This is a genomic window from Zoogloea sp. (assembly GCF_041914405.1).
Lineage (GTDB): Bacteria > Pseudomonadota > Gammaproteobacteria > Burkholderiales > Rhodocyclaceae > Zoogloea.
In genome coordinates this window covers 78,603-133,711 of record NZ_JAYSDK010000003.1, presented here as the reverse complement: position 1 = coordinate 133,711, position 55,109 = coordinate 78,603, and the positions used below count along the sequence as shown (strand labels likewise).

Here is a 55,109-nt window from a genome sequence, read left to right as displayed (position 1 = left end):
ACCCAGTTCGCCAAAGTACTGCACGAGGTTGTAGGTGAAGCTGTCGTAGTTGTCGATCATCAGCAGCATGGCTGCGCATCCTTTCCGGAGCGGCGCCCCGCCGGAACGGGGGCCGTTGAGGGGTGTCGGGCCGGGGCGGCCGGGCATCGCGGAGCGACGCGCAGGGCCAGCCGGGCCACGGCGTTCTCTGTGCTTACAGGGCCGTATCGAGTCCGGCTTCGGCGATCTCGGCGGCGCGCAGCATGGCGCGCGCCTTGGTCTGGGTTTCCACCCATTCGGCCTGGGGGTCGGAGTCGGCAACGATGCCGGCGCCCGCCTGCACGTGAATCTGCCCATCCTTCAGCACCGCGGTGCGGATCGCGATGGCCAGGTCCATGTCGCCATGGAAGCCGATGTAACCAACCGAGCCGGCGTAGATGCCGCGCTTGGTCGGCTCCAGTTCGTCGATGATTTCCATCGCACGCAGCTTGGGCGCACCCGACACGGTGCCGGCCGGGAAGGTGGCGCGCAGAACGGCCAGCGGATCAAGGCCGTCCTTCAGCTTGCCTTCCACGTTGGAGACGATGTGCATCACGTGGGAGTAGCGCTCCACCGTGAACTGCTCGGTGACGCGCACCGAGCCGGTCTTGGCGACGCGGCCACAGTCGTTGCGGCCGAGGTCGAGGAGCTGCAGGTGCTCGGCGCGCTCCTTCTCGTCGGCCAGCAGTTCCTGCTCCAGCGCCTGGTCCTCGTCGTGGGTCGCGCCGCGCTTGCGAGTGCCGGCGATCGGACGCACGGTGACATCCTTGTCCTCGAGGCGCACCAGGATCTCCGGCGACGCGCCAACTACCTGGAAGTCCTCGAAGTTGAAATAGAACATGTAGGGAGACGGGTTGAGGCTGCGGATCGCCCGGTACAGGGCCAGCGGACTGGCGCCAAAGGGCTTGCTCATGCGCTGGCTGAGCACCACCTGCATGATGTCGCCCTCGACGATGTAGTCCTTGCCCTTCTGCACGGCAGCCTTGAAGGCCTCCTCGCCGAAACTCGACACCGGCTCGGACGGCTCGGCGCGGACCTCAGTCGGCACCGACACCGGCTCGCGCAGCTTGCCGACCAGCTCCTTCAGGCGCTTCTGCGCACGGCCGTAGGCGTTCGGCACGCCCGGCTCGGCATACACCACCAGGGTCAGCTTGCCGGACAGGTTGTCGACGATGGCGATTTCCTCGGACAGCAGCAGCAGGATGTCCGGCGTGCCAAGCACGTCCTTCTTTTCGGTCTTGGCCAGGCGCGGCTCGATGTAGCGCACCGTATCGTAGCCGAAGCAGCCCACCAGGCCGCCGGCGAAGCGCGGCAGGCGCGCGCGCGGCGGCACCTTGATGCGCTCCATGAACTCGGCGATGTATTCGAGCGGGTCGCCACCGTCGCGGCGCTCGACGACGCGGTCATTGGTCAGCAGCAGCACCGAGCGGCCATGCACCTCGATGCGCGTCGGGGCGGACAGGCCGATGATGGAATAGCGGCCGAAACGCTCGCCACCCTGCACGGATTCGAGCAGGTAGGTGTTGGGCGCGTTGGCCAGCTTGAGATAGACGGAAAGGGGGGTGTCGAGATCCGCGAAGGTTTCGACGGTAACCGGGATGCGGTTGAAACCCTGGGCGGCCAGGGCGTGGAATTCGGCTTCGGTCATGGAGACTCCGGAAGGGCGTGGTGCTTTTTTCGCGAGGGTATCACGGGGCAGGCCCGCGACAGTTCTGGGCAGCTCAGGCGAGCAGCCATGACCGGCCGCCGCATCCGCCAGAGCGGGGGATACGAACGGCAGGGAACTCCTCTACGAAGAACACGCGCTTGCGGGTCACGATGATGTTGGGATCCGTTGGATTCAGCCCAGGATGCGCGGCAGCGCATCAGTGAGGCTCGATAGTAGCCCGTCGCATTCGATGCTGTCCACCGCCACGCCCTCGCTGTAGCCATAGGTGACGAGCAGCACCGGCATGCCGGCGGCACGGGCAGCTTCGGCGTCATTGGCGGAGTCGCCGATCATCAGGGATTCTTCCGCCGCCGCGCCGAGCAACTGGCAGGCGTGCAGCAGCGGCGCCGGGTGAGGCTTCTTGTCGGCCAGGGTGTCACCACTGACGGTGGCGCCGAAGAAGCCGGCGATGCCCATCCGTTTGAGCAGCGGCCCGGTGAAGGCGGCCGGCTTGTTGGTCACGCAGGCCATCGCCACGCCGCGCTCGCGCAGGGCCTCCAGCGCCGGCACGACGCCGTCGTAGATCAGTGTGCATTCGCCGTTCACGTCGGCGTAGTGGCGGCGGAAGGCGGCCACCGCCGCATCGATCTCCGCCTCCTCGGCCGAACCGCTCTCTTCCAGGCAGCGCCGCACCAGGTTGAGCATGCCCTTTCCGACGAAAGTGCGGATCACCTCGATATCGTGGGGCGGACGGCCGAGCTCGAGCATCATGCGCCGGCAGGCTTCCGACAGGTCGGGGATGGAATCGAGCAGGGTGCCATCCAGGTCGAACAGCACGGCACGGACGGCGCGGGAAGCGGGGGCAAGGGCAGCGGACATTACGGAACTCATGAAGCGGTACGGGAACGGGGGCGCTTCTGCCGCCCCCGGAGGCGCAGGATAAGGGAGATCAGGTCGACGGCGCCAGCACCGGGCGGCGCCACGCACGCAGCACCGCCACCGCGACCATCAGCACGGGCAGCGCCGCCAGGATATTGACCCGCTCCCAGCCCAGCCCATCCACCAGCGGCCCGGCGGCGAAGGTGGCCACGCACACGACGAGGAACACCAGGCTGTCGTTGAGGGCCTGCAGGCGCGCCCGGTCGGCCTCGCGCCAGCATTCGGCGAGCCGCGTCGTGGCGCCCACGTAGAGGAAGTTCCAACCCAGCCCGACGCCCACCAGGGCCAGCTGGAAGTGACCCAGCGCATCGCCGCCCAGCGCCACGCCGACCGCCAGCAGCAGCGCGACGCAGCCGGCCAGCATCACCGGCAGGCTGCCCCAGCGGCGGATCAGGTGGCCGGTGACGAAGGACGGCGCGAACATTGCCAGCAGGTGCCACTGGATCACCCCCGCGGTGGCATCGAAGTCCAGCCGGGCGCACAGCATGGCCAGCGGCGTGGCGGTCATCAGCAGGTTCATCACGCCATAGCCCACCGCGCCGGCCGCCAGCGCCAGGCGCACCCGCCCGTCGCGCAGGATCGCCGCGATGGGGCGGGACGGGCCGGCGAGGTGCGCAGCCGATGCCTGCAGGCGCAGCCGCCCGGCCAGCACCGCCGCCAGCAGCGACAGCCCGGCGAGGATCAGGAAGCTGGCCACGAACGGAGTGTCGAACAGCTGACGCGTCTCGCGGGCCAGGAAGGGACCGAGGAAGGCCGCCAGCACCCCGCCGCTGAGGGTCAGCGACACCGCCAGCCCGCGCTCGGCAGCGGGCACGGCCTCCAGCGCGGCGAAACGGTAATACTGGCCCGTCGCCCCCTGCACGCCGATGCCAATGCCGGCCAGCACGAACAGCGGGAAATGGCCCAGCGCCACGGCCAGCGCAGCCAGGCCCAAGCCGGCCGCGCCACACAGGGCGCCGGCCACGAAGATCTTCTGCCGACCGAAGCGCGCCAGCAGACGGGCGGCGACCTGCAGCGCGAGCAGCGTCGCCAGGTATTGGGCAGCCAGCGGCACGGTCGCCAGGCCGACCGCCACCGACAGGCTGTGGCTGATCGACACCGACGCGGCCAGCACGAAGCCGATGACGGTCATCGTCAGGGCCTGGCACAGGGCCAGCAGGAGGACATTGCGGTTCATGGGGCGGGACTCCGGACATTTGGACGCCCCCATCGTCGCAGGCTAGAGTGATGGCAGAAATGACCAACAAGCCACTTTTTCTGCCATGACACGCAGCATCGCCCTCCTCGTCTATCCCGGCTTCCAGTTGCTCGACGCAGCCGGCCCGCTGAGCGCCTTCGAAGCCGCCAACGGCGCAGTGCCGGGCAGCTACCAACTGGAAGCGCTGTCCCTCGCCGGCGGCCCGGTGGCGAGCTCCGGCGGCATCCAGATCCTGACCCGTGCGGCGGAAACCTTGGATGCCATCGACACCCTGCTGGTGGCCGGTGGCGACGGCGTGGATGCGGCCTCGGCGGATGCCGCGACCCTCGCCTTCGTCGGCGCAGCCTGCACGGCCGCCCGGCGGGCCGCCAGCGTGTGCTCGGGGGCCTGGCTGTTGGCGGCGGCCGGCCTGCTCGACGGCCGCCGCGCCACCACCCACTGGCGGCGCTCTCCCGCCTTCGCGCAGCGCTTTCCGCAGGTCAGCCTGGACGCGGACCGGATTTACATCCGCGACGGCAAGTTGTGGACTTCGGCAGGCATCACCGCGGGCATCGACCTGAGCCTCGCGCTGATCGCCGACGACCTCGGCGACACCGTCGCACGCCAGGTGGCGCGGCAGCTGGTGGTGTATTACCGGCGCCCCGGCGGGCAGTCGCAGTTCTCCGAAATCGCCGACATGCAGGTGGCCGGCAGCACTTTCACGGATTTGCTGGACTACGTCCGGCACAACCTGCAGGCGCGCCTCGACGTGGATGAACTCGCCGCGCGGGCGTGCATGAGCCCGCGCCACTTCGCGCGGCGCTTCAAGGCGGAGATGGGGGTGACGCCGGCCCGGGCGGTCGAGCGGCTAAGGGTCGAAGCCGCCGCCGCGGCGCTGGAGAGCGGCAGCGCGTCGGTACAGGCGGTGGCGCGCAGCTGCGGCTTCGGCGACGCGGAACGGATGCGCCGCGCTTTCCTGCGGATTCACGGCGTGCCGCCGTCGGCCAGGCGGCGCGGCCGTGCGGAAGAAGATCAGACGCCGGCCAGCGCGCCGCGCAGATCGCCGATCACCGAGTTGTAGCGCTGCGGGTCGCTGTCCTTGCCGGCCCCGAAGACGGCCGAGCCGGCCACGAAGGTGTCGGCACCGGCGCGGGCGATTTCGGCGATGTTGCCGACCTTCACGCCACCGTCGATCTCCAGCAGGATCTTGCGGCCGCTGCGCTCGGCGTAGGCGTCGATCTTGGCGCGGGCCTCGCGCAGCTTGTCGAGAGCGCCGGGGATGAAGGACTGGCCGCCGAAGCCCGGGTTCACACTCATCACCAACACCACGTCGAGCTTGTCCATCACGTGGTCCATCCAGTTGAGGGGCGTCGCCGGGTTGAACACCAGGCCGGCCTGGCAACCGCTGTCGCGGATCAGGCCGAGCGTGCGATCGACGTGCTCGGAGGCTTCCGGGTGGAAGGTGATCACGTTGGCCCCGGCCTTGGCGAAGTCCGGCACGATACGGTCCACCGGCTTGACCATCAGATGCACGTCGATGGGCGCCGTGGTGTAAGGACGGATCGCTTCGCAGACCAGCGGGCCGATGGTCAGGTTCGGCACGTAATGGTTGTCCATCACGTCGAAGTGGATCCAGTCGGCGCCGGCGGCGATCACGTTGGCCACCTCCTCGCCGAGCTTGGCGAAATCGGCGGACAGAATGCTGGGAGCAATGCGGTAGGTCATGGTAAATCCTGGCGGGGGAGACGCGGGAGGGGCGCCAGTTTACCCGCCCGGATCAGGGTCCGCCAACGTGAGGTGGCACACGCTCAACGCCCGTCTGCTGCGGTTGCAGCTGCCGGGCAATTCAGTTTCAATAAGGGTTCCCCAACCTGAGCGCCCACAAAAATGACAAACGCCGTAGATCAGGAAGCCATTGAAGTTACCGCGGTTTCCCGCTTCATCGAAGAGCAGTCGGATCTGGAGGCGAACCGCTACGTGTTCGCGTATCACATCACCATCCGCAACGTCGGCCGCATCACCGCCCAGCTGGTCAGCCGCCACTGGATCATCGCCGATGCCGAAGGCACGGTGCAGGAAGTCCAGGGTGCCGGCGTGATCGGCCAGCAGCCGGTGCTGCAGCCCGGTCAGTCCTTCGAATACACCAGCGGCTGCACCATCGCCACGCCGGTGGGCACGATGAAGGGCAGCTACCAGATGGTCGCCGAGGACGGCACGCCCTTCGACGCAGACATCCCCGAATTCACGCTGGCCATGCCGCGCACGCTGCACTGAGGGTCCCGCGGCCGCCTGTCGCTCACACGACGAACTGGCCGATCGCCTTGCTCATGCGGTCCACCGACTGATCCAGGCTCGCCACCGCGCTCTGGGTCTGGCTCACCACCGCCACGTTCTGGTCGGTCATCGACGCCACCCGCTCGATGTTCTGCGCCATCAGGGTCATCGCGCTGCGCTGCTCGGCGGACGAATGGGTGATGTCGTTCACCATGCCGAGAGTTCGCTCCATCTGGGCGTTGATCTCCTGCAGCGCGGTCTGAGCCCCCTGCACCAGCAGCACCCCGTCGCGCACCTGTCCGGCGCCATCGCGCATGCCGTCCACCGCCTTCTGGGTTTCGCCCTGGATGCCGGCCACCATCGCGCTGATCTCCTGGGTCGCCTTGCCGGTGCGCTCGGCCAGCTTGCGCACCTCGTCGGCGACCACCGCGAAGCCGCGGCCCTGCTCACCGGCCCGCGCCGCCTCGATGGCCGCATTGAGCGCCAGCAGGTTGGTCTGCTCGGCGATCTCGCGGATCACGCCGGTGATGCGCGAGATCTCCACCGACTGCTGGCCGAGCAGTTCCACCTGCCCGGCCGCATCGCGCACCGTATCGGCCAGGATCATGATCATGTCGCAGGCCTTGGCCGACACCTGGCCACCACGCTCCGACACCTCGCTGGCGGTCTGTGCCGCGCCGCGTGTGGCACCAGCGTGCTCGGCCACCTCGCCGATCGCCACGGTGATCTGCTGGATACCCGCCGCCGCTGACGAAGTCGCGTCGCTCTGCACCCGCGCCGCCTCATTCACGTTGCTGACACCCGAGGCCACCTCACCGGACACCACCGCCACCTGCCGGGCCGTGTCACCCATACCCTGCACGGTAGCCTGCACCGATGACACGAAGCGGTCCGCATCGCGGGCAATGTCGCCGAGCACGTCGCAGCGGGACAGCTCGAAGCGCTGGCGCAGGTCACCGGTGGCCAGCAGACGGCCCAGATAGGCGTGCAGCGCCTCCGCATCCCGCGTCAGGCCCGGCACGAAGCCGAACAGGAAGCACAGCCCCCACAGCAGCCCCAGGCCCCCCGCACCGAGCATGAGCTCGCGCAGGAAGGGCAGGCTGACGAAACTCTGGGCGACGGCGCCTGCCGCCAATATCAGCAACAGGCTGCCCACCCCCACCAGCTGGACCGGCGCCGACGTAAACACCGCCCATGGCGAGCGACGCGCCGGCACGACCCGGCCATGTTCGATGCGGATCGAACGGTCACCCTCGCGTATGCGTCGGTAGGCATCCTCCGCCGCCCGCACGTCCTCCCGCGACGGGCGCGAGCGTACCGACTGGAAGCCGACTACCCGGCCGTTCTCGCGCACCGGCGAGGCATTCGCCACCACCCAGTAGTAGCCACCGTCACTGCGCCGGTTCTTCACCAGGCCGCGCCACGGCAGGCCGGCCTTGAGGTCCTGCCACATGTCGGCGAACGCCTCCTTCGGCATGTCGGGGTGGCGCACCATGTTGTGAGGCTGGCCAAGCATGGCCTCCCGTTGATAACCACTGATGTTGGCGAAGGCCTCGTTGGCCTCGACGATGCTGCCGTGGAGGTCGGTGCGGGAATAGATGAACTCGCCTTCGGGAAGCAATGTTTCAGTGTTCGTGACGGGAAGGTTCGTGCGCATTCTGAATCACCGTGTTCGTGGGTTTGCCCGGCCGTCGCCATTTCTGAAGCAAGGAACGGTGCTGGGAGTCGTCCTGGGGGGTCGAATGCAGATCCTGTGCCATGCACCACGGCACCAGACCGACGGGAGCAGCGCCGGCCCTGCCAGACAGAAGCCGAAAACGGTCTCCCGGAACGCGCAGCCCAAGCACGCGCAAGCCGCCTCTGCGGCAAGCCGGGTTTTCATTCTGGATATGAAAAATCTCACTCGTCAAAAATGAAAAAAACCAAAAATGACTAGTGATTTTGTCGACAAACTGACTTTTTCAACACAATTTGGGCATTACTGCAGTGCACCACACATGAACTGCGCACCACCAAGGTGCGTTTTGCCGGGGATTCCGGCGATGGACATGGCCTTGGAGCAGGCATGCTGCTTGCTGAAGTATCGCCACTTTCCATTGCAGCTCTTCGCAGGCCATCACCGTGCAAGCACAACTCGGACGCCCTCGTCGAACCAGCCTCCTCACGCCCCGGGCCGTAGACAGGACCCGCATCCTCGACACGCTGGTGAACAACCTCGAAGGCATGGTCTATCGCTGCATGGACGACGCATCCTGGACGATGGTCTTCGTCAGCCAGGGCAGCGCCGAGCTGTGCGGCTACGCCCCGGCGGAGATCGTCGACAACGCCTGCATCTCCTGGGAAGAGATCACCCATCCCGACGACCGGGCCCGCGTCCGCGCGCAGATCCGCAGCGCCGCCCGCAACGGCCAGCGCTTCGCGGTGCAGTACCGCATCACCACCGCCAGCGGCAACACCAAGTGGGTGCTGGAGCGCGGCATCACGGTGCCCGACGAGCAGGGCAAGAGCGTCATCGAAGGCTATATCGAGGACGTGACCCCGCGGCGCGCGACGCTGGAGGCGCTGGAGCGCACCGAACTGCGCTACCGCCACATCTTCGAGTACGCCTCGGAAGGCATCTTCCAGACCACCCGCGAAGGACGCTACCTGGCCGCCAATCCGGCCCTGGCCCGGCTGTATGGCTACGAGACGCCCCAGCAGCTGATGGCCGACCTGTCGGATATCGAGAGCCGGCTTTACGTGGATCCGAGCCGCCGCCATACCTTCCGCCACCTGATGGAAAACCACGGTGAGGTCATCAATTTCGAATCCCTGGTGCGCCGCTGCGACGGCTCGATCATCTGGATCTCGGAAAACGCCCACACGGTACGCGGCCCGGCGGGCGAATTCATTTGCTACGAGGGCACCGTTCAGGACATCACCGAGCGCAAGAGCACCGAGGAACACTTGCGCCTGCTGGCCACGGTGTTCTCCAACAGCAACGAGGCGATCATCGTCACCGACGCGCAGAACCGCATCGTCGCCACCAACCAGGCTTTCTCCAAGCTCACCGGTTACCAGCAGGAAGAAGTCGTCGGCCAGAACCCCCGCGTGCTGTCCGCCGGCAACACCCCGCCCGAGGTCTACAAGGAAATGTGGGACAGCCTGAACCGCAGCGGCGCCTGGCAGGGCGAGCTGTGGGACCGCCGCAAGAACGGCGAACCCTACCCCAAGTGGCTGTCGATCTCGCTGGTGCGCGACGCCAACGGCCAGGTACAGAACTACATCGGCAACTTCATCGACATCTCGGAGCTGAAGGCCTCCGAGGAGCGCATCCGCCACCTGGCCCACCACGACACCCTGACCAACCTGCCCAACCGCTTCAGCCTCAACGAGAAGCTGGAGCAGGCGATCGGTTTCTGCCACCGCAACGACATGCAGATGGCGCTGATGCTGATCGATCTGGATCGCTTCAAGGCCATCAACGACACCCTCGGCCACCACGTCGGCGACGAACTGCTGATCCAGGTCGCCAACCGCCTGAGCAGCACGGTCCGCAAGAGCGACATCGTGGCCCGCCTCGGCGGCGACGAGTTCGTCGTCGTGCTGCCCGATGTGGACACCCCGGCCGACGCGGCCTATGTGGCCGACAAGATCGTCAGCGCGATCTCCGCCCCCTACCAGATCAACGGCCAGGAACAGCGCACCTCGCCGAGCATCGGCATCTGCATGTACCCGGACGACGCGCTGGAGATCGGTGACCTGCTGAAGAACGCCGACGTGGCGATGTACTACGCCAAGGCCAAGGGGCGCGGCAACTACCAGTTCTTCACGGAAGGCATGAACGCCGCCACGGCCCAGCGCCTGGCCCTCGAATCGGAGCTGCGCATCGGTCTCGAACGGCAGCAGTTCGTGCTGTACTACCAGCCCCAGATGGACCTGCGCAGCGGTCGCCTGGTCGGCGTGGAGGCACTGGTGCGCTGGCAGCATCCGACCCGCGGGCTGGTCCCGCCTTCCGAGTTCATCCCGGTGGCCGAGGAGGCCGGCATCATCGACGCGCTGGGCGACTGGGTCCTCCAGGAGGCCTGCCGGCAGCTGCGCGACTGGCGCAACAAGGGCCTCGGCGCGATCCGCATGTCGATCAACCTGAGCACCGGGCAGTTCCTCGACAAGACCCTGCCGCGGCGCATCCACACGTTACTGGAATACCACGGCCTGCCGGCCGAGCTGCTCGACCTGGAGGTCACCGAATCGGTGTCGATGGCCTCCCCCGACGAGACCATCGAGGTGATGAAGGCGCTCACCGAGAGCGGCCTGACCCTGTCCATCGACGACTTCGGCACCGGCTATTCGTCGCTGGCCTACCTCAAGCTGTTCCCGATCCGCACCCTGAAGATCGACCGCTCCTTCGTGAAGGACATCGAGACCGATCCCAGCGATGCGGACATCTGCGACGTGACGGTGCTGCTGGCCCACAAGATGGGGCTGGAGGTGATCGCTGAGGGCGTGGAAACCGAGGCGCAGCTCAAGTTTCTGCTCAGCATCGGCTGCGAGAAGATCCAGGGCTACCTGATCAGCGAGCCCCTGCCGGCTGACCGGGCGGAAGCCTTCCTGCTGCAGCGGGCACCGTTGATGAGCGGACTGGGCACCGTGGACCTCTGGTCCACACCGTAAACGCCACGAAAGCCGCAAAGCGTTGCCATGGCCGTGGTGCTAGCCGGCGCAGCTCAGGCCAACGCCGTCACTGGCACCTCGAAATGCTCCAGCAGCATCTGCACGATCGCCGCCAGCGGCAGGTTCTCGGCGCTGGTCGGCACCGGCAGCAGCGGTGAGCCATCCGGCTCGGGAAAATCGAGGTTGATGCCGTAGCGCCCGGCGGCCTGGCCGTAGGAGTACACATAGGCCGCCAGCCCGACGTCCCCGTGACTGAAAAAGCCCACTGCCTGCTCGTTGTCACGCCAGGCCTCGCTGACCACCACCCCGGCACGGGACAAGGGTCCTTCCACCTGTTCCATCAGGTGGGCAATCGAGCGGAACTTGTTCATCACGGTTCTCCTGTCGGCCTTCGTTCAGTTGGCGGTGTGGCGCAGCAGCTTCAGGCAGGCCAGGCTAGACGCCAGGTCCACCGCGCGGGCGTCGTCGAAGTTGCGGATGTAGGGGTCGGCTCCGGCGGCCAGCAGCGCCTCGACCACCTCGGCGCGGCCGCTGGAGGACGCGTACATGAGGCATGTCGCCCCCGCTTCATTGACGTTGTCCACATCGATACCGGCCGCGATGAGGCGGGCCAGCGTCGCCTTATCCCGCGACACGCAGGCCAGCCACAGGGCGTTGTTGCCGTCGCCGTTGCGGCGCGCCGGATTGACCCCGGCAGCCAGCAGTTCGTCCACCAGTTCGGCAGAGCCGTTGAAGGCCGCGCGCATCAGCGGGGTCAGCCCCTGGGCGCGGGGCGCATCCAGGTCGTCCGGGTCGAACTCGAACTCGGCGACGAAGGCTCGCAGCGCCGCGCTGGCACCGGCCGGCAAGGCCACCGAGGCGAGGCCGCCGGTACGCCGGGCCAATGCCGCGTTGAGGGGCTCGAAACCGCCGTCCACGCTGTAAACCTCGACAAAGCGGAAGTCAGCGAACATCTCCGCATACACCTGGCTGGCGTTGCCGTGGTAGCAGTAGATCAGCACCGGCGTGTTCTTCGGCAGACGGCGGATCGTGCCGCCGAGCAGGGCCTCGGTGAGGTGCTCGGCCCCGTCGATATGGCGCCGCTCGAAGGTCGCCCGGTCGCGCACGTCGAACACCGCGAGGGCCGGCAGCGTCGCGCTGCCCCGGCGGTAGATCAGGTCGGCGGCGGCATCCGCATCAATGCGGACAAAACCGGTGGCGGCAGCAGTGGAAGTGGTCATGGAACTCATCGCAGGACATCCTTGCGCCCCGGGTAGGGCGGCGTGGTTTCAACGCGGCCGTCGATGATCGGCAGGCCGATGGTGAAGTGGTAGAGGGTCTGGAAGGCGCCGTCGTCGAAGCCGGCCACGCCGTGCACCGGATCGTCGAAGAAGCAGCCGATGCCAGTGCCGCGCAGGCCCAGCGCCTCAGCTTCGAGGTAGAGCACCTGGCCGAGGGCCCCGGCCTCCCGGTACAGCTCGCGGTAGGCCGGCGGATCCGCATTGACCAGCTCGGCGAAGGGCGCCAGCATGCCGAAGGCGATGCAGGCATTCGACGCGATGTCCTGGTGGCAGTGCAGGCTGCGCGCCACCCGGCGCAGCTCCAGCGGGTCTGCCGGAGCCAGGCTGAACAGGGCGTCGGCGGCGGGCAGGCCATCTACCGGCAGCAGCTTGTAGCGGGCCTGCAGGCGCTCCGCCATGCCGCCCTCGACGGGGCCACGGGGCAGGAAGTAGACGCCGGGCACCAGGCCTTCGACGCGCTGGATGAACATCAGCAGGCCGATGCGCGCGCCCGTCGCCGGGCGCAGGGCTTCCAGCAGCAGCTCGAAATCGGCCCGCCCCATCACGTGGGCCGGATCGAAGCGCTGGGCGCTGCGCCGCCGCAGGATCAGGGATGCCGGCTGCACGCGCGGGATGCGCTGCGGGTTGGGCGCCGCACCGCTGTCGTCGGCGCGCCGCGTGGCCGCCGCTACCTCGGCGATGACCGGCCAGCGGAACATCGGAAAGCGGTCGATCAGGCTGGCCACGCCCTGCCAGCGGGCCGCTCCGGCGGCCTCGTGCAAGGCCAGCGGATCCAGCCAGGTGGCGCCGCCGGTGAAATCCACCGTCAGCAGCAGCTCCGCCTCCTCCTGGCTGACCTCGGCGCGGCGGCCGGGGAACTCGGCCGCCCGGTCCAGCCCCAGCAGGGCCGCCAACGTATGGCTGCCGACCTGGGGCTGCTCGGCCACCCGCCAGCCCAGCAGCGCCGCGGCGTAATCGAGGCAGGCCTGGGCATGGCCGGTATCCAGCTGGCAGTAGCGGAAGGCCCGCTCGCCGTACTTCCAGGCCTCCCGCCACATCACGCAGGACAAGCCAACCGCCAGCACCGGGCCGGCCACCACCGGTTTCAGATGCACGGCCCGAAGCTCCAGCGCGTGGATCTCCGGCCGATAGTGGTAGAGCCCGTCGGCCAGCGCCGGGATGCCGGCCACCAGCACATAGGCTTCGACCGGATGCAGGTTGCCGCTCGACGGATTGGCACGCACCGCCCAGCGGTCCGGGCCGAGAGTCTTCCAGGCGGTCAGGCCAAAGGACAGGTGCAGCAGCGCACCGATGCTGGCCAGGTCGGGAATGGCCGGAGTCACCGGCGCCGCGGTCAGATGCTCGGCACAGGCCAGCGGCAGCTCGATCGGCGGCACGCCCTCGTAGTGGCGGAAGGCCGCCGGCTGAGCATCCCAGTCCAGGGTGCCCGGGCCGGCCGCATAGGCTTCAAAGCGGTGCTTGGTCCGCTGATGGTAGGCCTGCACCACCGCGGCAGCGGACAGGGGCACAGGCATGACATCGGGCGGGGTGGCGAGAGTCTCGGACATGATGCAGGCACAAAACGGGTTGCTCCGTTTCAGCAAGATCGATGCCCGCCCCTGTCGATCACATATTTCGAGCAAGGACGCGGCCCCGCAGGCATTTCACGAGACCTTACCCGGCCACCGCGTCCAACAAGCCTTGCGTTTTGTCGGTTTCATGACACCCCCACCGCAGGCAGCAGAGCGCTTTCCCGTATCAGCCACCACCTTGTGCCGCATACCATCAGCAAGGGAATGCGGCACAAGGCAAAACGACAAATATATCAATATTGTTAAATATATTGATTTTTCACAAAGCGTAACAGAATTACCCGGCGGACAATCGTGATGTCTCGACAGCAACCGCTATAAGAGAAGCCTTAATTTTGAGGCGCGAAAAGTCACCGTACCGGGCTTACGTGCCCCACCAGCATAGTCAGGCAAGAACATGTGGATCAGCAGATCAGAATACGAAAAGCTCCAGGCCCAACTCCGCAGTGGCGGAGAGCGGGAAGCCAGATTGCAGGACGACAACGAGGCACTGCGGCAGGAAATCGACGCCTTGCGCCGGGCGGAAGATGAGAAGCGCATCCAGTGCGAGAACCTGCTCGGCGTCGTGCAACGCATGGCTGAGTTTGGCTCGTCGCTGACCGGCGCCCAGGGGAGCCTGGCGGAAATGGCCGGCCTGCTGCACGAGGAAAAGGACAAGGCCGTCGAAGCGGCCCATGTATCCAAGGCCAGCGGTCAGGCCACCACCGAGATCGCCGAGAGCCTGCAGCGCCTGGCCGCCGAATCGGAGAGGTCCGCAGCCGAAGTGGATACGCTTGCCCAGCGTGCCGACGAGATCGGCGCCATCGTCAATCTGATCCGCGGCGTCGCCGACCAAACCAACCTGCTGGCCCTCAACGCCGCCATCGAGGCGGCCCGCGCCGGGGAGGCCGGTCGCGGTTTCGCGGTCGTCGCCGATGAAGTGCGCAAGCTCGCCGAGCGCACCGCCAGCGCCACGGCCGAGATCTCTACGTTGGTAGAGCGCATCCACGACGACTCGACCCAGGCACGGGACAGCATGCGGCGCCTGGCCGAAGCCTCCAGCCGCTTCAGCGATCGCGGCCAGCGTGCCACCGAGGACATGCGCCTGCTGATGGGCCTGTCGGCCAACATGGAGAATGTCATCGCCGGCAGCGCGGCGAAGAGCTTCGTCGAAGTCGCCAAGATCGACCACATCGTCTTCAAGTTCCGCATCTACCTGGCGGTTTTCGGCATGCTCGACCTTAAGGCGTCCGAACTCGCCACCCACACCACTTGCCGCCTCGGCAAGTGGTACTACGAAGGCGAAGGCCGCGCCTGCTTCAGCCAGTTGCCCGGCTACCGGGAGGTCGAACCGCCCCACGTCGAGGTGCACCGGGCCGGCGTCAATGTCCTGCAGTCTTATGCCGACGGCGACATGAGCGCGGTACTCCGCCATCTGGACTCGATGGAGCAATCCTCCATGCGTGTTCTCGACAACCTGCAACGGATGGGTGAGGCCGCCCTCAACGACCCGGCGGTCCTGTGCATGGAAGACGGTACTCACCGGCACTGACCCGGACGGCGCGGGCTGGGCCGACATCCATTGACGCTCCCGCCCGCGCCGCCGAGAATCGGGCGCCATGCCCAGCCTCGACACCCTCCTCGCCTTTCTCGGCATCTCCGTGCTGATCACCCTCGCGCCGGGGCCCGACAACCTGATGGTGATCGGCCACAGCCTGGCCCGTGGCCGGCGTGCCGGCCTGGCCTTCGGCATGGGCTGCGCCGCCGGCTGCGCAACGCATACTGCCTGGGCCGCCTTAGGCATAGCAGCCGTCGTACGCACCTCCGCCAGTCTGCTGCTGGCGGTCAAGCTGGCTGGCGCGGCCTGGCTGCTGTGGCTGGGCATCCAGGCCCTGCGCAGCGGCGGCCGTCTCGCCCCTACCGGCAGCCTGCCGCCCCAGCCCTGGCAGCGCGACCTGCGTCGCGGCTTCGTCGCCAACGCGCTGAACCCCAAGGTCGGCCTGTTCTTCCTGGCCTTCCTGCCCCAGTTCACTGATCCCGCCGCCGGCAACCCGAGCCTGCAGATGCTGGCCCTCGGCACCGTTTTCGCGGCCCAGACCGTCGTGGTATTCGGTGGTCTGGCACTGGCTGCCGGCACCATCGGCCGCCTGCTCGCCCGCCGCCCGCGGCTCGGCCCCTGGCTGGACCGCCTGTGCGGTGCGCTGTTCATCGGCCTAGCCCTGCGCCTGCTCGCCAGCGACAACTGAAGCCCAACCAGGCTTACCTGTGGGGGCGAATTCATTCGCCCCCACAGGGGGGTCGCACCTACAATTGGCGTCGTCCAACCACGTTTGCCGGGCGCCCCACCGCCCCCACATCCAGAAAAAAATGCGACGTTCCCCCTCCGGCCCCCCTCCCCAACCCGCCTCCGGCGAGCGCCACGACTGGCAGACCATCAGGAAGCTGCTGCCCTACCTGTGGGCCTACAAGTGGCGGATGCTGTTCGCCCTCGGCTGCCTGATCTCCGCCAAGTTCGCCAACGTCACCGTGCCGCTGGTCTTCAAGCAGCTGGTGGACGGCCTCGACATCTCCCGCTCCCAGGCCTTCATCGTGGTGCCAGCGGCGCTGCTGGTGGCCTACGGCGTACTGCGCTTCTCCACGTCGCTGTTCACCGAGCTGCGCGAGATCGTCTTCGCGCGGGTCACCCAGGAGGCGGTGCGCGAGATCTCGCTACAAGTCTTCGGCCACCTGCACGCGTTGTCGCTGCGCTTCCACCTGGAACGCCAGACTGGCGGCCTGACCCGCGACATCGAGCGCGGCACCCGCTCCATCGGCTCGCTGATCAGCTACACGCTGTACTCCATCCTGCCGACCTTCGTGGAGATCGGCCTGGTGCTGGGCATCCTGCTGGTGAAGTACGAACCCAGCTTCGCGATCATCACCGTCGTCACGCTGGCGCTCTACATCACCTTCACCTTCAAGGTCACCAACTGGCGCACCGCACTGCGCCGCCAGGCCAACGAGCTGGACTCGGCCGCCAACGCGCGGGCCATCGACAGCCTGATCAATTTCGAGACGGTGAAGTACTTCAACAACGAAGCCTTCGAGACCCGTCGCTACGACACCGAGCTGAAGAAGTGGACGGCCGCCCAGATCAAGAACCAGAAGTCGCTGTCCTTTCTCAACATGGGCCAGGCGGCCATCATCGCCGTCGGCGTCACCGCGATGATGTGGCGGGCCGCCGACGGCGTGGCGGCCGGGCGCATGACCCTCGGCGACCTGGTGCTGGTCAACGCCTTCCTGATCCAGCTCTACATCCCGCTCAACTTCCTCGGCGTGCTGTACCGGGAGATCCGCCAGGCCCTCACCGACATCGAGCGCATGTTCGACCTGCTCGCCACTCACCGGGAAGTGGCCGACAGTGCCGGTGCCCATGCCCTCGCCCGCGGTCCTGCTGGCGTCGCCTTCGACCGCGTTAACTTCGCCTACGACCCGAGCCGCCCGATCCTCCACGACGTGGACTTCGTCATCCCGGCCGGCAAGACAGTGGCGGTGGTCGGTCATTCCGGCTCCGGCAAGTCCACGCTGGCACGCCTGCTGTTCCGCTTCTACGACGTGCAGGACGGCGCAGTGCGCATCAATGGCCAGGACATCCGCAGCCTCACCCAGGACAGCCTGCGTGCCGCCATCGGCATCGTTCCGCAGGACACCGTGCTGTTCAACGACACCCTGCTCTACAACATCCAGTACGGCCGCCCCGACGCCAACCGCGAGGAGGTGGAGGCTGCCGCCCGCGCCGCCCAGCTGGAGGACTTCATCGGCCGCCTGCCGGACGGCTGGCAGACCCGCGTCGGCGAACGCGGCCTCAAGCTCTCCGGCGGCGAAAAGCAGCGCGTCGCCATTGCCCGTACGCTGCTGAAGAACCCGGACATCCTGATCTTCGACGAAGCCACCTCGGCCCTCGACTCGAAGACCGAAAAAGCCATCCAGGCCCAGCTCGACGCCGCCGCCCGTGGCCGCACCACGCTGGTCATCGCCCACCGCCTGTCCACGGTGATGAACGCCGACGAGATCCTGGTCCTCGACCAGGGCCGCGTCGTCGAGCGCGGTAGCCACGCGGAACTGCTCGCCCAGGGTGGCGCCTACGCGCAGATGTGGGCACTGCAGCTGGAAGAGCGGGCCGCCGAGGAGGAGGCCGTCTGAGCGACATTGCAAACCTTTGCAAACCGGAGCGGGCGTAACTTCGGCGAAATGCATGCCGCGTAGCGTTAGTCAATTCAGCTACCCGACCTGCAAGGAGTTTCCCCGATGTTCGCCCCCCGCCTGCTCGCCCTTCTCGTCCCTGCCCTCATCGCCACCTCCGCCCATGCCGGCGTTGCGCTGATCGGCAAGGGCAGCCTGTCCGGCTCCGACCTGTCCGGCCTCACCGGCACCCTCGAAAACGGCACCGCCGCCAATATCCTCGGCGGCCTCGGCTCCGCTGTCGCCTGGGCTGGCGGCGACACCTTCCTGCTGACACCGGACCGCGGCCCCAACGCCACCACCTGGAACACCGCGGTGGATAACACCACCAGCTGGATCCCCCGCTTCCAGACCCTCAGCCTGGGCCTGTCCTCGGCCAGCTTCAGCGCCGGCAGCGTCGCCACCCTCAGCCCGGTGCTGAACGCCACCACGCTGCTGTCCAGCACCACCGCCCTCAACTACGGCAGCGCCCCGGTGCTGACCGGCGGCAGCGGCCAGAACTACTTCACCGGCCGCTCCGACGCCTTCGCCGCCGGACTGTCCACCAACAGCGCCAACGCCCGCTTCGACCCGGAAGGCATCCGCGTCGCCGCCAGCGGCAAGAGCGTCTACATCTCCGACGAATACGGCCCCTACATCTACCGCTTCGACCGCGCGACCGGCGAGCGCACCGGCGTGATCACGCTGCCCGAGAAGTTCGCGGTGTCCAAGCTGTCCGCCGTCGGCGACACCGAGATCGCCAGCAACACCAGCGGCCGCGTCGCCAACAAGGGCATGGAAGGCCTGGCCATCACGCCAGACGGCAAGACCCTGGTCGGCATCATGCAGAGCCCGCTGGCCCAGGACGGCGGCACCAACGCCGGCGTGGTGCGCATCGTCACCGTGGACCTGGCCACCGGCAAAGTGACTCACGAATACGCCTACCAGCTCGAGAACATCGGCACCGCCGCCAAACCCAAGTACACCAGCATCAGCGAGATCGTTGCGATCAACGACCATCAGTTCCTGATCGACGAGCGCGACGGCAAGGGCCTCGGCGACGACTCCAAGGCCGGCTTCAAGAAGATCTTCCAGGTGGACCTGAGCACCGGCCAGGACGTCAGCAATATCTCCGGTGAAAGCGCGCTGGCCGCCAAGAGTGTCGGCAAGAGCCTGTTCGTGGACCTGGCGGCGCTGCTGAAGGCCAACGGCTACACCGACCGCACGATCCCGGCCAAGATCGAAGGCCTCGCCTTCGGCCCTAACGTGCTGGTGGATGGCGTGCTGCAGCACACCCTGATCGTCACCAACGACAATGACTTCCTCGACACCGTCGGCGTAAACGGCGTGCCCACCGCCAACCCCAACCAGTTCTTCGTGCTTGGCATCAGCGGCGATGTGCTCGCCGGCTACCAGGCCCAGCGCATCCCCGAACCGGCCAGCCTGGCGCTGGCAGCCCTGGGCCTCGGTGGCCTGATGCTGCGACGGAAGAAGTAAGGCAGCAAAGGCGCGGCGCTCAGGCGATGCCGAGCTGCCGCGCCTGGGAAGCCGCATCCCGCGCGCCCCAGCGGCGCTTGATGCGGCCCTCCTCGATTTCGAACCACTCCATCGCCACCAGCTCGTAGGACTTCCCGGTCGGCTCGTGCCCGAAGGCCGGTGCGCGGAAGGTACCGGTTTCGATATAGCGGGCCGCCACGATGTTGCCCTCGGCGATCAGGCCCTGGATGGACAACTGCATGCCGTAGCCCTCGATCAACTGGCGCCACACCGGCTCGATCTTCTCGAAGATGCCCTGCCCCAGCACGCCCTGGATCTCCGCATCCTCGGCCAGCAGCGCCTTCAGAGCCGGTAGATCGCCACGGTTGAAGGCGGCGACGTACTGGCGCACCACGTCCTTGGCACGTTCCTCGACTGACATTCGCTTGTTCTCCTTGATGTTGTGGATGCCCCCCGGGGCACGGCGGAAGAAAGATGCCAGGAGTATAAGTGCGTACCCCACCCGACAGGCGGCAGTTGTGCCCCATCGCTCCGCCAGAACGCCGAGCCGCATCCCTTGGCCGCCCCTTGATGCACAATAAGGCCCTCTGCGGCTTCAACCGGACCCATGCCCCCGCTTCCTCGCAGCATTGCCCACCTGGACATGGACGCGTTCTACGCGTCGGTGGAGCTGTTGCGCTACCCGCAGCTGCGCGGCCTGCCTGCTGTGGTGGGCGGACGTCGGGCTACGACGGTCGAGGATCCGGCCCGCTTCCCGCGCCTGCGCGACTACGTGGGCCGCGGCGTGATCACCACCGCCACCTACGAGGCGCGGGCCCTCGGCGTGCATTCCGGCATGGGCCTGATGAAAGCCGCCCAGCTGGCGCCGGACGCGCTGCTGCTGCCCGCCGACTTCGACACCTACCGCCACTACTCACGCCTCTTCAAGGCCGCGGTGCGGGAGATCGCGCCGGACCTCGAGGATCGGGGCATCGACGAGATATACCTGGACCTCACCGCCCTCAACCCGGATGGCAGCCGCGAAGGCGCCCGCGCCATTGCACTGCGCCTGCAGCAGGCCGTGCGGGACGCCACCGGCCTGTCCTGCTCCCTCGGGGTAGCCCCCAACAAGCTGCTCGCCAAGCTGTGCTCCGACCTGGAAAAGCCGGCCGGCATCACCGTGGTGGCGGCCGACGATCTGCCGGTGCGAATCTGGCCGCTGCCCGCCAAGCGCATCAACGGCATCGGGCCGAAGGCCGCGGAGCGACTGGACGCGCTGGGCATCCACAGCATCGGCGAGCTGGCCGCCGCCGACGCCCTGTGGCTGCAGGAACAGTTCGGCGAACGCTACGGCCAGTGGCTTCACCGGGCCGCCCACGGGCAGGACGACCGCCCGGTGGTCACCCATAGCGAACCGAAGAGCCTCTCCCGCGAAACCACCTTCGAGCGCGACCTTCACCCCCGCCAGGACCGCAGCGAACTGTCGCAACGCTTCACCCGCCTGTGCGAGCAGCTCGCCGCCGACCTGGTGCGCAAAGGCTACGTAGGCAAGACCATCGGCCTGAAGCTGCGCTTCGACAACTTCCACACCGTCACCCGCGACCTGACCTTGCCCGCGCCCATCGGCGAGGCGGCGGCGATCCGCCGGGCCGCCGGCGAATGCCTCAAGCGCGTGCCCTTGGAACGGCGCATCCGCCTGCTCGGCGTGCGCGTCGGCAACCTGGTCAGGCGCGACGCGATTCCCGAACACGAAACACCCATACCCATCCAGGCTGAACTCTTCGCCTGATACAACACCTGAACCACGACAACAAAATTTCCAGGAGACCTGCATGCAGCACCCGAATCTCGAACCGGACATCCCGAGCGCCATCGAACCCTGGCGCCAGAACCTCCGCGGCGAACACGACGCGCTGCTGCGCGGCCCGCGCCCGGCCTGGTGGTGGACCGGGCTGGCCCCGGAGAACTGCCCCGGCCTGCAGCCGGATGGCCGCCTCACCGCCCTGCCCCAGCCCGACCTCGCCACCTGTACCCGCGAAACGGTACTGGCCACCTTCGACAACGGCTGGACGCTGACCGAGGTGCTGTTTGCCAGCCTGCAGGGCGAGGAAGCCTTCTACCGCCCGCCCTACCATCATTTGCGCCACCCAATGGTCTTCTACTACGGCCACCCGGCGGCGCTATACATCAACAAGCTGCGCGTCGCCGGCCTCATCGACAACCCGGTCAATCCCTACTTCGAACGCATTTTCGAGACTGGCGTGGATGAAATGCGCTGGGACGACATGTCGAAGAACGAGATGCTGTGGCCAAGCTTCGCGGAGGTGCATACCTACCGCCAGCAGGTCTACCTCACGGTGCGGCGCCTCATCGAGACCCACCCTGGCCTCGTCCGCGGCCATGCCCCCATCACCATGGACGACCCGTTGTGGGCGCTGTTCATGGGCTTCGAGCACGAGCGCATCCACATCGAGACCTCCTCGGTGTTGATCCGCGAACTGCCCCTCGACGATGTGCGGCGCCCGGAAGAATGGCCGGCCCTGCACCCCAGCGCCGGCGTGGCGGCCCACTTTCCGCCGCAGGCCGGGCAGGACTTTCCAGCCCCGCGCCTGCTCGAAATCCCAGCCACCGTGGTCAAGATCGGCAAGCCGCGCAGCTGGCCGAGCTTCGGCTGGGACAATGAATACGGCGAGCGGCGTGTGGCGCTGCAAACCTTCAAAGTGGAGAACCAGCTGGTCAGCAACGGCGCCTTCCTCGAATTCATCCAGAACGGTGGCTACCTGGAGCGCCAGTACTGGACCGAAGCCGGCTGGGAATGGCGCGGCTTCCGCAACAGCAAATGGCCCTGTTTCTGGGTACCGGACGGCCCCGCCGGCCTGCACCGCTACACGCTGCGCACCCTGTTCGAGACCATCGAGATGCCGTGGCACTGGCCGGCCGAGGTCAATGCCCACGAGGCCGCTGCCTACTGCGCCTGGCGCAGCGCCCGCGACGGCATCCCCTGTAGGCTGCCCACCGAGGCCGAGCACCACGCGCTGCGCGACGCCTCGTGGGCCGAGACCGATCCCCCCGCCCGCCACGACGGCGCAGCCCTCGCCGCCGTCTACGGCTGGAACAGTCAGCTCGCCCACGGCTCCCCGTGGCCGGTGGATGCCGCCAGCCCCAGCCTGGCCGGCGTGCACGACGTGTTCGGCAACGTCTGGCAATGGCATGGGGACGATTTCAACCCACTGCCCGGCGCACGCGTCCATCCCTACTACGACGACTTCTCGACGCCCTGCTACGACGGCCAGCACCAGATGATCCTCGGCGGCTCGTGGATCTCCTGTGGCGACGAGGCCAGCGTGTGGGCGCGCTTTCACTTCCGCCCCCACTTTTTCCAGCACGCCGGCTTCCGCGTCGTGCAGGCCGCTCACGACGGCCACGTGGTCAAACTGGGCGGCGAAGGCAGCGCCAGCCAGGTGTATGAAGACACCCGCATGGTGGACGACTACATGCTGCTCCACCACGGTGAGCCGCAAACCCAGATGCCCTGGGCCGGCGGCCCCCAGCGCGCCACATCCTTCCCGCAACGCTGCGCCGACTGGCTGCTCGACGGCGCCCGGCAATACGGCACCGGCACAGCCCGCGCCCTGGACATCGGTTGTGCCGTCGGCGGAGGGACCTTCGAGCTGGCCCGTGGCTTCGGCGAAGTGCTTGGCGTCGACCTGTCCCGCGCCTTCATCGACGCCGCCGGCACACTCTTGAAAGACGGCAGCCGGCCGTACTTCCGCAGTGACGAGGGCGATCTGGGTGAAACCGTGACGGCCCGCATCGACCCGGCCATCGAGCGCAGTCGGGTGCGCTTCCGCCAGGCCGACGCCTGTTCGCTACCGGCCGAGCTGGCCGATTTCGACGCGGTGCTGCTGGCCAACCTGCTGTGCCGACTGCCCAGCCCGATGGCCCTGCTCGGCCGCCTCGGCGGGCCGCGTGGGCTGGTCAAGGTCGGTGGCCTGGTCGCCCTGTTCTCGCCCTACTCATGGCTGGAGCAGTTCACGCCGAGGGAATCCTGGCTAGGCGGCTACGAGAAGGACGGCAGGGCGGTACGCAGCGCCGACACCCTCAAGGCCTTCCTCGCCGCCGAAGGCTTCGTGCTGCGCCGGGAGGAAGAGGTGCCGCTGGTGATCCGCGAGCATGCCCGCAAGTATCAGTTCATCGTGACCCACGGCATGCTGTGGCAGCGGGAGCGCTGACCCCCGGGCCAGCCTGAACTACTCCGGCAGGCTGCGGGCCGCCGGCAGGCCGCTGCCAAGCGCCTGGGCCCGCAGCGCCCTCGCGGCCTCCGGCGCGGTTTGCCTGAAGCGCTGGAAGGCCGCGGCGGCAGCCGCGCCGTTCCCCTCTGCCAGGTAGCTCATGGTCAACAGGCCTAGCGCCGGAGCCAGGTTCGGCTGCGTCTCGAGCACGCTCTCCACCTGTGTACGGGCTTTCTGGAACAGACGCGCGCCGAGATAGGCCTGGGCCAGGTGGATGCGTGCATCCATCGCCGACGGCTTCAGGCTGATCGCCTTTTCCAGGGCCTGGATGGCCCGCCCGAGGTTGCGACTGCGCAACTGGGCTTCCCCCAGATTGACCCACGCATTGACCTGCTCGGGGTCGAGACGCACCGCGGTTTCCAGCGCCTCCAGCGCTTCGGGCAGGCGGCCCAGCCTCATCAGCGCAAAACCCTTCCCGCTCCAGGCCAGCACATTGACGGGATCGATCTCGATGGCCCTGAGTTCATAGCGCAAAGCGCCTTCCACGTCCCCCTTGGCCCCCAGGATCTTGGCGGTCGTCAAGCACATGCGCAGCAGTTTCGGATCGGCCGCCTCGGCCTGCCGCACCATGGCCAGCGCCTGGTCCGGATTGCCGGTGCCGAGCAAGCTTTCCGCCCACGAAACCCGCTCGTCCGGGGTCACGCTGCTCAAGCCCTCGAGTTTCTGAAAGGCCATGCCAGCCTCCCGCGGCTTGCCGGCGGCCAGGTAGGCCAGCGCCGCCTGGCGCCACCCTCCCACGCTCTTCGGATCGAGCTCGATGGCTTTCAGGGCGTCGTCGAGGGCTCGCTGCACGCGCTTGAGCTCCAGCCGGACCATGCTCCGGTTGGCAAGGTGGTTGGCCTGGCCGGGAGCCAGCCGGACCGCCTGATCGAAGGCCTTCTCCGCTTCCGCAACCCGTGTCAGCTTCATCAGCACTGCGCCGAGCCCGGTCCAGGCATCGGCCGACTCCGGCGCCAGTTCAACAGCCCTGCGCATGGCCTCCTCGGCGGGCCGCAGGCGCCCCCGATTGAGTTCCGCAAAGCCGAGGGCGAGCTGCGTCTTTTCGGAATCGTTGCGGCTTATCGCGGCATCACGCGCCACGCGGCGGGCTTCGTCGGGCCGGCCGGTTTCGGCGTAGAGCTCGGCCAGGCGCCGCCGCGCCGTGCTGTCCGGGTCCCCGAGGCGCAGAGCGGTCGCAAACGCCTTCAAGGCATCGTCCCGCTTGCCCAGCCGGTCTTCGATCAGCCCGAGCTGGCGCCACGGGGAAACGCTGCCGGGATTCCGCCGGATGGCCTCCTTCGCGTATGTCTCGGCCTCGGCCAGACGGCCTTCCTCGTAAAGCCAGCTGGAACGCAACAAGGGAGCCCAGGCACTGAAAGGCTGACGGCGCGCCGCCTCCTGCATGGACTTCTCGGCTTCGTCGCGTGCGCCGCGACGATACTGCACTGAGGCCAGCAGCTCCCACGCCTGGGCGTGATCGCGGTCAAGCTCAAGGGCTCTCAACAGGCTGGGCTCCGCCTCGCTGGGGCGCTGCAGTTCCACGAGGCTGCTGGCATGCAGGAAAGCGGCGTGCGCGGAGCGCGGCCGGGCGGCCATCCAGGCCCGCGCGTGGGGCTCGAGTTCCGCCCATTTCCGGGCGGCGATGAGAGCCTCCGCCTCCGTCATCCAGGCCCGCTCCGGCGCTGGCAGCGCCGGCGCAGGGGGCGGCTCGTCACCACCGACCAGGATGCGCGCCACCTGCGCGGCCGGCAGGATCATGTTGAAGTTCTGGCCGGTACCGAGCACCGCCCGGGTGATGCCGACCAGCCGCCCGTCCCGGTCGAACAGCCCGCCGCCGCTGGAGCCGGGCGACTGGGGCGCGGTCGCGACGAGGAAGGGCTGCGGCAGTTCGAGCCTGACACTGGCGAGCAGGCCCGCACTCACCGCCAAGCCGAAGCCGAGAGGGTTTCCGACCGCGAACACAGCCTCCCCGACGGCCTGCCCGTCCACCTGGCGCAAGGGCACCGGCGCGGCCGTCAAGCCAGCGACGGCCAGCAGGCACAGGTCCGCCGGCGCATTGCGACGCAACCAGCGACCAGCCAGTTCGTGCGAACCAGCCAGCACACGGATCCCGCTCGCGTCCTCGATCACGTGGCAGTTGGTCGCCACCAGTCCGGCCCCGACCACCACACCGCTCCCCTGGGCCGCGGCCTTCCCCTGCTCGTCCACCGTCTTGATCGTCACCACGGAGGACGACACCCGTGCAAAGACGCGCTGGGCGTCTCCTTCCTCCCCGGCCGACGCGTGCCCTCCGGTTAGACCGGCAAGCACGAGTCCCAGCACTGCCGCCATTCTCATCGGGCGACCTCCTCATAAGGGGATAGATAGTTGAGGTAGGCCTCTTCCGCGGCCTTGCCGTCGATCGCCCGCATCCTGTCGTAGGTGTTGCGCGCGGCATCCCGCTGGCCCAGCGCCTGCTGGGCCTCCAGCAGGGCACCCCACACCTTCAGCTGGGCGGGGTCGAGCTGCAGCGAACGCTCCAGTGCCGGCAGGGCTTCCTGATGGCGCGCCAGGATGCTCAGCGTGAAACCCTTCTGGCGCCAGTTGCGTGCCTCACCGGGCACCCGCGTCGCCAGTTCGTCGAACAGGGCCAGGGCCTCGGCCGGGCGGCCGCCGTCCTTCAGCGTGACACCCAGCTGGTAGCGCCAGTCATCCTGCGCGGGCTGGGCCTCCACGGCTGCCTTGAAGGCGGCGATGGCGTCGGGGTAATTCTTCAGGCGGTAGTGCGCAAATCCGATCCCCGCCCACGCCTGGCCGGGCTCCTCGAAACGGCGTGCCAGGCATGCCTGATAAGCCTCGATGGCTGCCTCCGGACGCTCCAGCGCGGCCAGCGCGATGCCGCGCCAGAACCAGGCCGACGCGCCGTCCCGCTCCGCCTCCGGCAGGCGTTCGAGTACCGCGAGGGCACGGGCGGGCTGGGCGGCGTTGATGTAGGCCCGTGCCAGGCCGAAACGCGGCCCCGGCGCCTCCGGGTACAGCCCGGAAATCCGCGACCAGATCGAGATCGAGGTGGCATGATCCCCGCGCAGCTGGGCCAGTTCCGCCAGGCCACGGTAGGCCTCGATCAGCCAGGGGTCGAGCTCGATGGCGGTACGGTAGGCCGCCTCGGCTTCCTTGTTGAGGCGGGCGGCCGTACGCACCCGCCCGAGGACCAGGTGCACCACCGCCAGCTCCCGGTGCTCGGTGGCCAGCGTACCGGCCAGCGCGAGCGCCTCGTCCCGCCGTCCGCCAGCCAGCAGTGCCGACACCAGGCCGATCCCCCACTCGGCGCGCTCCGGCGCGATCCGGCGCAGCGCAGTCCAGGCCTCCAGCTCCCGTTCGGCCTGCTTGAGGCCGTGGGCCGCGGCGACCCGGAAGCGCCAGGCATCGGTACTGCCAGGCTCGCGGCGAATCCACTCGGTCACCTGCGCATCCAGTTCCTGCCATTTGCCCTGCTTCATCAACAGGGCCGCCGCGTCGTAGCGCTGCAGGGCCGCGGCAGCAGCGGCGGCACGTGCCTCGATCTCGTCGCTCCAGCTGATCGCGGCGGCGAAATTGACGTTCTGGCCGTCGCGGCGGCGGTAGTCGATGATGCCCACCACGGCACCCGACTCATCCACCAGCGCCCCGCCTTCGGACCCCGGCGAGATCGGCGCGGTGAACTGAATCAGGTTCCCCGCCGGATAGCGCCGGACGCCGGCCACCACCCCCTCGGAAATCCCGACGCCCAGCCCCAGCGCATTCGACAGCGCGAAAACGCGGCTTCCGGTGGCTGGCAGGCTCCGCCGCAGAGCCACGCCGGACGACGGCAGGCCTTCCACGACGACTAGGCACAGGTTGCGCTCCCGGTCCCGGGCGGCAAGGCGCCCTGCATGAACCTGCCCGCCAAGCTTCAGATTCAGGACGCTGGCGCCATCCAGTCCTTCACAGACTGAAACGAAGCGCCCGGCCCCGATCTCGGTGGCGCTCAGGGCGACCGTCGGCTGGCCTTCGCCGCCGGCTACTTCCAGCACGGCGACGGCCGGCGACACCAGGTTGAAGACCTGCTGGGGGCTCAGAGCCTGGGCCGCCGCTGGCCCCAGCAGGGTGCCGGAAAGGCAGCACATCCCGAGCACCCAGCCCTTGGCGGCAAGGTATCGCGACAGACGAAGGGACAGTGGCATTCCCGCAGCTCCCGTGGCGACGGGAAGCATCCCATCGATGGCGTTCGAATTTATACCGACAACATTACCATCGCTGCTGAGCGGCCAGGGTGAAGCGCCTCACATCGCCAGTGCCTCGCGCATCCAGTCGACGAACACCCGCACTCGCGCCGGCAGCAGGCGCGCGTGCGGGTAGACCACGCTGACCGGCCGCGGCGTCGGCTCGAAATCCTCCAGCACAGGCCGCAGCCGCCCCGCGGCGAGGTGGCCGGCGATCTGGTACGACAGGAAGCAGCCGAAGCCGAGCCCGGCCACGCAGGCATCCACCGCCGGCGCCACATGGTTGAACTCCAGCCGCCCCTTCACTGGCACGCCGAAGGAGCGCCCCTTGTCCTCAAAGCGCCACCAGCCCCCCGAACCCGACAAGAAACCGATGCAGTCGGCCTGCAGCAGATCCTTCGGATGCACAGGTAACGTACGGCCGTGCAGGTAGTCCGGACTGGCCACCACCATGCGCCGCACCGCGCCAACCGGCTGGGCGATCAGCGTCGAATCCTCCAGCGCGCCGATGCGGATGCCCACGTCGATGCCTTCTTCCAGCAGGTTCACGACCCGGTCGAAGAGCAGCAGACGGCAGCGCAGCTGTTCGTGGCGCAGCATGAAGCGGTTCACCGCCGGCGCCACGTACATCTGCCCGAACAGCACCGGCGCCGTCACCGTGAGCTGGCCGGACAGCTCGCCAGCCTCCTCCTTCAAGGCGGCTTCCGCCTCGTCGAGAGAAGCCAGCAGATTGCGGCAGCTCGCCAGGTAGTGCCGCCCTTCCTCGGTCAGCGCGATGCGGCGCGTCGTGCGGTTGAACAGGCGCACGCCCAGCTCGGCCTCAAGCGCCGCCAGCGTGCGCACCACTGCCGGCAGCGAACTGCCCAGGCTGCGCGCCGCGGCGCTGAGGCTGCCGTCGTCGGCGATGCGCACGAAGGTCGCCATAGCCTTCAGCTTGTCCATGGCTATTACTCCATCTATTGGATAAGTGAAATCAGAACTGCGCCATTTATCCACAAATCGGATCAACGCACACTAGCTGCCATCACCCACACCAAAGGAAGAAACCATGAACACCCCCGCCCAGCCGATCAAGCTGTACCGCTTCCCGCTCTCCGGCCACAGCCACCGGGCCGAGCTCTTCCTGTCCCTGCTCGGCCTGCCCGTCGAGCCGATCGACGTGGACCTGGCCGGCGGCGAGCAGAAGACACCCGCCTACCTGGCGATGAATGCCTTCGGCCAGGTGCCGGTGATCCAGGACGGCGACCTGACCATCGCCGACTCCACCGCGATCCTCGTCTACCTGGCCCGCCGTTACGGCGACCCAAGCTGGCTGCCGACCGACCCGGCCGGCGCGGCCCAGGTCCAGCGCTGGCTGTCGGTAGCCTCCGGGCAGGTTGCCTACGGCCCCTGCGCAGCCCGCCTGGTCACGGTGTTCGGCATGGACTTCAACCCGAGGGAAGTCATCGCCCGCGCCCACGCGCTGTTTGCGGTGATGGAGAAGGAGCTGGCCGAACGCCCCTTCCTCGTCGGCGAGCACGCCACCATCGCCGACGTGGCCAACCACACCTACATCGCCCACGCGCCGGAAGGCAATGTGTCGCTGGCCGACTACCCGAACATCCGCGCCTGGCTGGCCCGCGTGGAAGCGCTGCCAGGCTTCATCCCGATGCCGGCTACCGCCATCGGCCTGGCGGCCTGACGACCATGGCTGGCCCCAGCTTCCACACCGGCGAAGAAACCCTGCAGGCCCGCGCCGGCAGCCGGGAACGGCTGGCCGAGGTCGGCCCGCGGGTGATCCGGCCGGCGATGCCGGAAACCCACCAGACCTTCTTCGGCCAGTTGCCCTTCGTCGTGGCCGGCGCGGTGGATGGCGCCGGCCAGCCGTGGGCCTCGCTGCTGGCCGGCGCACCGGGCTTCATCACCGCGCCGGCGGACGACCGCCTGCGCATCGCCGCGCTGCCGCCGGCCGGCGATCCACTGGAAGGTCTGCTGCAGGCGGGCGCCCGCGTCGGCCTGCTCGGCATCGAGGCCCACACGCGACGCCGCAACCGGGCCAACGGGCGGGTCGTCGCGGTTGATGGCGTGGGAATCGACATCCATGTCGAACAGAGCTTCGGCAACTGCCCGAAGTACATCGAGCCGCGCCAGGCCGAGTACGCACCCGGACAGGAAGCCCGACCTGAAAGCCTGGATTTCACTGGGCTGGGCGACCCCGTGCGCACGCTGGTCGCAGCGGCCGACACCTTCTTCATCGCCAGCGCCCACCCGGACGACGACGGCCTGCCGGCCCACGGCGTGGATGTCTCCCACCGGGGCGGCCCGGCCGGCTTCGTGCGCATAGACGGCGACACGCTGACGGTGCCCGACCTGGCCGGCAACAACTACTTCAACACCCTCGGCAACCTTCTGCTGGCCCCGCGCGCCGGCCTGCTGTTCATCGATTTCGCCCGTGGCGACCTGGCCTGGCTGGCCGCCGATGCGGAGATCGTCGACGACGCGGCCGCCCTCGCCGCCTTTCCCGAAGCCCGGCGCCTGCTGCGTCTGCACGTACGTACGAGCCGCCTCGCCCGGCGGGCCGCGGCCCTGCGCTGGCAGCCGCCGCCCGCCTGACCGGGCATGCAGTTCAGCGCTGCAGCGCCTGCAGGGTGATCTTCTTGATGGCACCGTCGCAGCGCTCGGCCACGCGGCGGTATTCCTCCGGCGTGTCGATCTGTGCCTGCACCAGCTCCACCTTGTTGATCTCGCGCCGCACGTAAGGGCTCCAGCGTTCCTCAAGCTCGCCGGCGATGCGCGCCCGCGCCTGCCCGACCGGGCCGCGCCACGGGCCACCGGTGGTGAAGCGGCGAGACAAGGTGTCGGCCAGCTCCTTCTCGATACTGGCCAGGTGCTGGCGATAGGCGTCCACGTGGCGCTGCTCGTGCTGGTAGATCTCCCGGTAGGCGCAGCTGTCCTTCGGAAACTCCTTCGCCACATACACGGTCAGCGGACTGAATCCGTAGGTCATGCTGATCTGCGGACTGGCGCATTCCCACTGGCGGGAGGCATCGACGCGGGACACCACCTTGGTCTCGAAACGCACGATGGCCGCCCCCCGCGTCAGGCCCAGCACCCGCTGCCCTTCCTGCAGGGAACGCGGCCCCATCAGGCTGAGGGTGCGCAAGCCGGTCACGGTGTCCAGCCCGACCGGCTCCTCGTGCAGCTTCACCGTCACCGACGGCTTCGGCAGCTCGTCGCAGACGTCGGCGAAGCTGTTGCAGCAGAACAGGGCGAGCAGCAGGGGCAGGAGACGCATCGGTTCGGGATCGAAAACTCGCACGTGGCGGGACCACAGCCTAACAGCTGACGACGCTTGCAGGGCCCATGCGCTCAAGCGTTCGGCGCATCGAAACGCACGCCCTGGGCCAGCGGCAGCGCGCTGGAATAGTTGATGGTGTTGGTGGCCCGCCGCATGTAGGCGCGCCACGCGTCCGCCCCGGCCTCACGGCCGCCGCCGGTCTCCTTCTCGCCGCCGAAGGCGCCGCCGATCTCGGCGCCGGACGGACCGATGTTCACGTTGGCGATGCCGCAGTCGCTGCCGGCCGCCGACAGGAAGCGTTCCGCCTCCCGCAGATCGGTGGTGAAGATCGCCGATGCCAGGCCCTGGGGCACACCGTTGTGCAGCGCGATTGCCTCGTCCAGCGTGCGGTAGCGCAGCACGTAGAGGATCGGGCTAAAGGTCTCTCGGCGCACCAGCGCTGTCTGCCCGGGCATCTCCACCAGCGCCGGGCGCACGTAGCAGCCGTCCGGGCAGTTGGCCACCGCCACCACCTCGCCGCCATGCACGCAGCCGCCCTCGACGTGGGCCTGGACCAGCGCCGCCCGATGGGCATCGACAGCTGCACTGTCGATCAGCGGGCCGACAAGCGTGGCGGATTCCAGCGGATGACCAACCGGCAGACTGGCGAAGGCCGCCACGAGGCGCGGCAGCAGGCACGCCGCGACGGACTCGTGCACGATCAGGCGGCGCAAGGTCGTGCAGCGCTGTCCGGCGGTACCGGCGGCGGAAAAGACGATGGCCAGCAGCGCCAGCTCCAAGTCGGCGCTAGGCGCCACGATCATTCCGTTGTTGCCGCCCAGCTCCAGCAGGCAGCGCCCGAAGCGGGCGGCCACCCGCGGCGCCACGCTGCGCCCCATCGCCGTCGAGCCGGTCGCCGACAGCAGCGCCACATCCGGATGGTCGGCCAGCGCCGTGCCAAGGGCCCCGGGGCCGATCACCACTTGGCTGAGGTGCGGCGGCACGTCGCCCGCCTCGGCTATCGCCTGTTCCAGCAAGCCCTGGCAGGCCAGTGCACACAGGGGCGTGCGCGACGACGGTTTCCACACCACCGCATTGCCGCACACCAAGGCCAGCGCAGCATTCCATGCCCATACCGCAACCGGAAAATTGAAGGCACTGATGACGCCGCACACGCCGAGGGGATGCCAACTTTCCATCAGGCGATGACCGGGCCGCTCGCTGGCCATCGTCAGGCCGTAGAGCTGGCGCGACAGGCCGACCGCGAAGTCGCACATGTCGATCATCTCCTGCACCTCGCCCTGCCCTTCGGACAGGATCTTGCCGCTCTCGATGCTGACCAGCCGGCCCAGCGCTGCCTTATGCCGACGCAGCACCTCGCCGAAGCGCCGCAGCAGTTCACCACGGCGCGGCGCCGGGACCTCCCGCCAGGCCAGGAACGCCACCCGCGCCCGGGCCACCACGGCATCCAGGTCGTCACACTCCACGCAACTGCCGATGCGGCTGCCGTCGATCGGCGAGCGAGCCACCAGGCTGCCCGCCCCCGGCGCCGGCAGACCAAAGCCAGCGAACAGTGCAGCGACTTCGGAAGACAACAGCGGATGCAGCATGGCGCCCTCCCGGCAAGGTGATCACGGCGGTTGGACACGCGGGAGCCAGGAACAATCCCGGCAGGGTCAGGCGCATTCCCCGTTGGGGCGAATTCATTCGCCCGCGGAGGTGGATCCACGCTGGGAGGGCGAATGAATTCGCCCCAACGACAGCCCCGCAATTCAAAAGCAAGCCGCGGAGTGCAAGCTGGCCCGGCAAGGGCTAGATTTCGGGTATCGCAGCATCCCATCAAGACCCGACCATGGACGCCCCTCTCAACAGCCATGCCGCCCGGACCCTGGCCGATCCACGCTGGGCCGCGGTGCTGGCCCGCGACCCGACGGCCGACGGCCGCTTCTTCTATTCGGTGAAGAGCACCGGCGTGTATTGCCGTCCATCCTGCGGTTCGCGCCGGCCGCGCCCGGAAAACGTGGCCTTCCACGCCAGCGCGGCGGACGCCGAGGCCGCGGGCTTCCGCCCCTGCCGGCGCTGCCGGCCGGACCTGCCGCCCCTCGCCGAGCGCCAGGGCAGGCTCATCGCCGAGCTGTGCCGCTTCATCGAAAGCGCCGATCACGTGCCAAACCTGGACGAACTTGCCCGCCAGGCCCAGCTCAGCCCCTTCCACCTGCAGCGTCTTTTCAAGGCGAGGACCGGCCTCACCCCCCGCGCCTACGCCGCCGCGCTACGGGCCCGTCGCCTACGCGACGGCCTCGCCGCCAGCCCATCGGTCAGCGCCGCCCAGTACGACGCCGGCTACGCCTCCAGCGGACGCTTTTACGCCGACACCGACGCCGCGCTGGGCATGACGCCGAGCCAGTACCGGGCCGGTGGCGCCAACACCGAGATCCGCTTCGCGATCGGCCAGAGCGCCCTCGGCGCCCTCCTCGTTGCTGCCAGCCCGCACGGCGTCTGCGCGATCAGCCTCGGCGACGACGCAGACGCCCTCGCCCGCGAACTGCAGGACCGCTTCCCCCACGCCAAGTTGGTCGGCGACGACCCGGACTTCGCCGCACTGGTGGCCCAGGTGGCCGGCTTAGTCGAAAGCCCCGCCCAGGGCCTCGACCTGCCGCTGGACCTGCGCGGCACCGCCTTCCAGCTGCGCGTCTGGCACGCGCTGCGGGAGATCCCGGCCGGCAGCCGGCTGAGCTACACCGAGCTGGCCCACCGGCTCGGCCTGCCGCGGGCGGTGCGCGCCGTGGCCGGCGCCTGTGCCGCCAACACGCTGGCGGTGGCCGTGCCCTGCCATCGGGTGGTACGCAACGACGGCGGCCTGGCCGGCTACCGCTGGGGCGTCGAACGCAAGCAGGCCCTGCTCGAACGTGAAGCCCGACCATGACCCTCGATCTCTTCGCGGCGACCGACCCGTGCCAACCCATCGCCCCCGGCGCTGTGCTGCTGCACGCTTTCGCGCTGGCCGACGCGGAGGCTATCCTCGCCGACGTACAAGCCGTCACCGCCCGCGCACCGTTCCGCCGGATGTTCACACCGGGCGGCCAGCCGATGTCTGTAACGATGAGCAACTGCGGCAGCCTTGGCTGGATCAGCGACCGCCACGGCTACCGCTACGCGGCCGCCGACCCGGACAGTGGCCAGCCGTGGCCGCCGCTCTCTCCGCGCCTGCTGCGCCTCGCCGGCGCCGCGGCAGCGCAGGCGGGCTTCCCCGATTTCGTACCGGATGCCTGCCTGATCAACCGCTACGCGCCGGGCACCCGGATGTCCCTGCACCAGGACCGAGACGAGCAGGACTTCACCCAGCCCATCGTGTCCGTGTCCCTCGGCCTGCCGGTCACCTTCCTGTTCGGCGGCCTCGCCCGCAGCGACAAAGCCGCGCGCCTCACCTTGAGCCACGGCGACGTGCTGGTGTGGGGCGGCCCGGCGCGGCTGCGCTTCCACGGCGTGCTGCCGCTGCTGGACGGCCAGCACCCGGCCACCGGTGCGTGCCGCATCAACCTGACCTTCAGGAAGGCGGGCTGACGATGGGCCGGGTACGCCCTCCTGCTTCCCGTGGGGGCGAATTCATTCGCCCGCGGAGGTCCTGGAACCGACAGAGGGCGAATGAATTCGCCCCTACAGTCGAAACCATAGTCCAAACCATTGAATCAGCCCCTGAGCCAGGGATCTGAGCACCGAGCCCGCACCTACTCCACGGCTCCATCAAGGATCACGGCCATGCGTCTCTCCCTTCCCGCCTCCTTCCGGCCCGCCGACATTCTGGCCTTCCAGGCCCGCGACCCGCAGCAGCTGGCCGAGCGGATCGATGCCAACGGCTTTGCGAAGGGGCTTCTCTGGCACGGCGCGCCGGCCTGCCTGCGGGTCGCCTTCCAGCCCGGCCAGGTTGACGTGGAACTGGAGGTGGACGGCCCGCCAGCCAGCGCCGGGGCGGTTGCTGGCCTGGCCCGGCACGTCCTGGGCCTCGACCAGCCGGTGGACGCCTTCGAGGCGGCCCACCGCCACCATCCCCAGCTCGGCCCGCTGCTGGCTCACCACGCCGGACTGCGCGTGCCGCAAGCCGCGACGCCCTTCGAGGCACTCAGCTGGGCTGTCACCGGCCAGCAGATCAGCACCGCAGCGGCGATTTCCATACGCCGCCGGCTGATCGCCTGCGTCGGGGTCCGTCACAGCGGCGGCCTGGCCTGCTACCCGGACGCGGCGCAATTTGCCGCGCAGGACGAGGCTCACCTGCGCAGCGCCGGCCTGTCGCAAGCCAAGGCCGACACGCTGCTGAGGCTCGCCCGCCTAGTTGCCGACGGCAAGCTGCCGCTGGAGGCCTGGCTCACCACCACGCCCGCCGAGGAGATCCGCGAGCGCCTGCTGGCCATCCGCGGTATCGGCCCATGGACAGTGGATTACGCGTTGCTGCGCGGCTTCGCGCATCTGGATGGCTCGCTGCATGGCGACGCGGCGGTGCGCCGCGGCCTGCAGAAACTGCTGGGAAGGGAAGAAAAAGTCGGCGAGGCCGAAACCAAAACCTGGCTCGCCGACTTTGCGCCGTGGCGCGCACTGGCCGCGGCGCACCTGTGGGCGGCCGCGAAAGATACGTAAAAGCCTACTTGAACCCGACCGCCACCATCTTGCGGCGCAGGAAGGCGATCTGGGTCTGCAGCGGCAGCCCCTTGGGGCAGACATCGTGGCAGCCGAGCAGGGACATACAGCCGAACACGCCGGCGTCGTCGCCGATCAGTTCGTAGTAGTCCTCGTCGCTGCGCTCATCGCGGGGGTCGAGACGGAAACGGGCGATCTTGTTGAGGCCCACCGCGCCGACGAAGTCCTCGCGCATGCGCAGCGTGCCGCAGCCCGCCACGCAGCAACCGCATTCGATGCAACGGTCCAGCTCATAGATGGCCTCGGCCAGTTCCGGGGCCATCGGCGCCTCGACGGCAGTGAGGTCGGGCTCGGCCTGGCTGTGGATCCAGGTTTCCAGGCGCTCGGCGGTGCCGCGCATCCAGCTGCCGGTGTCCACCGACAGGTCGCCGATCAACGAGAACACCGGCAGCGGCGCCAGCGTGATCAGCGGCCCGAAGTCGCGGGTCAGGCTGCGGCAAGCCAGGCCCGGCCGACCGTCGATGAGCATGCCGCAGCTGCCGCAGATGCCGGCCCTGCAGACGAAGTCGAACTGCAGGGACGGATCGAGGGTGTCGCGGACTTCGTTGAGGGCGATGAACAGGGTCATGCCCTCCGCCTCCTCGACGCGGAAGTCCTGCCAGTGGGGCTCGATCCCTTCGCTCGGGCTGCTGCGCAGGATTCGCAAGGTCAGCTGACGGGACGTGTCAGTAGTCATGGCATCGTTCTCCACAGGGCACTCAGCCCCGATGCATGCGCCGGCTGTCATCGCGTAGTGGCCCCCAGCCGTCGGCGTGCTCGCCGGGCACCACGCTGATCTGGCTGCCCAGGTCACCCGTGAAGGTCGAGCACGGCACGCCGGGGCGACCGTCGATCAGCACCTGGCAGGCCGCGCAGGCGCCGGCGTGGCACATGAAGTTGTCGAGTCGGGTGGCCGGCAGGCTACCGCGCAGCTGGCGGATGGCCCTGAGCAGCGTCATGCCGTGGGTCTCGACCAGCGTGAAGGGATGCAGCCTGCCGTCCAGCAGGGGCAGGCGCAGCGTCAGCACGCGCATGCCGGGTTTGGGGGCATTCATGATGCGTCTCCCAGTCTTTCATTACGGCCCCGGAAACGCACCGGGACCAAGTGCTCGTAAGGCATCAGGGCTTGCTGCACGGTGTAACGGTCGGCATGCCCGAAGGCCTCGCGGATGGTGACAATTTCAGCTGCCCGCGCTGCCGTCGCGGGATGCTCGATGGCATCCCGCGCGCCATAGCCGCGCCAGCCGGGCGGCAGCTCCATGTGGCGCACATCGAGGGCCTCGTAGGCCAGGGTCGGCAGCGTCTGGAAGGGATCGTTCCAGCTGGCGAGAGTGCGCTTGAGCCAGTTGGTGTCGTCGCGGCGCGGATGGTCTTCCCGGTAATGGGCGCCACGGCTCTCGGTACGCTGGAGGGCGCCGTAGGCGACGCACAGGGCCAGCTTGAGCATCTTCTGCACCCGGTAGGCCGCCACCAGCTCCGGGTTACTGCCCGGCCGCCGGGTGGCAACGCCGATCCGGCGGCTGCGCTGGAGCAGCGCCTGAAGTTCGTCGACGGCCTCGGCCAGCAGGTCGCCGCGACGGAAGATACCGACCTTGTCGGTCATGATGTCCTGCATGCGCCGCCGGATCTCGGTGGCGCTCTCGCTGCCATTGCCCTGCAGCAAAGTGTCGAGCTTCGCCTGTTCGGCGGCGAGGAATTCCCGCACGAGAGCCGTCGACACCTGCAGCTCGCCCGCGGACGATTCCACGAAGTCGGCGATGTTTTCGCCGACGATCATGCCGGCCACCACCGTCTCGGCCACCGAGTTGCCGCCGAGCCGGTTGAAGCCGTGCAGATCCCAGCACGCGGCCTCACCGCAGGCGAACAGGCCGGCCAGACCATAGGCCTCGCCACGGGCGTCGGTACGGATGCCGCCCATCGAATAGTGCTGGGCCGGCCGCACCGGGATGAAGTCGCGGGCCGGATCGATGCCGAGAAAATGGCGGCAGATCTCCTTCACCTCGCGCAGGCGGCCATCGATATGGGCGGCGCCGAGCAGCGTGATGTCCAGCCAAAGGTGCTCACCAAAGCGGCTCGTCACCCCGTGGCCGGCGCGGATGTGCTCCTCCATGCGGCGGGACACCACGTCACGGGAAGCGAGCTCCTTCTTCTCCGGCTCGTAGTCGGGCATGAAGCGGTGGCCGGCGGCGTCCTTCAGCAGGCCGCCGTCACCACGGCAGCCTTCGGTAACAAGGATGCCGGCCGGGAAGATCGTGGTCGGGTGGAACTGCACCGCCTCCATGTTGCCGAGACAGGCCGCACCGGTTTCCAGCGCGATCGCCGCACCGATGCCCTCGTTGATCACCGCATTCGACGTGACCCGGTAGATGCGCCCGAAGCCGCCGGTGGCGATACAGGTGGCCTTCGCCACGTAGGCGACGAGCTCACCGGTCACCAGGTTGCGCACGATGGCACCGTGGCAGCGACCGCCTTCATGGATTAGCGCAATGGCCTCCATGCGCTCATGAACCGGGATGCCTTCGGCCACCGCCTTGTCACTGACCGCGTAGAGCATGGCATGGCCGGTGCCGTCGCTGACGTAGCAGGTGCGCCACTTCTTGGTACCGCCGAAGTCGCGGGCGGCGATCAGGCCGTGGGCCTCGGGCCGTTCGCTGAGCGTCACCCGGCGGCCGTCCATCACCACCTCCCGCTCGCCGGCGCGCACCCGGTTCCACGGCACGCCCCAGGCCGCCAGCTCGCGCACCGCCTGCGGCGCGGTATGCACGAAGAGACGCGCCACCGCCTGGTCGCAACCCCAGTCGGAGCCGCGCACGGTGTCCTCGAAATGCACGTCCTCGTTGTCGCCCTCGCCCTTGGCGGTGTTGCCGAGGCTGGCCTGCATGCCGCCCTGGGCCGCCGCCGAATGGGAACGCTTGGCCGGCACCAGGCTCAGGATGATCGCGTCGTGGCCACGACGCCTGGCGCCAACGGCCGCCCGCAGTCCGGCCAGTCCGCCGCCGATGACCAACACGTCGGTGTAGAGGATACGCATCTCAGCCTCCCCGCCGGACGGGCGCCATCGCCGGCGCCACGTTCATACCCGAGGCGACGTTGGCCGGCGTCCCGTCGCCGGACGGCACATAGCGCTCGCCGGCGCGGTCGGCATGGGCGATGCCCAGCCGTACATAGGCCAGCAGGCTGAGCAGGCCGAGCACGATGAAGAACAGGCTGAAGGCAGTCTTCAGCATGCGCAGGCGACGCCGCCCAGCCACCGGATCGCGGCCTGGCAGCCAGTCCCATTTCAGCGCCAGCCGGTACAGGCCAATGCTGCCGTGGATCTCCGCCGCGAACAGCAATATCAGGTACAGCGGCCACATGCTGCCGGTCCACACCCGGTCGGCAGATTCGTAAGGGCCGATCAGCTCCGGATGCACCAGCATGCCGTAGAGGTGGATGCTGGCCAGGAAGAACAGCGCGAAGCCGGTCCATAGCTGGATCCACCACAGGCCGGTGTCGTCGTGGCGCAGGCGCGCCCGGTGTTCGGCAAAGGCCCTGTACTGGCGGAAGTTGGCCGGGAACTTGCGCAGCGCCAGCCAGGCGTGCAGCACGAACACCACCAGCACCCCGCCGACCACGCAGGAGACGATCCACGGCTGCGGCGTGGCCAGGAAATAGGCCCCCTCGAAGAAGCGCGCCACGGTGTAGAAGGCCTCCTGGCTGATCAGGATGGACGACACGAAGAACATGTGGGCCACCAGGAACAATGCCAGGAACAGCCCGGAGACACTCTGCAACAGGTCCAGACGGGCCGGCCAACGGCTGCGCCGGCCGGGAGTGGGCACCGGAGTACGCACCAGCTGCAATGGAATATCAGACGCCAGGCTGCCAACAGGGGCAGGCAGCGCGCCACTTCGTTCGAGCATGCGGGTCATGGCAATGAACCTCGAAATGCCACTCCCTTTGCGGGGGGAGAATAACCGACCGGGTCAGACAAGAGGCGGATACCGGAGCGGGCGCCCCAATATCAACCCGGCATCTCAATCTAACACAACACTATTGCACTGCAGCATATGCCTCACACTCGATCGCTACCGTGACAAACCCCCGCTCCACCGACAAATGGCGCGGCAATGTCGCATACGCGCCACACTTGCCGGGGCCAAGTCCTTGATTCCTTTTGCTGCGGCGCATTGGCACAAAATCTGCCTGAAGGGGCACACCCTATTTGCGGAGCGCATCATGCCGAAACCGAAGAAGCACATCCTCGTCTGCGTCCAGGGCCGCCCGCCCGGCCACCCGCGCGGCTCCTGCCAGGAAAAGGGCTGCAACACCGTGTGGCAGGCCTTCCAGCAGGAATTCCAGCAACGCAACCTGTGGAACGAATTCCTGCTGACCAACACCGGTTGTCTCGGCCCCTGCCAGGCCGGCCCCAGCGTGCTGGTCTATCCGGACAACGTGATGTACAGCGGCGTGACGACTGCCGACGTGACCACCATCGTCGAGGAACACATCCTGCTCGACCAGCCGGTGGAACGCCTGAAGGCCCCCGAGGGGATCTGGTGATTCCTGCCGCCGGGCGCGGCGCGGGGTAAACTGGCGGGCCTCAGCACACCGGGCCTCACGCCATGCAGATCTGGATCGACGCCGACGCCTGTCCGGCGGTCGTCAAGGACATCGTCTTCCGCGCCGCCGAACGCCTGGAAATACCCACCATCCTGGTCGCCAACCGGATGTTGCGCACGCCTCCGTCGCGCTTCATCCGGGCCGTCCAAGTGCCCTCCGGCTTCGACGTGGCGGATGCCCACATCGTCAGCCAGGTCGAGACAGGTGATCTGGTCATCACCGCCGACATTCCGCTGGCCTCGGCGGTGCTCGAACGCCAGGCCCACGCGCTGAATCCACGCGGTGAGATGTACACCGCCGCCAACATCGCCGAACGCCTGTCGATGCGCAACTTCCTCGAGGAACTGCGCGGCGCTGGCGTGCAAACTGGGGGCCCGCCCGCCTTCAGCCAGGCTGACCGGCAGGCCTTCGGCGCCGCGCTGGACCGCTTCCTGGCCCGCGCAGCGCGCAACTGAACAACGGTCCGGACTCTCCCAGCCAGCTCAGGAAAGGCGCCCCGCGGAACGGGGCAAGCGCTAAGGCTACAGGAAGGACGAGGGGCCGAACTGTGGGGCTGACCCACTGCGGAAGAGAACACCTGTGGGGGCGAATTCATGCGCCCTTCATCCATTGATCAAGCTCCGCGGGCGAATGAATTCGCCCCTACAGGCTCCGGCCCAGCCTGGCGCAAGCTCGCTCGGTCCTCTCCCGCTCAACCCAGCTTCAGCGGGGCCGCACAACCGTCGTCGATGCCTTCGATCTCGATCTGAATGGTCGGATGCTGGATGTGGAAGCGCTCATCCAGTTCGTGGGCGAGCTTCGTAAAGAACGCATCACCGGGATGGCCGCCGGGCATCACCAGGTGCGCGGTGAGCGCCACGTCCGAGGTGCCTAGCGCCCACACGTGCAGGTCATGGACGCCACTCACGCCGGGCAGGCCGCGCAGCCAGGCATGCACCTCGAGCAGATCGATGCTGTCCGGCACGCCGTCGAAGACCAGGTGCAGGGACTGACGGAACAGGCCCCAGGTACCGAGCACGATGACCACCGCGATGGCCAGGCTGACCAGCGGATCGAGCCATTGCCAGCCGAAATGCAGGTACAACGCGCCGGCCGCGACCACGCCCAGGGACACCAGCGCGTCGGCCGCCATGTGCAGGAAGGCGCCGCGGATGTTGAGGTCGTCCTTGCTGCCGGACATGAACAGCGCCGCGGTGATGCCATTGACCACCACGCCGATGGCCGCCACCACGATGATCGTCCACCCGCCCACCGGCTCCGGCGCCTGCAGGCGTTGGGCGGCCTCCAGGGCCAGCGCTCCCATCGCGAACAGCAGCAGCATTGCATTGGCCAGCGCAGCCAGGATGGACGCGCGCTGCCAGCCGTAGGTGCGCTGGTGGGTCGGACGCAGGCGGCCGGCCAGCGCGGCGCCCCATGCGAGGATCAGGCCGGCGACGTCGGACAGGTTGTGGCCGGCATCGGCGAGCAGCGCCAGGGAGTCCGCGCTCCAGCCGTAGAAGGCCTCGACGAGGACAAAACCGACATTCAGGCAGATGCCGATCGCGAAGGCCCGATCATAGGAAACCGGGCCGTGATGATGGTGACCATGCCCGTGTCCATGGGCATGGCCGTGATGCGCCGCGTGCTCGTGATGGTGGTGATCGTGGCCGCAGGCGTGGTCGTCGTGGTGCGCGTGATCGTGATCGTGAGATGGGTGCTCGTTGCTCATCAGGCTTGCAGCATCAATTCATCCACGCTCTTGCGCACCGAGCGGGACCAGGGGACGGGGGATACACCGACCCGGCAGAAGAAGGTCAGCGCTTCTTCCCGGCCAAAACCGCCGATACGCTCGAACTCCTCCGCCAGCGCCGCGGCGCCGCGGCTGATCTCCGGCAGCGCCGAAAAGCTGCGGCCGGCGCGGGCATACCAACGGAAGATGAGCGGCGTCATCTCGGGCTGCAAGTGCAGGCCGACGGAGGTGGCGGTCAACCACAGGCGCTGCATCGCGATGCCACCGCGCACATAGTCCTCGACGCTCGTTGGCGGCCGCGTGGGGCGGATCAGCACGTGGGACGCGCAGGCCAGCGCCGGGATGAAGTCCAACTGGACCCGCGGCGCGATCGTACCGCCCAGGTACTTGTTGAAGAACTGGACCCGCCCCCAACTGCTCATCACCCACTCCATCAGGCGCGCGGTGAGGCTGTCCACGCCAACCGCCTGCTCAGGGATGCGGTCCTTGCTGTAGCGGCTGCGCCACTCGATGATTTCCTTGTGCACCGGAAAGGCTTCCGGGCAGGTCAGGCGCAAGTAGGCGTTGCGCCACAGCAGGCCGGCCACCCGGCGACGCTCGGCGAATGACTCGAAGAACTGCACGGCATAGCCGGCTCCCGGTGCGGCGGCCAGGGCCTGGCGCTGGGCATCGCTCAGCGGCGTTGTTCGCATCGGGCGGCGCTGCACCACGCGCGCCTCGATGAAAGGCAGCAAGGCATCCGCGGCCGGCACGGGCTGCTCCACCAGGCGTACGTCGAATACCGGCGCGCTGTCGTCGGAACCGGGACGCCGGCTCCAACTCGCCGCCAGCCCTTCACCACTGGCGGCGATGCGCAGCGTCTCCAGCAGCGCCCCATGGGCCATGTGGCTGGCGTGGCCGTCAAAGTCGTAGAGGCACCAGTCACGGGTGTCGTTGCCGTGCACGGCGATGTGGTCATCCGCCAGGATCTCGAAGCGCCACGGCTGGGTGTTGTCGCCGCTGGGCGCCCAGCGGGCCAGGTCGAGGATCTTCAACAGTATGTCGCGGCGGCTCATGGCTGCCCTCCTCGGGCACGTGCCGCCTCGCGCATCGCCCGCAGCTGGCGGCGGGCGATGGCGAGGCCGATACGCTGGATCGGGTTATTGTTGCCCCCGGGCCGCCAGGTCTTCACGTAGCGGTTGCGGTAGGCATCGAACTGGAAGCCCCAAGGCGCGCACAGCACCTCGCCGCGGCGCAACAGGATCTTCAGGGATTCGGTAGCGGTCACACCGGCACACAACTGGCAGGCGGCGATGGTGCTGGGGCCGCGGCGGGCAACGAAGTCGACCCGCGACGGATCGGCCAGGTAGGCCCGCTGCAACATGGCCGGCGACAGGCCGAGCAGGAAACGCACCGCCATCTCGTCCTCGTCGCAGCCGGCGAGGCGGAAATACTCCTCGAAGCTCATCCGCCCGGGCAGGAAGCTCAGCACCGCGGTACCCATGCCCAGCGGCGCCGCCGTCACCGCCGGCACGCCGAGCCGATGGCAGGCATTGAAGGTGTCGCGCCGGGCCGTGAATGCGAAGAAGTCGAGGCCGTCCACGTAGAGATCGACGCCAGCCAGGAATTCATCCAGGTTGCCGGCATTGACGCCTTCGCCGAACACCCGGATATCCACCTCCGGGTTGATGTCGCGGGCCATCTCGGCCATCACCTCGGCCTTCGGCCGGTCCAGCGTGGACATCATGGCGCCGGCCTGGCGGTTGAAATTCACCAGGTCGAAGGTATCCATGTCAGCCACATGGAAGGCCCCCACGCCCAGGCGGGCCAAGGTCAGCAGATGCACGCCGCCCACCCCGCCGACACCAGCGATGGCAATCCGCTTGCCGCGCAGCGCGGCTTGCTCGGCCTGGGTCACCCAGCCGATGTTGCGGGAGAAGGCTTCGTCGTAGTCAAAGGCACGGCTTGCCATGCTGTCTGTATCCCTCGGGGAGTGAAATCCTATGATACGACAGTTCGATGCACCCAATCCCCCACATCCACACCCAGGCTGGGTGCCACGATACGCCAAGCGCATGCCTACGTACTACAATCAAAACAGATGCCCATTCCCTTCAAGGAATCGGCACTTCCGGCCGTAAATGGGTATCGCCAGTAATCTTCAGACCTCAAGGGCCAACGCCATGTCGCTACTCGATCGCTTCAGCCTCGGTGAAGGATTCAGGAAGTACTTCGAGATCGCCACCGCCTTCGACGACGCCGCCCGTAACAACGTGTTCGGCATCCGGCACGAAGTGTATTGCGAGGAACTCGGCTTCGAGCCGGTTCGCCCGGACCGTCGAGAGACGGACGAATACGACCGGCACAGCCTGCACTGCCTGCTGCGCACGTCCACCGAGCCGCACACACTGGTGGGCTGCAACCGTCTGGTGATGGCCCGCCCCGAAGATCCGGACTACCCGCTGCCCTTCGAGCGCACCTGCGCCGCCACGCTGAACCGCTCCATCATCGATCCGGCCAAGGAGCCCCGCGGCGCCATCGCCGAAGTCTCGCGCCTCGCCGTGCGCGCCTACTACCGCCGACGCAAGGGCGAAACCAAGGCCGCGGTAGCGATCAGCGACGAGGATTTCGGCACCAAGGAACAGCCGCGTTTCCCGTACATCCCCATTGGCCTCTACCTCGGCGTGATCGCCCTCGCCAAGCACGAAGGCATCGAGACCCTGTTCGTCCTCACCGAGCCGCGGCTGGCGGAGCACTTCGCCAAGCTGGGCGTCAAGATCACCCAGATCGGCGGCCCGGTCGAGCACCGGGGCATCCGCGTGCCGTCGATGATGAACGTGGACAGCATCATCAAGGGTCTGCGTTTCTTCGTGAAGCCCATCTGGCGCGTCGTCGCCGAGGAAATCGAGGCCGGCTACGCCACCGGCCATCCGTCCTTCCGGCCGACCTGACCCCTCCCCCGCTCCGGGGATTCTCCAGCGGCACCGGGCTCCGGCGCTGGCCCGTCTCTTGCAAAGGACGAGTCAGCACCAACCAAACCCAAACTGTCCTAGGAGAATCCCTCATGAGCAAGATCGGTCTTTTTTACGGTAGCGAGACGGGCAACACCCGCAAGGTGGCCAAGTCCATCGTGAAAAAGCTCGGCGAAGATGTGGTCGAGCTGTTCAACGTGTCCAAGGCCACCGCCGACGACGTTGCCAAGTTCAGCTCCCTCATCCTGGCAACCCCGACCCTCGGCGACGGCGAGCTGGTGGACTCCTGGAAAGAGTTCTTCCCGACCTTCAAGGGCGTTGATCTGTCTGGGAAAACCGTCGCCATTTTCGGCTTCGGCGACCAGGACGCCTACGGCCACGAGTTCTGCGACGCGATGATCCTCCTGTACGACGCCGCCAAGGCCCAGGGCGCCACGATCATCGGCAGTTGGCCGACCGACGACTACGAGTTCTCCAAGTCCAAGTCCGTGGTGGACGGCGAATTCGTCGGTCTGGCCCTCGACAACGACAACCAGAAGGAACAGACCGAAGAGCGCGTCGACACCTGGCTGGATCAGATCAAGTCGGAACTGCTCGCCTGATGACCACGCCCGCCTCTGTCGTAAACACGACAAACAGCGGGCGGGTGTCAGGCATGTCACAGGCCGGGGGCGTCCCATGAGTGACGCCCCCGATACCTTTGGCGGCGCCCGCCTGATCTTCGCCCACAAGCATCCCACCAGCGCGCGGCTGCGCTTCGTGCGCTTCGAGCACGGCATGTGCGGCTTCACCCCATTCCCGGCCGCAGCCAGCCTGTGCCCGGACGAGGAGGCCCCCGAAACAGCGGTCGTCACGCTGCCCTCGGTCCATCTGGCGGAAGCCGAACGGCGCCTCGGCCTGCCCTCCGGCGGGCTCAAGATCGAACCGGAATTCCGCCATTGCGTGGATATCGGCGATGCCTGCGTCGAGGTCCACCTGGCCCTGTTCACCGCCATGGACCCGCCCTTCGAAGCGATTGCCGGCGCCGGCGGCCGCTTCGTGGCGATCACCGAAGCCCGCGGCTGCGCGCAGATCGAACTGGAACTGCTGCGCAAGGCCTACGAGGCCGTCCTCGGCGGCTGAGTCCTGCCCGCCGGCCCGCACGCCGCGAGCCGGCCCCATCAAGCGGCACGAGCCTTGAGGTGCGCAGCCAGCGCCGCAACCATCGTTGCCGCATGCAGGTCGAACCAGCCCGGCACCTGCTCGCGGATATAGGCTTTGGCCATCATCGTCGAGCCCTTCTCGACTCGCTCGCGGAAACGCCGCAGGTCGCCAAGCACGCGGCGGTGCTCGCCGGCATGCTCGCCCTCAGCAGGAAAGGCGCTGTCGCGCATCCAAGCCTCCTCGTTGGCGAAATGCGTCTCGGTGTGGGCGCACAGGGCCGCAAAAGCCGCCACGAAGGCCGCGCCGGTAGCCGCCCCAGCCGCATTCACCAACGCCACAAACTCACGGTGGGTCTCATCCATTTCCGCCAGGCCAAGCAGGTAGCGCTCGTCGGACCATTCCATCGCATTCTCCACGCAGATGCGCCGCCAGTCGGCGCTCTCCCATGGATCAGCGAAAAGCATGCCGGGCGTGGCACCGAACTTGCTGAGCTACCGCATCACCACCTGAAACCGGAGAAGATCCATGGAAGACATCGTCCAATACCAGCTCGGAGACGTGGTGTTCTGCCGCGAAGACCTGTTCAACGACGGCGGCCTGCCCGGTTACGAAGAAGGCGCCCTGATCGCTGCAGCCGGCACCCGCGGCGTGGTGGTCCAGTTCGGCCACGTGGAAGCCATGCCCAGCGAGGAGATCTACCTGGTGCGCTTCGAGGGTGAGGGCCAGGACCTCGGCCTGCCGATCGGCTGTCTGCCCGAGGAACTGACCCAGGACGAGGCCGAGGCGGCCAGCCTGCGCGCCGCCCACTGAGCGGAGCCGCCGCCGATGAAGATTGCCATTCCCGTCACCGGCGAGCAGCTCGTCGCCGGCCATGCCGGCCAGGCCCGCAACTGGCTGGTTTACGACTGCATCCCCGGCTCGCCACTGCCCGCCCCGAATGCCATCATGCTGGCCCGCGAGCAGGTCCTGCACCACTTCGAGGACGACGGCCCGCACCCGCTGGACGGTGTCGAGGTGGTCATCGCCGCCAGCGCCGGCGACGGCTTAGTGCGCCACATGGCGAAGCGCGGTGCCGAGGTGCTGCTGACCGGCGAACAGCAGCCCGACGCGGCGCTGGCGCGCATCCTGGCCGGCGAGGCGCTGCCCGATCCGCGCTTCGACATCACCACCACCCTCTGCAAACTCCGCGACCTATTCTCCCGGCATTGAACTCCCATGGGGCTGGCGGGTCTGTCACGTGCCTGCAACTACCGGGCCGTAGCCTGAGCCGGCCCCCATCCCAGGAGAACCCCATGTACCTGTCCCCGTCCGACATCCAGCAGACCCGACTGGCCACCCTCGACAACCTGCATGCGGCGTCCCGCGCGTGGGTCGAGGCCACCGAGAAGCTCGCCGACCTGGCCCTGCGCAACGGCCGCCAGCTCTTCGAAGAAGGCCGCAGCCATCTGGAGGAACTGGCCTCCCGCAGCGAGATCAAGCTCGATGCGCTGCCCATTGAACGCCTGTCCGACTGGCGCGCCGACTCCGCCAGCCTGGTCCGCGAGTACTTCGAGATCATCGGCGACGCGCATCAGTCCATCCTGCAACTGGCCCGCGACCAGGTCGCCGTCTTCGACCAGACCGTGAGCCGTCAGCTCGAACACGCCGCCCGCAGCGCCGACGCCAACGGCGAAGCCGCCATCGGCCACGTAAAGAAGGTGCTGCGCCAAGCCGAAGCCGGCTTCAACGAACTGGCCGACGCCGCCGCCCGCGGCGCCGATCTGGTGGAAGAGCAGGTCCGCCAGGTATCGGAAGCCCTGGGTGCCGACGACGCGGACGACAGCGAGGCCAGCGGCGAAACCGCCGTCGCAGCGCGCAGCCGTCGCAGCGGCGGCAACGCGGAATAAGCCGCTACCGCCGGCGGACCTGGCCGGTCTGTTGGCGGTAAAATCGGGATTCCCGGCGACGGGGCCAGGCGCCCCGCCGCCCGCCTTCACCACAGCCAGGAATCCCATGAGCACCGCTTCTCTCTACCAGGCCCGTTACGGCAGCGCCGACGTCGCCGTACCGTCCGCCGGTTCCCCGATCATCGATCACCTGCTGGCCCACCGCTCGGTGCGCGCCTACCTGCCCGACCCGGTCAGCGACGACACCCTTGCCGCGATCATTGCTGCAGCCCAGTCCGCCGCCAGTTCCTCCAACCTGCACGCCTGGAGCGTCGTGGCGGTCCGCGATCCGGCCCGCAAGGCCCGTCTGGCCGAGCTGGCCGGCGACCAGGAACACATCCGCCAGGCCCCGCTGCTGCTGGTGTGGCTGGCCGACCTGGCCCGCCTGGAGGCGGTCGCGCAGAAGCTCGGCGAAACCCCGGCCGCGCTGGATTACCTGGAAATGTTCGAAGTGGGCGTCATCGACGCCGCGCTGGCGGCGCAGAACGCCGTCACCGCCGCCGAATCCCTCGGCCTCGGCACCGTGTATATCGGCGCGATGCGCAACCGCCCGGAAGACGTGGCGGCCGAACTGCAACTGCCGCCGAAGGTCGTCGCAATGTTCGGCCTGTGCGTTGGCACACCCGACCCGCAGCAACCCGCCTCGGTCAAGCCGCGCCCGCTGCAGTCCGTCGTGCTGCACCAGGAAACCTATTCCCTGCCCGCCCAGCAGGCCGGCCTGGAGTACTACGACAGCGCGATGAGCGCCTTCTACACCAGCCAGGGCATGAAGGTGCGCGGCACCTGGTCCAACCATTCGACCAAGCGCGTCCGTGACGCCGGCTCCCTGTCCGGCCGCGACCGCCTGGTGGAAGCCCTCAGCAACCGGGGCTTCGCGCTGAAGTAGGCTCACGGAGCCGGGGGCGCACTTTCTCCTTCTGTGGGGGCGAATTCATTCGCCCGCGGATTTCGGTCAATCCGCTGAGGGCGAATAAATTCGCCCCCACGAGAATTCGCCCCACGGGGATATTTGCCCCCACAGGTATTTTTGCGCCGCCTGGCTTCAAAAGCAGCGAGGCCCGGGCATCTAGCCGGGCCTCGCTGCCAATCTCAAGCCGTCGTTCAGGCCGCCTTCTTCATCTGCTTCTGGTACAGGAACTCGAGGATCGCCCCACGGCATTCCGCAAAGTGCGGATCATGGGCCAGTTGCAGGCGGTCCCGCGGCTTCGCGAGCTTCACTTCGAGGATCTCGCCGATGGTCGCCGCCGGACCGTTGGTCATCATCACCACGCGGTCGGACAGCAGCACCGCTTCATCCACGTCGTGGGTCACCATCACCACGGTCGCGCCGGTCTTCTCCATCACGCCGATCAGCTCGTCCTGCAGGGATGCGCGGGTCAGCGCGTCGAGGGCGCCGAAGGGCTCGTCCATCAGCAGGATCTTGGGCTCCATCGCAAAGGCGCGGGCGATGCCGATGCGCTGCTTCATGCCGCCGGAGATCTCATGGGGCATCTTTTGCGCCGCATGGCTCATGTGCACCATCTCCAGCGCGGCATTGGTGCGCGCCTTGAGCTTGTCCTTGCCCTCCTTGGCGCCGAAGACGCGCTCGACGGCCAGATGGACGTTCTCGAAACAGGTCAACCAGGGCAGCAGGGAATGGTTCTGGAACACCACCGCGCGCTCCGGGCCGGGGCCGGCGATCTCGCGGCCGTTGCAGATCATCGCACCGGAGCTCGGCAGCGTGAGGCCGGCGATCAGGTTGAGCAGCGTCGATTTGCCGCAGCCCGAGTGGCCGATCAGGGATACCACCTCGCCCTGGCGGATCTGCAGATTGACGTTCTGCAGCGCGATGAAGCGACCCTTCTTGGTGTCGAAAGTCATGCCGACGTTTTCGACCTTGACGATTGCGTTCATGTGAGGACTCCTCGATCCGGGCCGGTTAGTTGTTGCCGTAGCTGAAGCGGCGGGCGATCAGTAGCAGGCATTGTTCGAGCACGAGGCCGACGATGCCGATCACGAAGATGGCGATGATGATGTGCTCGACCTTAAGGTTGTTCCATTCATCCCACACCCAGAAGCCGATGCCGACGCCGCCGGTGAGCATCTCGGCGGCCACGATGACCAGCCAGGCGGTGCCGATGGACAGGCGGATGCCGGTCAGCATGTAGGGCAGCACGGACGGGAAGAGGATCTTGGTGATGATCTTGAACTCGGACAGGTTCAGCACCCGCGCCACGTTCAGGTAGTCCTGCGGCACGCGCTGCACACCCTGGGCGGTGTTGAGGATCATCGGCCAGATGGAGCAGATGAAGATGGTCCAGGTGGAGGCCGGGTCGGCGGCCTTGAAGACCATCAGGCCGATCGGCAGCCAGGCCAGCGGCGAGACCGGGCGCAGGATGCTGATGATCGGCTCGAGCATGCTGTTCATGAAGGCGAAGCGGCCGATGATGAAGCCCATCGGGATACCCACCAGCGCCGCCACGCCGAAGCCGATGGCAACCCGCTTGAGGGACGACAGGATGTTCCAGCCGATGCCCTGGTCATTCGGGCCGTTCTGGTAGAAGGGATCGGAAAAAAGCGTGATGGCGGCATCGAGGGTCTTTGCCGGGCCGGGAAAATCGGCGGACTTCATCGCCACCATGGCCCACAGGCCGATGATGAAGGCAAAGCCGAGCAGCGGCGGCAGCACCACGCGCAGGAGGGCACTGCAACGCTCGCCGAAGGAGGCGGACGGTTCGCCCGCTTCGGCGGACGGGGCACGGGAAACGGAAGCGGTAGCCATGGGGGCCTCCTGCTTGGCAACGATGACATCGTCCCGCATCTCGGGACCGGCTTCGGTGTCCGGCCCGACAGTCACGAGGCCGGAGGTAAGGGTCGCAGTGCTCATCTGGGTCTCCAGGAATCTGCGGGGCTGAATCCCCGTGGGGGGGCGAATTCATTCGCCCGCGGATTTTGTTCAACCGGACAAGGGCGAATGAATTCGCCCCCACGGTCAGGCGTGGATCTTGAAGCTGGCGGCGTACTTCTTCGGGTCCTTGCCGTCCCACACCACCCCGTCGATCAGCTTGGAGGTACGGAAATCAGACTTCGGCACCGGCACGCCGACGATGCCGGCGGCCTGCTTGTAAAGCTCGGTCTTGTTGATCGCCTTGGCGATCCCCAGGTAATCCACGTCCTGCTTGAGCAGGCCCCAGCGGCGGTGCTGGGTGAGAAACCACATGCCGTCCGACAGGTAGGGGAAGTTCACCAGGCCGTCGTTGTAGAACTTCATGTAGTTCTTTTCGGACCAGCTCTTGCCGAGGCCGTTTTCGTACTGGCCGATCATGCGGCTGCGGATCACATCCACATCGGTATTCACGTAGCTCTTGGCGGCCACGGTTTCGGCGGTCTTGGCGCGGTTGGCAGCGCTGGCGTCGATCCACTTTGACGCTTCGAGGATCGCGCAGATCATCGCGCGGGCGGTGTTGGGGTACTTGGCCGCAAACTCGGCGGTGGAGCCCAGCACCTTTTCCGGGTGGTCGGTCCAGATGTCCTGGGTGGTCACCGCGGTGAAGCCGATCTTGTCCACGATCGCGCGCTGGTTCCACGGTTCGCCGACGCAGTAACCGTCCATGTTGCCGACGCGCATGTTGGCGACCATCTGCGGGGGCGGCACGACGATGTTCTTGACGTCCTTGAAGGGGTCAATGCCGTGGGCGGCCAGCCAGTAGTACAACCACATGGCGTGGGTGCCGGTCGGGAAGGTCTGGGCGAAGGTGTATTCCTTTTCCTTTTTGGCGATGACCTTGGCCAGCGAGGCGCCATCGACCGCGCCCTTTTCCTTCAGGCCGTTGGACAGGGTGATCGCCTGGCCGTTGTTGTTGAGGGTCATCAGCACCGCCATGTCCTTCTTCGGACCACCGATGCCCAGGTGCAGGCCGTAGATCAGGCCATACAACACGTGGGCCGCATGCAGCTCACCGTTGGCCAGCTTGTCGCGCACGCCAGCCCAGGAGGCTTCCTTGCTCGGGGTGATCTTGATGCCGTACTTCTTGTCGAAGCCCATCACCGACGCCATCACCACGGAGGAACAGTCAGTCAGCGGGATGAAACCGATCTTCACCTCTTCCAGTTCCGGCTTGTCGGAACCTGCGGCCCATGCGCTGCTCGTCGGGAGCATCGTTCCCATCGCTGCCATACCTCCAATAGTCGCGCCGGCCTTCAGAAAGCCACGGCGGGAAAGAATCTTGTCGTCGAATTGCGCGCTCATCACATGCCCCTGATCCGCTTACCCAAAAAAAGAGGCGTCACATCACTCCACGCACTTCGCGTAAGAGGGATGGACGCCTTTGTCCAAGTCTGATCGCCTGATCAAGCCGGCCCGCCGTTGGACCGACTTTGATTACGACTTAGCGAGGAGCGTGCCAACAACAGCAAGACATTGAATATAAACAAAAAACACAAAAATGAGATAGACATACCCCCTAAGAGGTACGAGAAACACACTCCAGATATGCACTTCTGCAGTGCAGCAACATGCCTGCCGGCACCATTCCGGCCCATATCCGGAAAAAACCTTGAAGCGGAAAACAAAAAGGGCGGTAACGCCTTCGCGCCACCGCCCCATCTGAGCTCCCATCAATCCGGAGACTACCTCTTTCAGAGTAGTAGATTGGCCATATCGATCACATCCTGGGCCACGTCCGCCACCTTTCGGCCACGCTCCATCGCCAGCTTGCGCAGCGCGTGATAGGCGGCATCCTCGTCGAGTCCACGGGCCTTCATCAACACGCCCTTGGCCTTGTCCACGACGATACGCTCGCTCAGCTTGCGGGTCGCGTCGTCCCGCTCGGCGCGCAAGTGCTGGAACGCCTCAAACTGGGCGATCGCCACTTCGACCAGGGAATCGAGCCGCTCGGAAGACACGGAATCCACGACGTACGAAGACACGCCGGCCTTTACGGCACGGCGGATCGCCGCCGAATCCGAGTCCTGCGAGAAAAGCAGCACCGGGCGCGGACAGTCCCGGTTCATGATGGCCAGATGCTCGAGGGTATCCCGGCTGGGCGAGTCAGCCTGGATGAAGATCACGTCCGGCTTGGTCGCCAGGACCTGCTCGGACAGGTCGAAGGCATTGGACAGCACCGCCGCAACCTGGTGGCCAGCCAGCGCCACCGCAGCACAGACGTCGGCGGCACGCTCGCGGGAAGAATCGACAACGAGCACTCGAAGCATGGAACAGCTCCCCTGGAAAGACATGGCACCTTAAAGCATAAAGTGCGCCAGAGACAAATAAACCTGCTCCCATTTTGAGGAAAGCATCAGGATGGAGAAACCTGTGGATGGCGGGGAAAAGGCTTGTGGGGCCGAGTGCATGTGGGGGCGAATGAATTCGCCCCCACACCTTTGGTCCCCCCCCCGGCACCCCACCCCCCCGGCACCCCGGCACCCCGGCACCCCCAGTATGGCGGTTTCGGCGTCAGGCCGCCTGCGCGTGGGCTCCACCCTGCATCAGACAATCGAGGATAAGCACCGAGACGTCGTCGGCGGCGGACTGGCGGCCCAGGTGGCGGGTCAGCGCCTCCCGCAGGCCCGCCACCCGCGACGGACGGGGTGTCGCGCGCAGGGTCTGCTCCAGGCCCGCCATGCCGAACTGCACGCCCAGGCGGTTCTCGGCCTCCGTCAAGCCGTCCGAGCAGAGCACGATCTGGGAGGGCGCATCCCAACCAAAAGCCTCGCAGGCGATGCCCGCTTCAGCGGAGGGCAGGATGCCGAGGGGCAGCTGGCGCGACACGAAACGCTGGGCCACCGTGCCGGCCTCGTCGATCAGCAGCACGTCCGGCACGCCACCGACCCAGATCTGCCCGACCGGCTGGGCGGCCTCCAGCCTGACCAGGGCCGAGGCGACGAAGCGCCCGGCGGGCAACAGGCCGCAAAGCAGGTCATTGAGCTCGGTCACCAGATTCGTCAGCGGCGCATTGCGGGCGGCCCCCCGGTAGAAGGCGCCCAGCGCTGGCAGCACGCTGACCGCGGCGGCCAGGCCGTGCCCTGTGGCGTCGGCCAGCATCGCGTACAGGGAGCCGTCCGGCGCCCGTGCCACGGCCACCACGTCGCCGGAGAAGTTGCGCGCCGGCAGCACCGCGTACTGCACCGCGCTGTCGTGCAGCCAGTCGCTGCGGATCTGGCGCTCCATGATGCTCATCGCCAGTTCCTGCTCGCGCTCCGACTCGTCGTGGTAGCGCTGCAGGCGCGCCGCGTCCTCGGCCAGCTGGCGCTGGATGCGCCGCGCCTCGGAGACGTCGCGGACGACGCCGATGAACATGCGCCGGTTGGGCAGCTGGAGATCGGACATGCCGACCTCCATCGGGAAGGTCGTGCCGTCCTTGCGCCGCCCGAGCATCTCGCGGATCTGGCCGCCAGCCTTCATCTGCCCGGACGACAACAGGCCGGGAATGGAAAGCTCGGAGGCGCCGAAATCGCCGTCGGACATCAGCATGCCGAGGGGCTGGCCGATCATCTCCGACGAGGGATAGCCGAAGATCTGGCTGGCGGCCCGATTGACCGACAGGATGCGGCCGCTGTCGTCCGCGGAGATGATGCCGTCGATGACGCCGTTGGCCACCGCCCGGACCTGCTCCAGGGAACTCGCCAGACGCCGCTGCATGTCGAGCAGGCGGCGCAAGGCCTTGAAGCGCGCGGCGAAGACCGGGAAGGACAAGGGTTTGGCCAGGTAGTCGTCGGCGCCGATGTCGAGGCCGTGAACGATGTCGCCCTCGCCGCTCAAGGCGGAGAGGATGATCACCGGCACCCAGCGGTCGCCGGCGATGCTGCGGATCTGGCGGATCGCCTCGAAGCCGTCCATGCGCGGCATCATCAGGTCCATCAGCACCACGTCGGGGGATTCGCGCCGGAACAGCTCTACCGCCTCGACGCCGTCCTCGGCATAGATCGGAACGCAGTTCAGGTGGGCCAGGAAAGTGCCAACGATGCTCCGGTTAGACGCGATGTCATCCGCAACCAGCACGCGCAACGGTTTTTCTGCCATTACAGGGTCTCTGCAGTTGGCGGGGGCGCCCCCCACAAAAGGGGCGCCCCCCCCATGAAAACAAAAGGTGTAATAGACCCGGGAGTGGCAGGGGGCCACCGCACCCCCCCCCGGTTGGCCCCG

52 protein-coding genes and 1 pseudogene (1 of these 53 only partly in view) are annotated in these 55,109 nt (G+C 67.6%); 25 read left to right on the top strand and 28 right to left on the bottom strand.

The features are described 5' to 3' along the window. The 4 genes from ACE3RX_RS02945 to ACE3RX_RS02930 all read right to left on the bottom strand — a co-directional run. Nucleotides 1-69, bottom strand: partial view of an aminodeoxychorismate/anthranilate synthase component II gene (locus ACE3RX_RS02945; RefSeq protein WP_374480145.1) — the 5' end (the start) only. 504 nt of this gene lie to the left of the window's left edge; only the first 69 of its 573 coding nucleotides appear in the window; it begins with the start codon at nt 67-69; its stop codon lies off the left edge, out of view. A 124-nt stretch (nt 70-193) separates the two neighbouring features. Next, nucleotides 194-1,666, bottom strand: a complete 1,473-nt coding sequence (gene trpE / locus ACE3RX_RS02940) for an anthranilate synthase component I (RefSeq protein WP_374480143.1) — start codon at nt 1,664-1,666, stop codon at nt 194-196. A gap of 192 nt (nt 1,667-1,858) precedes the next feature. Then, nucleotides 1,859-2,545, bottom strand: a complete 687-nt coding sequence (locus ACE3RX_RS02935; RefSeq protein ID WP_374480141.1) for a phosphoglycolate phosphatase — start codon at nt 2,543-2,545, stop codon at nt 1,859-1,861. Between the two features lie 70 nt (nt 2,546-2,615). Then, complete coding sequence (locus ACE3RX_RS02930) at nt 2,616-3,782, bottom strand: MFS transporter (protein ID WP_374480139.1); 1,167 nt, start codon at nt 3,780-3,782, stop codon at nt 2,616-2,618. Between the two features lie 85 nt (nt 3,783-3,867). Here ACE3RX_RS02930 and ACE3RX_RS02925 point away from each other — a divergent pair, with 85 nt between their 5' ends. Continuing rightward, the gene (locus ACE3RX_RS02925) at nt 3,868-4,863 is read left to right on the top strand and encodes a GlxA family transcriptional regulator (protein ID WP_374480137.1); all 996 of its coding nucleotides are present in this window, start codon (nt 3,868-3,870) and stop codon (nt 4,861-4,863) included. Here the strand turns inward: ACE3RX_RS02925 and rpe are convergent. Then, nucleotides 4,815-5,507, bottom strand: coding sequence for a ribulose-phosphate 3-epimerase (gene rpe, locus ACE3RX_RS02920; protein WP_374480135.1), 693 nt, complete (start codon nt 5,505-5,507; stop codon nt 4,815-4,817). The two genes, ACE3RX_RS02925 and rpe, sit on opposite strands and share 49 nt — an antisense overlap. Nucleotides 5,508-5,669: 162 nt before the next feature. Here rpe and apaG point away from each other — a divergent pair, with 162 nt between their 5' ends. Then, the gene (gene apaG, locus ACE3RX_RS02915) at nt 5,670-6,056 is read left to right on the top strand and encodes a Co2+/Mg2+ efflux protein ApaG (RefSeq protein WP_374480133.1); all 387 of its coding nucleotides are present in this window, start codon (nt 5,670-5,672) and stop codon (nt 6,054-6,056) included. Between the two features lie 22 nt (nt 6,057-6,078). Here apaG and ACE3RX_RS02910 read toward each other — a convergent pair whose 3' ends face one another. Continuing rightward, nucleotides 6,079-7,713 (bottom strand): methyl-accepting chemotaxis protein, encoded by a 1,635-nt coding sequence (locus ACE3RX_RS02910; RefSeq protein WP_374480131.1) that lies wholly within the window; start codon nt 7,711-7,713, stop codon nt 6,079-6,081. 464 nt (nt 7,714-8,177) lie between these two features. Between ACE3RX_RS02910 and ACE3RX_RS02905 the strand changes: the two genes are divergently transcribed. Beyond that, entirely contained in the window at nt 8,178-10,709 is a 2,532-nt protein-coding gene (locus ACE3RX_RS02905) for an EAL domain-containing protein (protein ID WP_374480129.1), read from the top strand. Nucleotides 10,710-10,762: 53 nt separating this feature from the next. Here the strand turns inward: ACE3RX_RS02905 and ACE3RX_RS02900 are convergent, their stop codons facing one another. From ACE3RX_RS02900 to ACE3RX_RS02890, 3 genes are read right to left on the bottom strand one after another with little or no spacing between them, the layout of a single operon-like run. After that, entirely contained in the window at nt 10,763-11,080 is a 318-nt protein-coding gene (locus ACE3RX_RS02900; RefSeq protein ID WP_374480127.1) for a hypothetical protein, read from the bottom strand. A gap of 24 nt (nt 11,081-11,104) precedes the next feature. Then, entirely contained in the window at nt 11,105-11,929 is an 825-nt protein-coding gene (locus ACE3RX_RS02895) for an ankyrin repeat domain-containing protein (RefSeq protein ID WP_374480125.1), read from the bottom strand. A gap of 5 nt (nt 11,930-11,934) precedes the next feature. After that, the gene (locus ACE3RX_RS02890) at nt 11,935-13,536 is read right to left on the bottom strand and encodes a SagB/ThcOx family dehydrogenase (protein ID WP_374480123.1); all 1,602 of its coding nucleotides are present in this window, start codon (nt 13,534-13,536) and stop codon (nt 11,935-11,937) included. On the opposite strand from ACE3RX_RS02890, the gene ACE3RX_RS02885 reads away from it, so the two are divergent. The 6 genes and pseudogenes from ACE3RX_RS02885 to ACE3RX_RS02860 all read left to right on the top strand — a co-directional run bounded on the left by ACE3RX_RS02885 (nt 13,535) and on the right by ACE3RX_RS02860 (nt 19,236). Continuing rightward, nucleotides 13,535-13,858: a hypothetical protein gene (locus tag ACE3RX_RS02885; RefSeq protein ID WP_374480121.1), complete on the top strand. Its 324-nt coding sequence runs from the start codon at nt 13,535-13,537 to the stop codon at nt 13,856-13,858. The two genes, ACE3RX_RS02890 and ACE3RX_RS02885, sit on opposite strands and share 2 nt — an antisense overlap. Before the next feature lie 516 nt (nt 13,859-14,374). Next, nucleotides 14,375-14,629 (top strand): annotated as a pseudogene (locus ACE3RX_RS02880) (methyl-accepting chemotaxis protein); the annotation flags it as partial. 9 nt (nt 14,630-14,638) lie between these two features. Next, nucleotides 14,639-15,091: a CZB domain-containing protein gene (locus ACE3RX_RS02875; protein ID WP_374480298.1), complete on the top strand. Its 453-nt coding sequence runs from the start codon at nt 14,639-14,641 to the stop codon at nt 15,089-15,091. A 67-nt stretch (nt 15,092-15,158) separates the two neighbouring features. After that, nucleotides 15,159-15,785, top strand: a complete 627-nt coding sequence (locus ACE3RX_RS02870) for a LysE family translocator (RefSeq protein WP_374480119.1) — start codon at nt 15,159-15,161, stop codon at nt 15,783-15,785. A 121-nt stretch (nt 15,786-15,906) separates the two neighbouring features. Continuing rightward, the gene (locus ACE3RX_RS02865) at nt 15,907-17,721 is read left to right on the top strand and encodes an ABC transporter ATP-binding protein/permease (protein ID WP_374480117.1); all 1,815 of its coding nucleotides are present in this window, start codon (nt 15,907-15,909) and stop codon (nt 17,719-17,721) included. Nucleotides 17,722-17,826: 105 nt separating this feature from the next. Continuing rightward, entirely contained in the window at nt 17,827-19,236 is a 1,410-nt protein-coding gene (locus ACE3RX_RS02860; RefSeq protein ID WP_374480115.1) for an esterase-like activity of phytase family protein, read from the top strand. Between the two features lie 19 nt (nt 19,237-19,255). Here the strand turns inward: ACE3RX_RS02860 and ACE3RX_RS02855 are convergent, their stop codons facing one another. Next, the gene (locus tag ACE3RX_RS02855) at nt 19,256-19,657 is read right to left on the bottom strand and encodes an ester cyclase (RefSeq protein ID WP_374480113.1); all 402 of its coding nucleotides are present in this window, start codon (nt 19,655-19,657) and stop codon (nt 19,256-19,258) included. Between the two features lie 186 nt (nt 19,658-19,843). On the opposite strand from ACE3RX_RS02855, the gene dinB reads away from it, so the two are divergent. Together dinB and ovoA are read left to right on the top strand one after the other, a co-directional pair. Then, a complete protein-coding gene (gene dinB, locus ACE3RX_RS02850; protein ID WP_374480111.1) occupies nt 19,844-21,004 on the top strand; it encodes a DNA polymerase IV in 1,161 nt (386 codons plus the stop codon). Nucleotides 21,005-21,047: 43 nt separating this feature from the next. After that, nucleotides 21,048-23,447, top strand: coding sequence for a 5-histidylcysteine sulfoxide synthase (ovoA, locus tag ACE3RX_RS02845; RefSeq protein ID WP_374480109.1), 2,400 nt, complete (start codon nt 21,048-21,050; stop codon nt 23,445-23,447). 18 nt (nt 23,448-23,465) lie between these two features. Here ovoA and ACE3RX_RS02840 read toward each other — a convergent pair whose 3' ends face one another. The 3 genes from ACE3RX_RS02840 to ACE3RX_RS02830 form a co-directional block, all read right to left on the bottom strand. Continuing rightward, nucleotides 23,466-25,823 (bottom strand): tetratricopeptide repeat protein, encoded by a 2,358-nt coding sequence (locus ACE3RX_RS02840; protein ID WP_374480107.1) that lies wholly within the window; start codon nt 25,821-25,823, stop codon nt 23,466-23,468. Continuing rightward, nucleotides 25,820-27,667, bottom strand: coding sequence for a tetratricopeptide repeat protein (locus ACE3RX_RS02835; protein WP_374480105.1), 1,848 nt, complete (start codon nt 27,665-27,667; stop codon nt 25,820-25,822). Before ACE3RX_RS02835 ends, ACE3RX_RS02840 begins: the two co-directional genes overlap by 4 nt. 99 nt (nt 27,668-27,766) lie before the next feature. Further along, nucleotides 27,767-28,648: a LysR family transcriptional regulator gene (locus ACE3RX_RS02830; RefSeq protein ID WP_374480103.1), complete on the bottom strand. Its 882-nt coding sequence runs from the start codon at nt 28,646-28,648 to the stop codon at nt 27,767-27,769. Between the two features lie 106 nt (nt 28,649-28,754). Here ACE3RX_RS02830 and ACE3RX_RS02825 point away from each other — a divergent pair, with 106 nt between their 5' ends. Then, the gene (locus ACE3RX_RS02825; RefSeq protein ID WP_374480101.1) at nt 28,755-29,387 is read left to right on the top strand and encodes a glutathione S-transferase family protein; all 633 of its coding nucleotides are present in this window, start codon (nt 28,755-28,757) and stop codon (nt 29,385-29,387) included. Between the two features lie 5 nt (nt 29,388-29,392). After that, nucleotides 29,393-30,298: a pyridoxamine 5'-phosphate oxidase family protein gene (locus tag ACE3RX_RS02820; protein ID WP_374480099.1), complete on the top strand. Its 906-nt coding sequence runs from the start codon at nt 29,393-29,395 to the stop codon at nt 30,296-30,298. A gap of 13 nt (nt 30,299-30,311) precedes the next feature. Here ACE3RX_RS02820 and ACE3RX_RS02815 read toward each other — a convergent pair whose 3' ends face one another. Both ACE3RX_RS02815 and ACE3RX_RS02810 read right to left on the bottom strand, forming a co-directional pair. Continuing rightward, entirely contained in the window at nt 30,312-30,980 is a 669-nt protein-coding gene (locus ACE3RX_RS02815; protein ID WP_374480097.1) for a hypothetical protein, read from the bottom strand. Between the two features lie 74 nt (nt 30,981-31,054). Next, entirely contained in the window at nt 31,055-32,572 is a 1,518-nt protein-coding gene (locus tag ACE3RX_RS02810) for an aldehyde dehydrogenase family protein (RefSeq protein WP_374480095.1), read from the bottom strand. Nucleotides 32,573-32,814: 242 nt separating this feature from the next. Between ACE3RX_RS02810 and ada the strand changes: the two genes are divergently transcribed. The 3 genes from ada to ACE3RX_RS02795 all read left to right on the top strand — a co-directional run bounded on the left by ada (nt 32,815) and on the right by ACE3RX_RS02795 (nt 35,594). Next, nucleotides 32,815-33,888, top strand: a complete 1,074-nt coding sequence (gene ada / locus ACE3RX_RS02805; RefSeq protein ID WP_374480093.1) for a bifunctional DNA-binding transcriptional regulator/O6-methylguanine-DNA methyltransferase Ada — start codon at nt 32,815-32,817, stop codon at nt 33,886-33,888. Next, nucleotides 33,885-34,526 (top strand): DNA oxidative demethylase AlkB, encoded by a 642-nt coding sequence (gene alkB, locus ACE3RX_RS02800; protein WP_374480091.1) that lies wholly within the window; start codon nt 33,885-33,887, stop codon nt 34,524-34,526. Before ada ends, alkB begins: the two co-directional genes overlap by 4 nt. A 195-nt stretch (nt 34,527-34,721) precedes the next feature. Continuing rightward, on the top strand, nt 34,722-35,594 hold the full coding sequence (locus tag ACE3RX_RS02795) for a DNA-3-methyladenine glycosylase (protein WP_374480089.1): 873 nt from the start codon (nt 34,722-34,724) through the stop codon (nt 35,592-35,594). Nucleotides 35,595-35,598: 4 nt separating this feature from the next. On the opposite strand, the gene ACE3RX_RS02790 is transcribed toward ACE3RX_RS02795, so the two are convergent. Genes ACE3RX_RS02790 through ACE3RX_RS02775 form a run of 4 tightly spaced genes read right to left on the bottom strand, consistent with a single transcriptional unit; the run spans nt 35,599 to nt 39,544 of the window. Continuing rightward, on the bottom strand, nt 35,599-36,330 hold the full coding sequence (locus ACE3RX_RS02790) for a fumarate reductase iron-sulfur subunit (RefSeq protein WP_374480087.1): 732 nt from the start codon (nt 36,328-36,330) through the stop codon (nt 35,599-35,601). A gap of 22 nt (nt 36,331-36,352) precedes the next feature. Further along, nucleotides 36,353-36,688: a 2Fe-2S iron-sulfur cluster-binding protein gene (locus ACE3RX_RS02785; protein ID WP_374480085.1), complete on the bottom strand. Its 336-nt coding sequence runs from the start codon at nt 36,686-36,688 to the stop codon at nt 36,353-36,355. Beyond that, nucleotides 36,685-38,664, bottom strand: a complete 1,980-nt coding sequence (locus tag ACE3RX_RS02780; RefSeq protein ID WP_374480083.1) for a fumarate reductase flavoprotein subunit — start codon at nt 38,662-38,664, stop codon at nt 36,685-36,687. The genes ACE3RX_RS02785 and ACE3RX_RS02780 overlap by 4 nt, the downstream gene beginning before the upstream one ends. Nucleotide 38,665: 1 nt before the next feature. Next, entirely contained in the window at nt 38,666-39,544 is an 879-nt protein-coding gene (locus ACE3RX_RS02775; RefSeq protein ID WP_374480081.1) for a fumarate reductase cytochrome b subunit, read from the bottom strand. Between the two features lie 307 nt (nt 39,545-39,851). Between ACE3RX_RS02775 and ACE3RX_RS02770 the strand changes: the two genes are divergently transcribed. Beyond that, a complete protein-coding gene (locus tag ACE3RX_RS02770; RefSeq protein WP_374480079.1) occupies nt 39,852-40,175 on the top strand; it encodes a ferredoxin in 324 nt (107 codons plus the stop codon). 62 nt (nt 40,176-40,237) lie between these two features. Next, a complete protein-coding gene (locus tag ACE3RX_RS02765; RefSeq protein ID WP_374480077.1) occupies nt 40,238-40,690 on the top strand; it encodes a YaiI/YqxD family protein in 453 nt (150 codons plus the stop codon). 236 nt (nt 40,691-40,926) lie between these two features. Here ACE3RX_RS02765 and ACE3RX_RS02760 read toward each other — a convergent pair whose 3' ends face one another. From ACE3RX_RS02760 to ACE3RX_RS02750, 3 genes are read right to left on the bottom strand one after another with little or no spacing between them, the layout of a single operon-like run. Then, nucleotides 40,927-41,943, bottom strand: coding sequence for a cation diffusion facilitator family transporter (locus tag ACE3RX_RS02760; protein WP_374480075.1), 1,017 nt, complete (start codon nt 41,941-41,943; stop codon nt 40,927-40,929). After that, nucleotides 41,943-43,019 (bottom strand): molybdopterin biosynthesis protein MoeY, encoded by a 1,077-nt coding sequence (locus tag ACE3RX_RS02755; RefSeq protein ID WP_374480073.1) that lies wholly within the window; start codon nt 43,017-43,019, stop codon nt 41,943-41,945. Before ACE3RX_RS02755 ends, ACE3RX_RS02760 begins: the two co-directional genes overlap by 1 nt. Next, nucleotides 43,016-43,915, bottom strand: coding sequence for a ThiF family adenylyltransferase (locus ACE3RX_RS02750; protein ID WP_374480071.1), 900 nt, complete (start codon nt 43,913-43,915; stop codon nt 43,016-43,018). Before ACE3RX_RS02750 ends, ACE3RX_RS02755 begins: the two co-directional genes overlap by 4 nt. 211 nt (nt 43,916-44,126) lie before the next feature. Here ACE3RX_RS02750 and ACE3RX_RS02745 point away from each other — a divergent pair, with 211 nt between their 5' ends. The 3 genes from ACE3RX_RS02745 to ACE3RX_RS02735 all read left to right on the top strand — a co-directional run bounded on the left by ACE3RX_RS02745 (nt 44,127) and on the right by ACE3RX_RS02735 (nt 46,037). After that, nucleotides 44,127-44,894 carry a PEP-CTERM/exosortase system-associated acyltransferase gene (locus ACE3RX_RS02745; RefSeq protein ID WP_374480069.1) on the top strand — a complete coding sequence of 256 codons (768 nt, stop codon included), beginning with the start codon at nt 44,127-44,129 and terminating at the stop codon, nt 44,892-44,894. Nucleotides 44,895-45,007: 113 nt separating this feature from the next. Continuing rightward, nucleotides 45,008-45,517, top strand: coding sequence for a flavodoxin (locus ACE3RX_RS02740; RefSeq protein WP_374480067.1), 510 nt, complete (start codon nt 45,008-45,010; stop codon nt 45,515-45,517). 76 nt (nt 45,518-45,593) lie between these two features. Next, entirely contained in the window at nt 45,594-46,037 is a 444-nt protein-coding gene (locus ACE3RX_RS02735) for a hypothetical protein (protein ID WP_374480065.1), read from the top strand. Nucleotides 46,038-46,075: 38 nt separating this feature from the next. Here ACE3RX_RS02735 and ACE3RX_RS02730 read toward each other — a convergent pair whose 3' ends face one another. Further along, nucleotides 46,076-46,462, bottom strand: a complete 387-nt coding sequence (locus ACE3RX_RS02730; protein WP_374480063.1) for a bacteriohemerythrin — start codon at nt 46,460-46,462, stop codon at nt 46,076-46,078. A 121-nt stretch (nt 46,463-46,583) separates the two neighbouring features. Here ACE3RX_RS02730 and ACE3RX_RS02725 point away from each other — a divergent pair, with 121 nt between their 5' ends. The 4 genes from ACE3RX_RS02725 (at nt 46,584) to ACE3RX_RS02710 (ending at nt 48,869) form a co-directional block, all read left to right on the top strand. Then, complete coding sequence (locus tag ACE3RX_RS02725; RefSeq protein WP_374480061.1) at nt 46,584-46,868, top strand: nitrogen fixation protein NifZ; 285 nt, start codon at nt 46,584-46,586, stop codon at nt 46,866-46,868. Between the two features lie 15 nt (nt 46,869-46,883). Next, the gene (locus ACE3RX_RS02720) at nt 46,884-47,267 is read left to right on the top strand and encodes a NifB/NifX family molybdenum-iron cluster-binding protein (RefSeq protein ID WP_374480059.1); all 384 of its coding nucleotides are present in this window, start codon (nt 46,884-46,886) and stop codon (nt 47,265-47,267) included. Nucleotides 47,268-47,350: 83 nt separating this feature from the next. Then, nucleotides 47,351-47,944, top strand: coding sequence for a hypothetical protein (locus ACE3RX_RS02715; RefSeq protein WP_374480057.1), 594 nt, complete (start codon nt 47,351-47,353; stop codon nt 47,942-47,944). 106 nt (nt 47,945-48,050) lie between these two features. Continuing rightward, on the top strand, nt 48,051-48,869 hold the full coding sequence (locus ACE3RX_RS02710) for an NADPH-dependent oxidoreductase (protein WP_374480055.1): 819 nt from the start codon (nt 48,051-48,053) through the stop codon (nt 48,867-48,869). A gap of 215 nt (nt 48,870-49,084) precedes the next feature. Here ACE3RX_RS02710 and ACE3RX_RS02705 read toward each other — a convergent pair whose 3' ends face one another. The 5 genes from ACE3RX_RS02705 to ACE3RX_RS02685 form a co-directional block, all read right to left on the bottom strand. After that, a complete protein-coding gene (locus ACE3RX_RS02705) occupies nt 49,085-49,876 on the bottom strand; it encodes an ABC transporter ATP-binding protein (RefSeq protein ID WP_374480053.1) in 792 nt (263 codons plus the stop codon). Between the two features lie 25 nt (nt 49,877-49,901). Beyond that, nucleotides 49,902-50,783 (bottom strand): nitrate ABC transporter permease, encoded by an 882-nt coding sequence (gene ntrB / locus ACE3RX_RS02700; protein ID WP_374480296.1) that lies wholly within the window; start codon nt 50,781-50,783, stop codon nt 49,902-49,904. 171 nt (nt 50,784-50,954) lie between these two features. After that, nucleotides 50,955-52,211: an ABC transporter substrate-binding protein gene (locus ACE3RX_RS02695; RefSeq protein ID WP_374480051.1), complete on the bottom strand. Its 1,257-nt coding sequence runs from the start codon at nt 52,209-52,211 to the stop codon at nt 50,955-50,957. 389 nt (nt 52,212-52,600) lie between these two features. Beyond that, nucleotides 52,601-53,176 (bottom strand): ANTAR domain-containing response regulator, encoded by a 576-nt coding sequence (locus ACE3RX_RS02690; protein ID WP_374480049.1) that lies wholly within the window; start codon nt 53,174-53,176, stop codon nt 52,601-52,603. Between the two features lie 244 nt (nt 53,177-53,420). Then, entirely contained in the window at nt 53,421-54,986 is a 1,566-nt protein-coding gene (locus ACE3RX_RS02685; RefSeq protein WP_374480047.1) for a SpoIIE family protein phosphatase, read from the bottom strand. Nucleotides 54,987-55,109: the final 123 nt, after the last annotated feature.

Excerpts from the sequence above, each read along its gene's own strand:
- trpE (WP_374480143.1), bottom strand. The coding sequence starts at position 1,666 with ATGACCGAAGCCGAATTCCACGCCCTGGCCGCCCAGGGTTTCAACCGC.
- ACE3RX_RS02935 (WP_374480141.1), bottom strand. The coding sequence starts at position 2,545 with ATGTCCGCTGCCCTTGCCCCCGCTTCCCGCGCCGTCCGTGCCGTGCTG.
- ACE3RX_RS02930 (WP_374480139.1), bottom strand. The coding sequence starts at position 3,782 with ATGAACCGCAATGTCCTCCTGCTGGCCCTGTGCCAGGCCCTGACGATG.
- ACE3RX_RS02925 (WP_374480137.1), top strand. The coding sequence starts at position 3,868 with ATGACACGCAGCATCGCCCTCCTCGTCTATCCCGGCTTCCAGTTGCTC.
- rpe (WP_374480135.1), bottom strand. The coding sequence starts at position 5,507 with ATGACCTACCGCATTGCTCCCAGCATTCTGTCCGCCGATTTCGCCAAG.
- apaG (WP_374480133.1), top strand. The coding sequence starts at position 5,670 with ATGACAAACGCCGTAGATCAGGAAGCCATTGAAGTTACCGCGGTTTCC.
- ACE3RX_RS02910 (WP_374480131.1), bottom strand. The coding sequence starts at position 7,713 with ATGCGCACGAACCTTCCCGTCACGAACACTGAAACATTGCTTCCCGAA.
- ACE3RX_RS02900 (WP_374480127.1), bottom strand. The coding sequence starts at position 11,080 with ATGAACAAGTTCCGCTCGATTGCCCACCTGATGGAACAGGTGGAAGGA.
- ACE3RX_RS02895 (WP_374480125.1), bottom strand. The coding sequence starts at position 11,929 with ATGACCACTTCCACTGCTGCCGCCACCGGTTTTGTCCGCATTGATGCG.
- ACE3RX_RS02885 (WP_374480121.1), top strand. The coding sequence starts at position 13,535 with ATGATGCAGGCACAAAACGGGTTGCTCCGTTTCAGCAAGATCGATGCC.
- ACE3RX_RS02890 (WP_374480123.1), bottom strand. The coding sequence starts at position 13,536 with ATGTCCGAGACTCTCGCCACCCCGCCCGATGTCATGCCTGTGCCCCTG.
- ACE3RX_RS02875 (WP_374480298.1), top strand. The coding sequence starts at position 14,639 with ATGCGCCTGCTGATGGGCCTGTCGGCCAACATGGAGAATGTCATCGCC.
- ACE3RX_RS02870 (WP_374480119.1), top strand. The coding sequence starts at position 15,159 with ATGCCCAGCCTCGACACCCTCCTCGCCTTTCTCGGCATCTCCGTGCTG.
- ACE3RX_RS02865 (WP_374480117.1), top strand. The coding sequence starts at position 15,907 with ATGCGACGTTCCCCCTCCGGCCCCCCTCCCCAACCCGCCTCCGGCGAG.
- ACE3RX_RS02860 (WP_374480115.1), top strand. The coding sequence starts at position 17,827 with ATGTTCGCCCCCCGCCTGCTCGCCCTTCTCGTCCCTGCCCTCATCGCC.
- ACE3RX_RS02855 (WP_374480113.1), bottom strand. The coding sequence starts at position 19,657 with ATGTCAGTCGAGGAACGTGCCAAGGACGTGGTGCGCCAGTACGTCGCC.
- dinB (WP_374480111.1), top strand. The coding sequence starts at position 19,844 with ATGCCCCCGCTTCCTCGCAGCATTGCCCACCTGGACATGGACGCGTTC.
- ovoA (WP_374480109.1), top strand. The coding sequence starts at position 21,048 with ATGCAGCACCCGAATCTCGAACCGGACATCCCGAGCGCCATCGAACCC.
- ACE3RX_RS02840 (WP_374480107.1), bottom strand. The coding sequence starts at position 25,823 with ATGAGAATGGCGGCAGTGCTGGGACTCGTGCTTGCCGGTCTAACCGGA.
- ACE3RX_RS02835 (WP_374480105.1), bottom strand. The coding sequence starts at position 27,667 with ATGCCACTGTCCCTTCGTCTGTCGCGATACCTTGCCGCCAAGGGCTGG.
- ACE3RX_RS02830 (WP_374480103.1), bottom strand. The coding sequence starts at position 28,648 with ATGGACAAGCTGAAGGCTATGGCGACCTTCGTGCGCATCGCCGACGAC.
- ACE3RX_RS02825 (WP_374480101.1), top strand. The coding sequence starts at position 28,755 with ATGAACACCCCCGCCCAGCCGATCAAGCTGTACCGCTTCCCGCTCTCC.
- ACE3RX_RS02820 (WP_374480099.1), top strand. The coding sequence starts at position 29,393 with ATGGCTGGCCCCAGCTTCCACACCGGCGAAGAAACCCTGCAGGCCCGC.
- ACE3RX_RS02815 (WP_374480097.1), bottom strand. The coding sequence starts at position 30,980 with ATGCGTCTCCTGCCCCTGCTGCTCGCCCTGTTCTGCTGCAACAGCTTC.
- ACE3RX_RS02810 (WP_374480095.1), bottom strand. The coding sequence starts at position 32,572 with ATGCTGCATCCGCTGTTGTCTTCCGAAGTCGCTGCACTGTTCGCTGGC.
- ada (WP_374480093.1), top strand. The coding sequence starts at position 32,815 with ATGGACGCCCCTCTCAACAGCCATGCCGCCCGGACCCTGGCCGATCCA.
- alkB (WP_374480091.1), top strand. The coding sequence starts at position 33,885 with ATGACCCTCGATCTCTTCGCGGCGACCGACCCGTGCCAACCCATCGCC.
- ACE3RX_RS02795 (WP_374480089.1), top strand. The coding sequence starts at position 34,722 with ATGCGTCTCTCCCTTCCCGCCTCCTTCCGGCCCGCCGACATTCTGGCC.
- ACE3RX_RS02790 (WP_374480087.1), bottom strand. The coding sequence starts at position 36,330 with ATGACTACTGACACGTCCCGTCAGCTGACCTTGCGAATCCTGCGCAGC.
- ACE3RX_RS02785 (WP_374480085.1), bottom strand. The coding sequence starts at position 36,688 with ATGAATGCCCCCAAACCCGGCATGCGCGTGCTGACGCTGCGCCTGCCC.
- ACE3RX_RS02780 (WP_374480083.1), bottom strand. The coding sequence starts at position 38,664 with ATGCGTATCCTCTACACCGACGTGTTGGTCATCGGCGGCGGACTGGCC.
- ACE3RX_RS02775 (WP_374480081.1), bottom strand. The coding sequence starts at position 39,544 with ATGACCCGCATGCTCGAACGAAGTGGCGCGCTGCCTGCCCCTGTTGGC.
- ACE3RX_RS02770 (WP_374480079.1), top strand. The coding sequence starts at position 39,852 with ATGCCGAAACCGAAGAAGCACATCCTCGTCTGCGTCCAGGGCCGCCCG.
- ACE3RX_RS02765 (WP_374480077.1), top strand. The coding sequence starts at position 40,238 with ATGCAGATCTGGATCGACGCCGACGCCTGTCCGGCGGTCGTCAAGGAC.
- ACE3RX_RS02760 (WP_374480075.1), bottom strand. The coding sequence starts at position 41,943 with ATGAGCAACGAGCACCCATCTCACGATCACGATCACGCGCACCACGAC.
- ACE3RX_RS02755 (WP_374480073.1), bottom strand. The coding sequence starts at position 43,019 with ATGAGCCGCCGCGACATACTGTTGAAGATCCTCGACCTGGCCCGCTGG.
- ACE3RX_RS02750 (WP_374480071.1), bottom strand. The coding sequence starts at position 43,915 with ATGGCAAGCCGTGCCTTTGACTACGACGAAGCCTTCTCCCGCAACATC.
- ACE3RX_RS02745 (WP_374480069.1), top strand. The coding sequence starts at position 44,127 with ATGTCGCTACTCGATCGCTTCAGCCTCGGTGAAGGATTCAGGAAGTAC.
- ACE3RX_RS02740 (WP_374480067.1), top strand. The coding sequence starts at position 45,008 with ATGAGCAAGATCGGTCTTTTTTACGGTAGCGAGACGGGCAACACCCGC.
- ACE3RX_RS02735 (WP_374480065.1), top strand. The coding sequence starts at position 45,594 with ATGAGTGACGCCCCCGATACCTTTGGCGGCGCCCGCCTGATCTTCGCC.
- ACE3RX_RS02730 (WP_374480063.1), bottom strand. The coding sequence starts at position 46,462 with ATGGAATGGTCCGACGAGCGCTACCTGCTTGGCCTGGCGGAAATGGAT.
- ACE3RX_RS02725 (WP_374480061.1), top strand. The coding sequence starts at position 46,584 with ATGGAAGACATCGTCCAATACCAGCTCGGAGACGTGGTGTTCTGCCGC.
- ACE3RX_RS02720 (WP_374480059.1), top strand. The coding sequence starts at position 46,884 with ATGAAGATTGCCATTCCCGTCACCGGCGAGCAGCTCGTCGCCGGCCAT.
- ACE3RX_RS02715 (WP_374480057.1), top strand. The coding sequence starts at position 47,351 with ATGTACCTGTCCCCGTCCGACATCCAGCAGACCCGACTGGCCACCCTC.
- ACE3RX_RS02710 (WP_374480055.1), top strand. The coding sequence starts at position 48,051 with ATGAGCACCGCTTCTCTCTACCAGGCCCGTTACGGCAGCGCCGACGTC.
- ACE3RX_RS02705 (WP_374480053.1), bottom strand. The coding sequence starts at position 49,876 with ATGAACGCAATCGTCAAGGTCGAAAACGTCGGCATGACTTTCGACACC.
- ntrB (WP_374480296.1), bottom strand. The coding sequence starts at position 50,783 with ATGCGGGACGATGTCATCGTTGCCAAGCAGGAGGCCCCCATGGCTACC.
- ACE3RX_RS02695 (WP_374480051.1), bottom strand. The coding sequence starts at position 52,211 with ATGAGCGCGCAATTCGACGACAAGATTCTTTCCCGCCGTGGCTTTCTG.
- ACE3RX_RS02690 (WP_374480049.1), bottom strand. The coding sequence starts at position 53,176 with ATGCTTCGAGTGCTCGTTGTCGATTCTTCCCGCGAGCGTGCCGCCGAC.
- ACE3RX_RS02685 (WP_374480047.1), bottom strand. The coding sequence starts at position 54,986 with ATGGCAGAAAAACCGTTGCGCGTGCTGGTTGCGGATGACATCGCGTCT.